Annotated in this window: 48 protein-coding genes, 1 tRNA gene and 1 pseudogene (1 of these 50 only partly in view); 26 read left to right on the top strand and 24 right to left on the bottom strand. The window is 37.4% G+C overall.

Features of this window, described 5'->3' with window-relative positions; all coding sequences use genetic code 11:
• The 4 genes in view from H592_RS0101265 to H592_RS21265 are tightly spaced (at most 2 nt apart) and all read left to right on the top strand, a layout consistent with a single transcriptional unit that may run on beyond the window.
• Positions 1 to 347, top strand: the end of a protein-coding gene (locus H592_RS0101265; RefSeq protein ID WP_037070677.1) for an ABC transporter ATP-binding protein. 481 nt of this gene lie to the left of the window's left edge; the window shows 347 of its 828 coding nt (coding positions 482–828); the start codon falls outside the window, past its left edge; its stop codon occupies positions 345 to 347.
• Complete coding sequence (locus tag H592_RS21275; RefSeq protein ID WP_245600346.1) at positions 347 to 1,468, top strand: ABC transporter substrate-binding protein; 1,122 nt, start codon at positions 347 to 349, stop codon at positions 1,466 to 1,468. Before H592_RS0101265 ends, H592_RS21275 begins: the two co-directional genes overlap by 1 nt.
• Positions 1,458 to 3,380 carry an iron ABC transporter permease gene (locus H592_RS21270; RefSeq protein ID WP_051368856.1) on the top strand — a complete coding sequence of 641 codons (1,923 nt, stop codon included), beginning with the start codon at positions 1,458 to 1,460 and terminating at the stop codon, positions 3,378 to 3,380. Before H592_RS21275 ends, H592_RS21270 begins: the two co-directional genes overlap by 11 nt.
• A gap of 2 nt (positions 3,381 to 3,382) precedes the next feature.
• Positions 3,383 to 4,003: a nitroreductase family protein gene (locus tag H592_RS21265; RefSeq protein WP_051368855.1), complete on the top strand. Its 621-nt coding sequence runs from the start codon at positions 3,383 to 3,385 to the stop codon at positions 4,001 to 4,003.
• 394 nt (positions 4,004 to 4,397) lie between these two features.
• On the opposite strand, the gene H592_RS0101245 is transcribed toward H592_RS21265, so the two are convergent.
• Both H592_RS0101245 and H592_RS0101240 read right to left on the bottom strand, forming a co-directional pair.
• Positions 4,398 to 6,203: a DUF3413 domain-containing protein gene (locus H592_RS0101245; RefSeq protein ID WP_028867138.1), complete on the bottom strand. Its 1,806-nt coding sequence runs from the start codon at positions 6,201 to 6,203 to the stop codon at positions 4,398 to 4,400.
• Positions 6,204 to 6,208: 5 nt separating this feature from the next.
• The gene (locus H592_RS0101240) at positions 6,209 to 6,433 is read right to left on the bottom strand and encodes a YejL family protein (protein WP_028867137.1); all 225 of its coding nucleotides are present in this window, start codon (positions 6,431 to 6,433) and stop codon (positions 6,209 to 6,211) included.
• A 251-nt stretch (positions 6,434 to 6,684) separates the two neighbouring features.
• Here H592_RS0101240 and yejK point away from each other — a divergent pair, with 251 nt between their 5' ends.
• The 6 genes from yejK to H592_RS0101210 all read left to right on the top strand — a co-directional run bounded on the left by yejK (position 6,685) and on the right by H592_RS0101210 (position 12,364).
• Positions 6,685 to 7,761: a nucleoid-associated protein YejK gene (gene yejK, locus H592_RS0101235; protein WP_028867136.1), complete on the top strand. Its 1,077-nt coding sequence runs from the start codon at positions 6,685 to 6,687 to the stop codon at positions 7,759 to 7,761.
• Positions 7,762 to 7,794: 33 nt separating this feature from the next.
• On the top strand, positions 7,795 to 8,661 hold the full coding sequence (locus tag H592_RS0101230; RefSeq protein WP_028867135.1) for a 6-carboxytetrahydropterin synthase: 867 nt from the start codon (positions 7,795 to 7,797) through the stop codon (positions 8,659 to 8,661).
• A gap of 85 nt (positions 8,662 to 8,746) precedes the next feature.
• Entirely contained in the window at positions 8,747 to 9,094 is a 348-nt protein-coding gene (locus H592_RS0101225) for an HIT domain-containing protein (protein WP_028867134.1), read from the top strand.
• Between the two features lie 184 nt (positions 9,095 to 9,278).
• A complete protein-coding gene (locus tag H592_RS0101220) occupies positions 9,279 to 9,878 on the top strand; it encodes a penicillin-binding protein activator LpoB (protein WP_028867133.1) in 600 nt (199 codons plus the stop codon).
• Between the two features lie 152 nt (positions 9,879 to 10,030).
• Positions 10,031 to 11,275 (top strand): COG3014 family protein, encoded by a 1,245-nt coding sequence (locus H592_RS0101215; protein WP_028867132.1) that lies wholly within the window; start codon positions 10,031 to 10,033, stop codon positions 11,273 to 11,275.
• 81 nt (positions 11,276 to 11,356) lie between these two features.
• Positions 11,357 to 12,364 (top strand): LPP20 family lipoprotein, encoded by a 1,008-nt coding sequence (locus H592_RS0101210; protein WP_028867131.1) that lies wholly within the window; start codon positions 11,357 to 11,359, stop codon positions 12,362 to 12,364.
• On the opposite strand, the gene H592_RS0101205 is transcribed toward H592_RS0101210, so the two are convergent.
• Positions 12,318 to 13,292 carry a ketopantoate reductase family protein gene (locus H592_RS0101205; protein WP_028867130.1) on the bottom strand — a complete coding sequence of 325 codons (975 nt, stop codon included), beginning with the start codon at positions 13,290 to 13,292 and terminating at the stop codon, positions 12,318 to 12,320. The two genes, H592_RS0101210 and H592_RS0101205, sit on opposite strands and share 47 nt — an antisense overlap.
• A gap of 552 nt (positions 13,293 to 13,844) precedes the next feature.
• Here H592_RS0101205 and H592_RS0101200 point away from each other — a divergent pair.
• Positions 13,845 to 14,327 (top strand): YajQ family cyclic di-GMP-binding protein, encoded by a 483-nt coding sequence (locus H592_RS0101200; RefSeq protein ID WP_028867129.1) that lies wholly within the window; start codon positions 13,845 to 13,847, stop codon positions 14,325 to 14,327.
• A gap of 201 nt (positions 14,328 to 14,528) precedes the next feature.
• Here the strand turns inward: H592_RS0101200 and H592_RS0101195 are convergent, their stop codons facing one another.
• The 12 genes from H592_RS0101195 to H592_RS0101140 all read right to left on the bottom strand — a co-directional run bounded on the left by H592_RS0101195 (position 14,529) and on the right by H592_RS0101140 (position 26,694).
• The gene (locus H592_RS0101195; RefSeq protein ID WP_028867128.1) at positions 14,529 to 14,915 is read right to left on the bottom strand and encodes a PilZ domain-containing protein; all 387 of its coding nucleotides are present in this window, start codon (positions 14,913 to 14,915) and stop codon (positions 14,529 to 14,531) included.
• Positions 14,916 to 14,936: 21 nt separating this feature from the next.
• Positions 14,937 to 15,623, bottom strand: coding sequence for a M15 family metallopeptidase (locus H592_RS0101190; RefSeq protein ID WP_245600345.1), 687 nt, complete (start codon positions 15,621 to 15,623; stop codon positions 14,937 to 14,939).
• Positions 15,620 to 16,753, bottom strand: coding sequence for a succinyl-diaminopimelate desuccinylase (dapE, locus tag H592_RS0101185; RefSeq protein WP_028867126.1), 1,134 nt, complete (start codon positions 16,751 to 16,753; stop codon positions 15,620 to 15,622). The genes H592_RS0101190 and dapE overlap by 4 nt, the downstream gene beginning before the upstream one ends.
• Before the next feature lie 9 nt (positions 16,754 to 16,762).
• On the bottom strand, positions 16,763 to 17,113 hold the full coding sequence (locus tag H592_RS0101180; RefSeq protein WP_028867125.1) for an ArsC family reductase: 351 nt from the start codon (positions 17,111 to 17,113) through the stop codon (positions 16,763 to 16,765).
• A 253-nt stretch (positions 17,114 to 17,366) separates the two neighbouring features.
• Positions 17,367 to 17,876, bottom strand: a complete 510-nt coding sequence (crr, locus tag H592_RS0101175) for a PTS glucose transporter subunit IIA (protein ID WP_028867124.1) — start codon at positions 17,874 to 17,876, stop codon at positions 17,367 to 17,369.
• Between the two features lie 70 nt (positions 17,877 to 17,946).
• Positions 17,947 to 19,668: a phosphoenolpyruvate-protein phosphotransferase PtsI gene (gene ptsI, locus H592_RS0101170; protein WP_028867123.1), complete on the bottom strand. Its 1,722-nt coding sequence runs from the start codon at positions 19,666 to 19,668 to the stop codon at positions 17,947 to 17,949.
• A 51-nt stretch (positions 19,669 to 19,719) separates the two neighbouring features.
• Entirely contained in the window at positions 19,720 to 19,977 is a 258-nt protein-coding gene (locus H592_RS0101165) for an HPr family phosphocarrier protein (protein WP_028867122.1), read from the bottom strand.
• Between the two features lie 399 nt (positions 19,978 to 20,376).
• On the bottom strand, positions 20,377 to 21,342 hold the full coding sequence (gene cysK, locus H592_RS0101160) for a cysteine synthase A (RefSeq protein WP_028867121.1): 966 nt from the start codon (positions 21,340 to 21,342) through the stop codon (positions 20,377 to 20,379).
• A gap of 136 nt (positions 21,343 to 21,478) precedes the next feature.
• Entirely contained in the window at positions 21,479 to 22,069 is a 591-nt protein-coding gene (locus H592_RS0101155; protein WP_028867120.1) for a hypothetical protein, read from the bottom strand.
• 88 nt (positions 22,070 to 22,157) lie between these two features.
• Positions 22,158 to 23,588 (bottom strand): exodeoxyribonuclease I, encoded by a 1,431-nt coding sequence (sbcB, locus tag H592_RS0101150; protein ID WP_028867119.1) that lies wholly within the window; start codon positions 23,586 to 23,588, stop codon positions 22,158 to 22,160.
• Between the two features lie 865 nt (positions 23,589 to 24,453).
• Complete coding sequence (gap, locus tag H592_RS0101145) at positions 24,454 to 25,446, bottom strand: type I glyceraldehyde-3-phosphate dehydrogenase (RefSeq protein ID WP_028867118.1); 993 nt, start codon at positions 25,444 to 25,446, stop codon at positions 24,454 to 24,456.
• 354 nt (positions 25,447 to 25,800) lie between these two features.
• Positions 25,801 to 26,694: a D-hexose-6-phosphate mutarotase gene (locus H592_RS0101140; protein ID WP_037070673.1), complete on the bottom strand. Its 894-nt coding sequence runs from the start codon at positions 26,692 to 26,694 to the stop codon at positions 25,801 to 25,803.
• 303 nt (positions 26,695 to 26,997) lie between these two features.
• Between H592_RS0101140 and malQ the strand changes: the two genes are divergently transcribed.
• The 8 genes from malQ to H592_RS0101100 all read left to right on the top strand — a co-directional run bounded on the left by malQ (position 26,998) and on the right by H592_RS0101100 (position 39,134).
• Complete coding sequence (gene malQ / locus H592_RS0101135) at positions 26,998 to 29,190, top strand: 4-alpha-glucanotransferase (protein WP_028867116.1); 2,193 nt, start codon at positions 26,998 to 27,000, stop codon at positions 29,188 to 29,190.
• Between the two features lie 149 nt (positions 29,191 to 29,339).
• The gene (gene glgB, locus H592_RS0101130; protein ID WP_028867115.1) at positions 29,340 to 31,553 is read left to right on the top strand and encodes a 1,4-alpha-glucan branching protein GlgB; all 2,214 of its coding nucleotides are present in this window, start codon (positions 29,340 to 29,342) and stop codon (positions 31,551 to 31,553) included.
• Between the two features lie 15 nt (positions 31,554 to 31,568).
• Entirely contained in the window at positions 31,569 to 33,650 is a 2,082-nt protein-coding gene (gene glgX / locus H592_RS0101125) for a glycogen debranching protein GlgX (RefSeq protein WP_051368853.1), read from the top strand.
• 407 nt (positions 33,651 to 34,057) lie between these two features.
• A complete protein-coding gene (locus H592_RS0101120) occupies positions 34,058 to 34,342 on the top strand; it encodes a YeaC family protein (protein ID WP_028867113.1) in 285 nt (94 codons plus the stop codon).
• Positions 34,343 to 34,861: 519 nt separating this feature from the next.
• On the top strand, positions 34,862 to 35,437 hold the full coding sequence (gene lpcA / locus H592_RS0101115; RefSeq protein ID WP_028867112.1) for a D-sedoheptulose 7-phosphate isomerase: 576 nt from the start codon (positions 34,862 to 34,864) through the stop codon (positions 35,435 to 35,437).
• Between the two features lie 8 nt (positions 35,438 to 35,445).
• Entirely contained in the window at positions 35,446 to 36,213 is a 768-nt protein-coding gene (locus H592_RS0101110) for a class II glutamine amidotransferase (RefSeq protein WP_028867111.1), read from the top strand.
• 273 nt (positions 36,214 to 36,486) lie between these two features.
• Complete coding sequence (locus H592_RS0101105) at positions 36,487 to 37,575, top strand: DNA alkylation repair protein (protein ID WP_028867110.1); 1,089 nt, start codon at positions 36,487 to 36,489, stop codon at positions 37,573 to 37,575.
• Positions 37,576 to 37,829: 254 nt separating this feature from the next.
• On the top strand, positions 37,830 to 39,134 hold the full coding sequence (locus tag H592_RS0101100; RefSeq protein ID WP_425414378.1) for a dicarboxylate/amino acid:cation symporter: 1,305 nt from the start codon (positions 37,830 to 37,832) through the stop codon (positions 39,132 to 39,134).
• Between the two features lie 115 nt (positions 39,135 to 39,249).
• Here the strand turns inward: H592_RS0101100 and cueR are convergent, their stop codons facing one another.
• Both cueR and H592_RS0101090 read right to left on the bottom strand, forming a co-directional pair.
• Entirely contained in the window at positions 39,250 to 39,636 is a 387-nt protein-coding gene (cueR, locus tag H592_RS0101095) for a Cu(I)-responsive transcriptional regulator (protein WP_028867108.1), read from the bottom strand.
• A gap of 206 nt (positions 39,637 to 39,842) precedes the next feature.
• Entirely contained in the window at positions 39,843 to 42,233 is a 2,391-nt protein-coding gene (locus H592_RS0101090; protein ID WP_028867107.1) for a heavy metal translocating P-type ATPase, read from the bottom strand.
• 317 nt (positions 42,234 to 42,550) lie between these two features.
• On the opposite strand from H592_RS0101090, the gene dinB reads away from it, so the two are divergent.
• Complete coding sequence (gene dinB / locus H592_RS0101085) at positions 42,551 to 43,672, top strand: DNA polymerase IV (protein WP_084296171.1); 1,122 nt, start codon at positions 42,551 to 42,553, stop codon at positions 43,670 to 43,672.
• A 584-nt stretch (positions 43,673 to 44,256) separates the two neighbouring features.
• Here dinB and H592_RS0101080 read toward each other — a convergent pair.
• Positions 44,257 to 44,883: a trimeric intracellular cation channel family protein gene (locus tag H592_RS0101080; protein WP_028867105.1), complete on the bottom strand. Its 627-nt coding sequence runs from the start codon at positions 44,881 to 44,883 to the stop codon at positions 44,257 to 44,259.
• Positions 44,884 to 44,944: 61 nt separating this feature from the next.
• Positions 44,945 to 45,470 (bottom strand): annotated as a pseudogene (locus tag H592_RS21260) (aminotransferase class I/II-fold pyridoxal phosphate-dependent enzyme); the annotation flags it as partial.
• A 161-nt stretch (positions 45,471 to 45,631) separates the two neighbouring features.
• Here H592_RS21260 and H592_RS0101070 point away from each other — a divergent pair.
• Positions 45,632 to 46,549 (top strand): LysR family transcriptional regulator, encoded by a 918-nt coding sequence (locus H592_RS0101070; protein ID WP_084296170.1) that lies wholly within the window; start codon positions 45,632 to 45,634, stop codon positions 46,547 to 46,549.
• Between the two features lie 188 nt (positions 46,550 to 46,737).
• Here the strand turns inward: H592_RS0101070 and H592_RS0101065 are convergent, their stop codons facing one another.
• The 3 genes from H592_RS0101065 to H592_RS0101055 are packed head-to-tail and all read right to left on the bottom strand — an operon-like array spanning position 46,738 to position 49,063.
• Positions 46,738 to 46,998 (bottom strand): substrate-binding domain-containing protein, encoded by a 261-nt coding sequence (locus H592_RS0101065; protein ID WP_028867103.1) that lies wholly within the window; start codon positions 46,996 to 46,998, stop codon positions 46,738 to 46,740.
• Positions 46,999 to 47,058: 60 nt separating this feature from the next.
• A complete protein-coding gene (locus tag H592_RS0101060; RefSeq protein ID WP_028867102.1) occupies positions 47,059 to 47,655 on the bottom strand; it encodes a MarC family protein in 597 nt (198 codons plus the stop codon).
• A 22-nt stretch (positions 47,656 to 47,677) separates the two neighbouring features.
• Complete coding sequence (locus H592_RS0101055; protein WP_037070670.1) at positions 47,678 to 49,063, bottom strand: YjiH family protein; 1,386 nt, start codon at positions 49,061 to 49,063, stop codon at positions 47,678 to 47,680.
• A gap of 437 nt (positions 49,064 to 49,500) precedes the next feature.
• On the opposite strand from H592_RS0101055, the gene H592_RS0101050 reads away from it, so the two are divergent.
• Positions 49,501 to 50,520 carry a GGDEF domain-containing protein gene (locus H592_RS0101050; RefSeq protein ID WP_028867100.1) on the top strand — a complete coding sequence of 340 codons (1,020 nt, stop codon included), beginning with the start codon at positions 49,501 to 49,503 and terminating at the stop codon, positions 50,518 to 50,520.
• A 625-nt stretch (positions 50,521 to 51,145) separates the two neighbouring features.
• Positions 51,146 to 51,706 (top strand): glutathione S-transferase family protein, encoded by a 561-nt coding sequence (locus H592_RS0101045; RefSeq protein WP_028867099.1) that lies wholly within the window; start codon positions 51,146 to 51,148, stop codon positions 51,704 to 51,706.
• A gap of 162 nt (positions 51,707 to 51,868) precedes the next feature.
• Here the strand turns inward: H592_RS0101045 and pyk are convergent, their stop codons facing one another.
• Entirely contained in the window at positions 51,869 to 53,302 is a 1,434-nt protein-coding gene (gene pyk, locus H592_RS0101040; RefSeq protein WP_028867098.1) for a pyruvate kinase, read from the bottom strand.
• A gap of 157 nt (positions 53,303 to 53,459) precedes the next feature.
• Positions 53,460 to 54,311 carry a MurR/RpiR family transcriptional regulator gene (locus tag H592_RS0101035; protein ID WP_028867097.1) on the bottom strand — a complete coding sequence of 284 codons (852 nt, stop codon included), beginning with the start codon at positions 54,309 to 54,311 and terminating at the stop codon, positions 53,460 to 53,462.
• A 245-nt stretch (positions 54,312 to 54,556) separates the two neighbouring features.
• On the opposite strand from H592_RS0101035, the gene H592_RS0101030 reads away from it, so the two are divergent.
• From H592_RS0101030 to H592_RS0101020, 3 genes are all read left to right on the top strand, one after another.
• Positions 54,557 to 55,507 carry a glucokinase gene (locus H592_RS0101030; RefSeq protein WP_028867096.1) on the top strand — a complete coding sequence of 317 codons (951 nt, stop codon included), beginning with the start codon at positions 54,557 to 54,559 and terminating at the stop codon, positions 55,505 to 55,507.
• 117 nt (positions 55,508 to 55,624) lie between these two features.
• Positions 55,625 to 55,712, top strand: a tRNA-Ser gene (locus H592_RS0101025).
• Between the two features lie 434 nt (positions 55,713 to 56,146).
• The gene (locus H592_RS0101020; RefSeq protein ID WP_028867095.1) at positions 56,147 to 57,343 is read left to right on the top strand and encodes a hypothetical protein; all 1,197 of its coding nucleotides are present in this window, start codon (positions 56,147 to 56,149) and stop codon (positions 57,341 to 57,343) included.
• Positions 57,344 to 57,671: the final 328 nt, after the last annotated feature.

Raw genomic sequence — 57,671 nt, 5'->3', positions numbered from 1 at the left:
TCGTTTTATTGGATGAACCGACTTCATGGTTGGATATTGGCCATCAAGTTGAGTTGTTACATATTGTGAAACGCTTAAACGAACAATATGGAAAAACTATCATTTGGGTATTACACGATCTTAACCATGCGCAAACATTTAGCCATCAAGCTATTATGTTAGAAAAAGGCAAGGTAGTGGCTGCAGGTGATGTTGACGTTGTGTTCACTGCTGAACGTATTTCTGAAGTTTATAATACTTCTGTTGCACGTGTAGAAGTGGAAGGGCAAGCATTATTATGGCCAAGAACATCTGCGAAACCTGAATTAATCACAGCGGTAGACTCTGACCCTGCGAGGCAAGGCTAATGTTATCTCGTTGTATGTTAGCCACTGTTTGTATACTAGGCGTTTTGCCAAACTTAGCGTATAGCCAAATGGATCAAGCTGCTATTAATAAAAACACCATTAATAAGGAGGTTATTAACAATGAAGTCATTAACAAGAACATTGGAAATAAAAACCTCATAGATAGAGAAAGTGTCAATGAACTAAGTATTAATGAACTAAGCATTAATAAACAAAGCATTAACCAGTTTGAAGCTTCCATTGATATTTCAGATGACGCGGCCTTAGCACTGTCACTTCCTTCCATCTTAGTTGAACAGCCACGTGTTGTTGCATTAAATTGGACAGCTGCAGAAATGTTGTTGTCTTTGGGCATAAAACCCGTCGCAATGACGTCAAAAAATGGTTATCGGACTTGGCAATCTAATCATCCCGCTATTCCAGATAGTGTTAGAGAAGTCGGTAATCGCGCTTTTCCTAGTTTGCCAGTGGTCTTACAACAGCAGCCGGACCTTATTATTGGCTACCCCTTTCGTCATGCTCGTTTAATTAATGAGTTAAAGCTGATTGCCCCGACCTTGTTATTGCAACAATTTGCCCGCTTCAATCAGCCTAATTATCGATATATGCAACAAATGCGAGAAAACTACCTGCTATTAGCAGAGCGAGTGGGTAAACAAACCTTAGCTAAACAACAGTTAGCTGAAATGGATACGGAGTTAACGCGTCTAAGTTTGCTGATCATTAAGGCGGGATTACACAATAAGAAAATAGCGTACGGAAAATTTGTTGGCATGGGTTATGGATTACGTGTTTTCTCACAACAAAGTTTAGCGGCTTCTATCGCTAGCCATCTAGGACTTAATTATCAATGGGATATGACGTTACCAGGCAAGGATTTTACACATTTACAATTAGAACAAATTAAATTGTTACAAGATACTGCTTTGATTTTAGTTCAAGAGCGAGCTGGTGTTGGTGAACGAATGATGCTTTCACCACTGTGGGCTGAACATGACTTTGTGAAGAACAAAGATATTTATACGGTGTCGTCATTGTGGAGTTTTGGTGGTCCTGTGTCTGTTATTCGTATGGCACGTGCTTTTACTAAAGCGCTATTGGAGCAACAACATGATCACTAATTTCTTAAGTTTAGGGCAAGATCCTTTAAAAAAATCATTGCTTGTGTTGGTTAGTTTAATGGTTGCTGTTTTTGTTTGGGTTAGCTATCAACAAACAGTATTAACAAACACGTATCAAATCACTTACTTTTATCAATTATTGCTACCAACTTTATTAATGGCGGTGTTATGTGGCGCATTACTTGCGCAATCAGGTGTAGTAGTACAAACCTCGTTAGGTAATGCTTTTGCTTCACCTTCCACTATTGGCATTAGCGCAGGGGCGTTGTTGGGTGCGATGGTGATCAATTTAGTGATTGATGAACCTACTATTTGGCAAGTGTGGATTGCAGCTTTTGTCTTTGCATTAGTGATTGCAATGTTGATTTTATTGTTATCACAGGTAATTGGTGGCGGTAAATTACAGCTTATTTTGATTGGTATGGCGATGAGTTTGGCCGTTGGCGCGTTGTCTTCTGCGATTATGATCTATGCAGAGCAGCGTATGGATGGTTTGTTTTTATGGGGCAGTGGCAATATTGGACAAAGTGATCACCAATTAGTGTTCACTATTTTATTACCCGCGTTATTGTTATTAGCGTTACCTATATTGTGTAATCGTCAGCTGGATATGCTCAGTTTAGGTGATGATACGGCTAATGTGGTGGGTTTATCTGTACGTCGTTGGCGCGCCATTTTATTGTTTATAGCCGTGTTACAAGCTTCTTTAGTGACTGCGATGGTTGGTGTTTTAGGCTTTGTTGGGCTGATGGCGCCTCATATTGCTCGCATGTTGGGGTTTAACAAAACACGGCAACAGTTGATTTGTGCCAGTCTGTTTGGCGCATTACTCGTTGTCATCGCAGAACTCTTTTCTCGATCATTACCAGTGTCTGGTTTTCGCTTACCTACCGGCGTTTTAACCGTATTGCTGGGTATTCCTTTTTTCTTGTATTTATTAAGTCGTAAAAAAGGAGCGATGGCGATGCAAGAAAGTGGTTTTGGTTTAGCGGCATTAATTAAATTACCAAAGTCGATAGCCCTTGTGCTGCCGGCTTGTTTTCTGGTTGTCACGGCAATGGTATTTTGGCCTGATGCATTAGGTTTCCAATTTAATGCATGGCGAATGGCTGTTGCAGTGATGGCTGGTATGGGACTTGGTATGGCAGGGTGTGCGTTACAAGCCCTGTTTAGAAATCCGATGGCAAGCCCTGACATCTCTGGTGCAACCTCAGCATCCGTTTTATTTATTATCGGAGCCTTACAAATTTGGCCTGACGCTTCTAGAGTTGACCTGTTTTTCTGGGCTTTAGTGGGGGCGGCTATCGTTGTCTGTATTTTGTTTATTGCAATGCGATATCAATTACGGGTATCGCAACTCGCTTTACTAGGAATCGCTATTTCAGCTTGGTGCGGCACTATTGCTTCGATGGTCCTGACCTTTGGTGCTGGGGCGGCTTCCGTCACTGTATTATGGCTAACGGGTACAACCTATGGTGCTGATGCGCAAATTGGCTGGTTATTACTGGCGGTCACCTTACCCTGCTGTTTCGCTTTATTAATGTTATCGCGACATCTTGACCTTTTTACTCTTGGAGAAGATTGGGGGGTGCGACTTGGGCAGCCGTTAATGAAGTTACGTCTATTTATCATATTGCTGGTGGTGTTATTAACCGCTGCTGCGGTGGCTGCGGTAGGTGCGATCGCTTTTGTTGGATTGTTATCGCCACATATTTTACGTTTGCTCGGACAAACGCGTCATTGGGTATTGCTGTTAGGTAGTGCGCTAGTGGGGGCATGGTTATTATTATTAGCTGACGGTTTAGGCAGAACCTTGATTGCTCCTTTTGAAATAGCCAGCGGCATATTGGTATCAATCATCGGTGGTTTATATTTTATTTGTTTAATTTTATTAGGTTATAGAAGGAAGTAAGGATGTCAGTATTAGATCTTATTTATCAGCGCAGTTCGTGCCATGTCCATGAAATGGAACATCCCGCTCCGGATCACATTAAGTTAAAGCGAATTTTCCAATCGGTAATGAGTGCACCTGACCATGGCAATATTAAACCTTGGCATTTAGTGGTGGTTGATACTGAACAAGTGGGGGAAATGTGTGAATTGATGTGTCAAGCATGGCTTGAACATGCTGAGCATATAGAACCTGCACGTATTCGCCGTTTAACGAGTTATTTGAAAGACGCGCCGATGGTGGTGCTCGTTTCTGCTGATATTGTTGAGCCACATGCAGTGTCAAGACGTGACCAAGTGTTAGCCGCCGCCGCCGCTTGTCAAAATATTCTCTTAGCTGCAGAGCAAGAAGAAGTAGCAGCCATTTGGTATAGCACTGATGCGGCAGAGTTACCTGCCGTGCATCGACTGTTTGGATTGACTTTACAACAAGAGCCCGTTGCTTTTATTATGCTTGGCACTAAAAAACAACAACGTATAAAAAAGCGCAGTGATGTTGCTTCGCATTGTTTCAAGTGGCAGGGGGATAATCAATTAAGTCCTTTATTTGATGCAACGGCGATGACCTTCAGTGAAGCAGAATAAACGCGCTAAATATTCATTATTAAATCTTCAACACCTAACATTTAAAAGTGTGTTCTAAACTATAAACAAGGCAGTTGATCAGAAAAATCGCAATACAAGTTATACCAATCAGGATAAATAAATGACTAGATAATTACTTAGATTGGTACTAGTTAGTTTATCAAGAGTTGAGCTTGTATGAACTGGATAAACAAAAAATCCAATACACTGTATTGGCTTTTTATGTTGGGCGTTATTTATTGGAGAGGCGGTTTAAAGGTTATTCGATGCTATTCGGATCTTTTAAGCATTAATTAACTGTTAGCGATTTAGTTTTAATCTAACCTTGTCTCACAAACTATCAACAGTAACTGAGTTTCTAAGCCCAAGTGCTCATGTACTAAGTCCATTAATTTTAATTGAAGCGACGTAATTTTGATAACACATCAATTAATAAAGTAATATCAAATTCATTTTCACGTCCTGATTTTTCAACGCGTTCGCCTTGCCAATCAATACTATCAATGTCGCCATTGCCAGAGAACTGGGTGATTTTATCTGTTTCATAAATGATGTAATTATCGATGTCACCAGATAGCACATATTGGCGTTCATTATCATCCAACAAGTGTTGGCCACTGCTGTAAGTGCTGGTTGGGTTGGTAACTGAGAAAACGTCCTGCATCAAGGTTGGCATAATATCAACATGGCTAGTCATTCTATACACACTCTTAGGAGTTTTATCTGGCCGAATAATCACTAATGGTACATGTGAACCATTAATTAATTCATCATTGGTACTTTGACCTTTAAAGGATTGGCCGTGCGTTCCAGTGATCACAATGATCGTACTTTGATATTGTTTTTGAACTTTTAAAGTATCGATCAAACGCTGGATCTGAGTATCAATAGTGGCAACCTGGGACTGATATAAAGACAGGTTTTCACTTTGCTCTGGAATCGTTCGATGCGTTGCTTGAGCAAATAAATGATCATTTTTTTGTTCTAAATAAACATAGCTAAACCAAGGTTTATCTGATTGTTGAGCAGCAGCCCATTTAATCCATTGTTGTACGACTTGATTGTTGTTTTCAGCTTTTGAGTAATACACATCAGGTGTTTCTTTTAACTGGCTAAAGCTACTCTGTAAAAATTCAGGATGAACAAAACCAATACTGGAAAATAAACCCATTGAGCGTTGTTGCTCAGTTATTTCAGTCATGAAAATAGGGGCTATATGGTTTTCAGTTACGGAATTCCAATAACTGTTTGGTAAGCTATAAAATAAGCTAAACACACCTTGACTGCTATTATTTGCACCACTGAAATGATTTTTAAAATTCATTCCTTGTTCGCTTAATGCGGCTAAGTTAGGCATGTTGCTGGGATTCAACATATCTGCGCGCAATGACTCAACATTAATAATTAAGATATTATCGTTGACGCTAGTTGTAGGCTGCTCTGCATAACTGAGAGGGGCAAGCGGATACCTCAGTTGTTGCTGATTAGTACCTGCTTGACCTAGGCTATTTTTTTGTAATTTATCTTCATTTAACCAACCCTGTTTGGTCAAAAAAGTGCGCGCAGTCATCGGATAAGATAACGGGTAAAGTGACTTTTGATGAGTGATTGGTCGATATTGCGTGGCATCAGCCCAGATAAAAACCAGATGTGTGAGCACGAAAGCTGCAAATAAAAATAGCGCGATAGGCTTACCGATACGTTTAGACTGAATTTTTCGTACTTTTTTCCATAATAAAAAGGAAAAAATCAGTTCCAATGAGAATGTGATTGGTATTGAAATATAGTGAAGGTTGATTGAATAAATTGCTTCAACTTGTTCCGGTTTTTGTAAAAATTGCCAAATAAGTGGATTTAGATGGAAATCATAAAGCCGAAAAATTTGTGTATCAACAATCAAAAAGGTGATCGCAGTGGTTGCTATCACAATTGAGATTATTCGATAGGTCAAATTATGGGAGACTATAAATGCTAACGGAAATAAGAGAATGCCAAAGACCATCGCGCCGAGAAAACTGAAATGACCAACTAAGCTTAAGAATTGATAAAAAATTCCTAAGCTTGAATCGGCCAATCCTGAATAGGCGATATAACGCAGGCTAATTAAAGAGATGGCAACAATATTGAAAAATGTAAACCAGTGAGCCCAAGCAACTTGCTTGGCTACGTTATCGTGGAATTTATGACCCGTTTCAACCATTGTTATTATTTATCTTTCAAATTAATAGAAGCACTTAATGCTTTTACAAATTTGTCGCTAATGGCTTTACGTTGAGATGTTGGTACTTGGCTATTAATAACATGTGTAATGCTATTTCCGAGAATCATTAGACTCAAATCAACGGACACATCATTGTCATGTAAAACCTCCATTACCTGGTCAAGAATAGTTTCGATTTTTTGGCTAGAGTATTTCGATTGAATTGGCATAATAAACTTCTAATTAAGGGATAATAATTACGATATGATACCGCACTCATATTATTATACCAATCACTTAAAGACTGGAATTTTAAAGTTAATCGGATAATTAACCAAACATATTGTGTTCTCTAGCACATCAGCCTGTGAATTATGAAAGTGAATCCGAACAATAAGCATCGATTTGCTATTTTAAGATCCGCCGTGGTGTGTATAATTTACTAATTCAGTTCACTTGCTCCAATAAGGTCTCTCTATCTATGAACGTTTCTGCTACTAACATCATTTTACATTCTCTTAGTTACAATAGCGAAGGGGTTTTAAATTGTAAAATGCGCGAAGGTGAATTACCTATTTCCCCTTCTATTGAGCAACTGGTGATGGACTTACACCGTGGTTACCAAAGTAAATCAAATAAAGCATTTGCTTATTTCGCAGCCGAAGCAGACAAGCCACAAGTATTTCAACGCGCTTTGAAAGAAGAGTTAGCGGGTGAGTTAGACTTCGTTAGCTTTTCACAACAAGCAGCAACGTGCTTAGTTAATGAATTAAAAGAACATGACTTCGCAGAAGAAGGTGTGTTGTTAATTACTAAGTACAGTTGGACCACCAGTGATTATTTATTGGTGGCTTTATTACAAAATAACCAATCTATTAGTGTTAACGAAAACTTAGAACTACAAGTTAGTCAGCATATTGAAACCAGTAAAATTCAACTTGTGGCCAGAATTGATCTCACTTTATTAGCTCGCGATCCAGAAGCTAATCGCTATATCTCATTTATTAAAGGGCGTGTGGGTAGAAAAGTATCCGATTTCTTTTTAGACTTTATGGGTGCAAAAGAGGGTTTTGATGCGAAAGCACAAAATCAGGGGTTGTTAAAAGCGGTCGATGAGTTTTGTGAAAAACAAGCTCTGCCTACTGAACAAAAACAAGCGGTGCGCGAAGTCACTTCAAATTATTGTAAAGAACAATTAAAAGAAGGTGAAGATATTGACCTATCGAGTTTATCAGAAGAGTTTAAAAGTGCTTCTAGCCTAGAAGGCAGTTTTTATGATTTTGTTAGTGAGGATTATCAACTAGAAGAGAACTTTCCTGCAGACCGAGCATTAATGAGAAAGTTAACCAAGTATACAGGCCAAGGCGGAGGTATGAACATCAGCTTTGACCAAAAACATTTAGGTACTTCGATCACCTATGATGAAGCTTCCGATACATTGACTATTCAAGGTATTCCACCGAATCTTCGTGAACAACTTAAACGCGATGCGTTAATCGAATCTGATAGCAAAACTGAGTCGACACAAATATCTGACGATGGCAAAGCGCCTTTTTAGGGTTGATTGTTAATTTAAAAAAGTGATTAAAGAATGAAATTATTTGTACGAGATTTAACGGTCATTGACTCTACTTATTTAGACCATAAACGTGGTTTTGTAGGCGAAAGTCACCAAGTCGACGTAATTTTAGATGGACAGTTAAATGAACAATCTATGCTATTAGATTTTTCATTAGTCAAAAAACAAATTAAAGCAATTATTGACGCGGAAGTCGATCATAAACTTATCGTGCCGAAGGCAGCAAAGCAATGCACTATATCGATTGATGCAGACCGAACGCAAGTTGACTATGTACTTGAAGATAATAGTGCTATTCAGCTAAAAAGTCCGCACCAAGCTTATTGTTTATTAGAGTGCGACGCTGTCACTATCTCGGTATTAGAGGCTTATTTAGAGCAAGTATTATTAGTTAAGTTGCCTGAAAATATAACCGGATTATCGATTACGTTACGTTCAGAAGTGATCTCGACACCGTTTTATCACTACACTCACGGATTGAAAAAGCACGATGGAAATTGTCAACGAATTGCGCATGGTCATCGTTCAAAAATTGATATTTATATCAATGATCAATACAGTGAACTATGGGTTGAAAAGTGGGCCCAACGTTGGACAGATATCTACTTAGCAAGCGATGAGGACCTATTGGATCCTGCGTTATTATCTTTTTCACCTAAAGCGTCAACGGTACCTATGCATTGTTCTGCTTATCATTCTGCGCAAGGATATTTCGAACTATTGATGCCGGCGAGTCGCAGTGAAGTACTCAATAATGACACGACGGTTGAAGAGTTAGCTCGCTTTATTTGTGAAACCATTAAGCAAGATGAAGGTCAGAACAATGTGACTGTTTATGCTTATGAAGGGATTGGTAAAGGGGCGATTGCGGAGTTGTAATCGTTTTACCTATTTTATTGTATGGTGCGGCAAACACTTAATTGTCGTTAAGAAATTAATTTAATACTAGCTTTAAGGATTTAAGATGGCTGAAGAAACCATATTTAGAAAAATTATTGATAAAGATATTCCGTCTGATACGTTATATCAAGATCAATATGTGACTGCTTTTCGCGATATTTCACCACAAGCACCAACACATATTTTGATCATTCCTAATAAATTGATCGCAACTGCAAATGATATCGAAATAGAAGATGAGTTTCTTATTGGTAAAATGTATACCGTTGCAAAAAATTTAGCTAAGCAAGAGGGGATTGCTGAATCGGGTTATCGTTTAATCATGAATTGTAATGCTGATGGGGGGCAGGAGGTGTACCATATTCACTTACACTTGTTAGGTGGTAAAGCTCTAGGTAAATTGGTGAACTAAAATAGACTGCTTACGTTTTACTTTCATTACTCGCTGCTAATGAGGCTCAATGAAGTCAAACAAGCTCATTATACTTTTACAAATAGATAAACTAATCACATTACTGTAAATAGATGATTTTTTATGTCATGGTTAATGAATATTTACAGTTATCTTCAATCATTCTTTTTAGGTGGAATTTACGATGAAAATACAATCTAGTTTTTGGTTAGCAATAGTAGCAAGTGTGATTTTATCTGCTTGTTCAACATCTGTTGAGCGTTTGGATGCCCAACAACAAATTGATTTAAGTGGCGCATGGAATGATACCGACTCTCAATTAGTCGCACGTGAAATGATCGAAGATTCTTTATCCCGCGCTTGGATTTCTAAATTTGTTAAAAGTGAAGGTAAAGATCCTGCTGTCATTGTTGGCCGAGTGAAAAACTTAAGCCATGAGCATATCAATACTAATACCTTTATTGCGAACATGGAGCGTGAGTTAATCAATTCAGGTGAAGTGCAATTTGTAGCAAGTTCTGCTAACCGTCAAGAAATTCGTGATGAACGAGCGGATCAAGACTTAAATGCTTCTGAAGCAACACGTAAAGAAATGGGCCAAGAATATGGTGCTGATTTTATGATGCAAGGTCAAATCAACACTATTATTGATGTTGATGGCAGCACTCAAGTTCGCTTCTATCAAGTTAATCTAGAGCTGATTAGTATTAAAGATAATCGTAAAGTGTGGATTGGTGAGAAGAAAATCAAGAAACTGGTTAAAAACAGTAAACTACGCGGTTAAGCATATTCAATCGACATTCATATACCCGTTAGATAGACAACGTTATACTAGCACCTGTGCACACTCAGCTTGCTGATGTCCTATGTTGAATATAATGGGTATATCTAATTAAGCTCTACTTAGCGCTTATTTAATTTGAAAGTGGTCTCTTTATGCACAAAATAATGTTTGTTCTTTTATGCTTATTATCGGGCTGCGCAGCTCAACATAACAATATTAAACTGGCTAACCAACTTCAACAAGAACCCCCAGAAAAAATCCTCTCAATACTGAGTGAGAAAGAGCCCGATCAATCTGATTTTGCACAGTACTATTTGAATCTAGGCTATTTGCAGTTACTTTCCGGTGAATTTGAGTTATCAATAGATTCTTTATTAAAAGCAAAAAATGAAATGCTCTCATTACAAGCAACATCTATTTCGGAGAATGTTGCTGCCGGTACAGTCAATGAAACATTTAGGCGTTACAGCGGCTACCCTACGGATCGTGTGATGGTGCATAACATGTTGGCATTGAGTTATTTATTTAACAACGGCATAGATGATGCTCGTGTTGAAATGCTGCAAGCCGATGTTGAAATGAAAAAATTAGCACAAAGTGACTCCTTGAATGGTCAATTGGCCAGTACCCATTTGTTGTCTGCAATTATTTATGAGTTACTGGATGAACGTTCTAATGCATTTATTAGCTATCAATTAGCGGAGAAAATACTCAAAGAACGTAACATAAGCTTACCTCGAGGATTGAAGTTAGGCCTATTGCGCATGAGTGATAAAATGGGCAACGACACGCAATACCAATATTACAGTAAACAATATCCAGTACTGAGTAAATTAAAGCAAGTAAGGCAAAAAAAGCACCAAGTATTCGGTCTTTATTTTGATGGGGTTGTTTCAAATAAAGTGCAACAAAGTCTCGCGGTTCCTAGTTTTAATGGCAAGCAAATTGTCAGAGTTTCGATGCCTGCTTACACAAGTGTTCAGCACCGAGATCAGCACAATCAAATTAATGACAATGAGCAGAAAATCAACAGTGAAGTGGTAGAAAATGTAGATAAGCTAGTACGAGAAGATTTAGATAAAGAATATCCCTCCATTTTATTGTTAACAACGACGCGCGCTATTGCTAAATATCAACTGGTTAAGGAAGCGCAAGATAAAGATCCAATCTTGGGGATACTAGCAAACTTAGCAACGATATTTAGTGAGGTAGCTGATTTGAGAAGTTGGAATATGTTACCTGCAACCATACAGTTTAGTTATCTAGAAACAGATGCTGATCATATTGTTGTATCAACCAATCATCAAGGTGATAGTGTCGTGGAATTAGCCGCGTTAAAGCAGCATGTCATTTTAAGTACAGGATTGTCCGATAAAGTGTTCCATTATGAGCAATGATATAAAATATATTACGGCTCGTAGGACAGGATTAAATTTTTTATTCAATCGTTTTTACTGATTCAATTTTATGGAGTTTTTATGAACAAAATAACCTTCTCGATACCTATTTTATTATCAATGTTATTTATTGCCGCTTGCTCATCATCGAGCGATCTAGAGCAAGATAACAAACAACGACCGGATTGGATTGACCATGCGCAAACTACTTATCCAAGTAATGTCTATTTAACGGCTGTGGGACAAGCATCAAGTAGAACACTTGCGGGTAAAAATGCGGTTGCTAATTTGGTTGAAATATTTTCCGTTAATGTCAAAGCTGAAACACATACATTGACCGAGGCAATCAAAAATGAAAGTGCTTTAGGTGTCACTATGGAGAGTTCGAGCAGTTTACAACGTAATATTGCTACGGAAACAAATCAAGCAATTGCAGGCGTTGAAATAAAACAGACTTGGTTGAGCCCAAGTGGTGAATATTATGCGCTAGCAGTGCTGCATAAGATTAGTGCCGCACAAAACCTTACAGAAGTAATTATGGAAGCGGATCAAGAGGCGCTTAAGCTGATAGAGTATAGTCGTAATACCGCACCCAATTCTATTTTAGCCGTTAACGCATTACGAAATGCTAGAGATCTGCAAGTTTCGCGCAAAATGGCTGATTTACAGCTAGCATATATTAGAGGACGCGGTATTCCTATTGAGGTTTCTAGCCAAGACATTGAACAGTTAATACGTAATAGCTTAGCTTCCTTAGAGGTTAGCGTTGCTGATGATAGCGAGACAGATAGCAGTTTATTACAAGCAGGATTATCAACATTGGGAGTGAAAGTTGTTGATATATCAAGTTTACAATTATCAAGCTCGATTGATGTGACTAAACCAACGCGTCTCGAACAATGGTACTGGTTACGTGGAAGTTACGAACTGAGTTTTTCAGAAAATGGAAAAGTGATTAGCCGTAAACGTTGGCCAATTAAAGTGTCTTCGCAGCAACCAGAGTTATTGGAGCTGCGTTTAAGAGATAAGCTAAACGAGCATATTAATACTTATCTTCAGCAATTGCTGAGCGATTCTCCAACACTTTAACTTTATTGTATAACTCATGTAAAAGAGGCGCCTCAAGGTTATGTTGTTGTGCCTTTTTGATTAAATAACCATTAATAAATTCGATTTCAGTCGGCCTATGATAAAAAATGTCACGGTTCATTGATGAAAAGTTTTTTGCTGTTGCTAAGATTACTTGATCGATGCTTTGCTGCAAAGTGAGTAATTCAAAATCAATATGTTCTGCTTTGGCAATGGCAACAATTTCTGCAACTAGAGATTGAATGACAACAGTATATTCAGAATATTTCAATTTTCCATTTTGTATTTGGTGAATTGCCGTTAAGGGGTTAATAACAGCATTGATGGCTAACTTTAGCCAACATTTTTTGACAATGTCTTCACTCCAACATACGTCTGGCATTGCTTGTTGCAGTGGCTCAATAACAGGTATTAAAATATGCTGCAGCTGCGTTGCTGATTGTCCCTTTTCCTTTGTTTGAGCCTTCACTGCCGCTAAATCTGTAAAAGGACCTAGGTAAGTAGGACCAATTCCTGTGTGCGTAATATCGAGAGGTGCATTGAGTAAACTTGCATTTGCCGTAGTCGCACAGATGATTGGATTATTTGGGAAGTGTTTACGTACTTTTTCTGCACAACCATAACCATTATGCATCAAAATAAGTGTTTGTTTTTTATCTATATATTGTTGCTGTGCTAATAAAGCAGAGACAACGTGCTGTGCTTTGACACAAACTAGAATAGTACTTCTTTTCTGCTCCGCGCTTGTATTTAATAGCCGTTGACTAATGGAAACAGTAAGTAAACTTTGCTCACCAGATAAATCTGTAAACTGTAAGGTTAAGTTTGTGGTTTTTGATCTAGAAACAAGGTGACAAACGCTGCCTGACTGTTGTAGTTTTGCCAGCCATAAACAGCCGATTGCCCCAGCACCAATAATTTGAATCATACTTGCTCTTACCTCTATCATGTCATTATTTTCTGCTTACTTTGCCTTATTATACCCGTGCCACCTCAAGATGCTTTGTCAGGCGAAACCTCGGATACCAGAGCAAGGCGCAACATGAGGTAATGGTTATTCCCTTTTTGATTGTTGCAACGCAGGGCTGATTTTCGAGGTTGCGCCCCGTAGGGCAAGGCAACTTGCACCAATCTGCGTTGTTATAAAATCTCTATGTAGAATAACTATACTTCAATTTTATGCCTAGCATCTCGGTACAATTTACCTTGCTGACTTTGCATCTTGAGGTAGCATGGGTATATATCAATCCCGTTAATTTAATGATCAGTTAGTTAGCGGAGTTGGTATTATACCCGTTACTAATCAATCTTGTACAAGACTCAATGATTGACTAAAAATGACCCAGAGAGCACATTGCAGTCCAAGAGATGGCATCAACCTAAGAGATACCTAAACAAAGTCCAGTAGGGTGATAGATGCTAGCGAGGTTTTCTGGTAAATTTGCTATTAATTATTTTAATTGTTTATTAAGGAACAAAAATGCCTTCATTTGATATCGTTTCAGAAGTTGATTTAGTGGAAGTTAAAAATGCAGTCGATAACACCAGTCGTGAGCTCGGTACACGTTACGATTTTCGTGGTGTAAAAGCATCTATAACGCTAAACAAAGAAGTTGTTAAATTAGAAGCAGAAGCAGAAATGCAAATTAGTTCATTACGCGACATGTTACGAGCTAATTTAGTTAAGCGTAATATCGATACACGTGCAATGGATCCTGATAAATGTGACCAATCGGGTAAGTTTTGGTCTCAAACAGTTAAGTTTAAAGTAGGGGTTGATCAACCTACTGCAAAGAAATTAGTTAAATTAATTAAAGACAGTAAAATTAAAGTTCAGGTTTCGATCCAGGGTGATCAACTACGTGTTACGGGAAAAAAACGAGATGATCTGCAACAAGCAATGCGCTTGGTAAAAGAGTGTGATCTAGGAATGGGTTTTCAATTTAATAACTTTAAAGACTAACTTTTATTGATTGAGCAGTGAATTAAACAATTTAATACTGTTTAGTTTACTGCTTTTAGTCAATCTCCGCTTTACTTTCATCCTTTAAGTACAAGTCGATTAAAAGTAAAGTATGAATGTCTAGTAATACTAAACATTTATACGACTCGTTGATGGCTGCTAAACCATCATAAAAACTATCTTTAATAGGTAGAGAGCAGGTTAATTCTCTGCAATATGCATTTCAATTAACTGTTCGAACTCCCTGTGCATTTCATCATGATTACCTAAATTAAGCTCAATCAATCGTTTTAAATGTGACATCGTTTCTAGCTCAGTTTTAGTAAAGTGAATACCTAAAAGTTGATCTTGTTGATGGCTCACTGTGCCATTTAGTAGTAGTTGTACATCAGAGCCTTCAAGCGCAAGAATGACCTGAACCTGTTGTTGATTTAGATCCGGTGCAAAGGCATTAACGGCAACTAATGCGCCATTAAATGAGATATCTACCAGTGAAGCATCAAAGTCATGTGTAGCAATTTCTTGATCAAAAATGAGTGAACAATGACATTGGAAGTTTATACGTGAAAATTTACGACGTTCAGACATGATTATTCCTTTAGTGGATACTTACCGTGTGTTTATATTGCAAATATATTGTTTATATATGGTAGGCAACTCTTGCTGAATTAGCGATCCACCTTGAACAGTATATTGCTTTAAGGTGTTGGAAATAAGATCTAAATCCAGTTGTGATAAAAAATCATCAGCCAAAGGGAAATAACTGATATGCCAAGGTTCTTGTGCAACACCTCCTTGGTCATACTGATAAGGCCGATAAAAACCAAATTGTTCAATATTATTACTTAGCCATGCCGTTAGTTCTGAGAAGTAACCACCCTCTGAATATTCACTTTTTTGTAGCTGTAAAGATTGTTCAGCGGGCAGTAAAGTGGGGTCATAAACATCTATATCCGTGCCCCAGTGATGACGACTGGCAGAAGGTAATGCGGACCAATGTAATATTTTATATAATTTGTCTATCTCACTGATCTTATCACTCTGTATTGCAATTTCATGTTTATCTAAAATAGGAGTGAGACCTGCATATTTTTTATTCCAAATGAGCAACTGACGCTCAAAACTACGAAACGCGCTGGCAATATGTAATGTAAACCCATCACGTTTCGCGGCCTGTTGAAGAGCGGAAAAATCAGCAATGACTTGTTTATGCAGTAATCGGTTAGGTGCAAACTCTATAAGATGTGTTTGTACCTGTCCGGTTAACTGCATTGGGGTCATGGTTGTTGGGCTCATGCTAATAAATTTTTCAAGGTCAGTTTAAAAATATCTACAAGCTCATCAAGTTGTTGCACATTGGTTGATTCATTAACTTTATGAATAGTGGCATTAATAGGCCCTAACTCGACAACCTGCGCACCTGTAGGCGCAATAAAGCGTGCATCAGATGTTCCGCCACTGGTGGATAGTTCAGTAGTGATACCGTTGGTTGCTAAAATAGCTTGTGCAACTGCATCGGTTAATGATCCTGGTTCGGTAATGAAAGGCTGCCCATTATAAGTCCAGTGAATTTCATACTCAAACCCTGCTTTATTGAGGATTCTTTCTACTTTATCTGTAATCATATCCGCTGTTAACTCTGTTGAATAGCGGAAGTTACACTGTACCACCGCATCACCTGGCACTACGTTGCTTGCACCTGTGCCAGAGTTGAAATTGGTAATTTGAAAGCTAGTTGCAGGAAAGTATTGATTGCCTTTATCCCATTCTGTTTGTACTAATTCAGTTAAGGTAGGTGCCGCAAGGTGAATCGGATTATTAACGAGATGTGGATAAGCAACATGTCCCTGTGTGCCTTTGAAGGTAATATCTGCCGTTAATGAACCACGTCGACCATTTTTAATAATATCGCCAACATGGTTGGTGCTTGAAGGTTCACCAACGATACAGTAATCAATTTTTTCATTTCTTGCTTCTAACACATCAATAACACGCGTTGTCCCGTTGATAAATGGACCTTCTTCATCACTGGTTATAAGCAATGCAATAGAACCTTTATGATCTTGATGTTCTTCAATGAAAGCTTCGAGTCCTAACATAAAACAAGCGATACCACTTTTCATGTCGGCTGCACCGCGTCCATATAACATACCATCAATGATAGTCGGTTCAAATGGAGGGGTTGCCCATTTACTCTCAGGACCGGTCGGCACAACGTCAGTATGGCCTGCAAAACAAAACAATGGTGCTTTAGTTCCTCTTCTTGCCCACAGGTTTAACGTATCTTCAAATTCCATGGTTTCGCAGACAAAGCCTAGTTTTTCAAGACGTGAAATTAATAAGTCTTGGCATCCTGCATCTTCAGGTGTCACTGAACGACGGCTGATTAAATCCTGTAACAGGCTTACCACTGGGGAATGAGTCATTGTATTTCCTTATACAGCAAAAAATTGTTGATAGTTGTTAACGTTAAATCCAATGATGGCCACGTTATTGTGGATCACTAGTGGTCGTTTTATCAGTGTTGGTGATGCAAGAAAAAGTGGACTAACAGTCTTTGCATCAAGTGATGATTTTTGTTCTTCAGTCAGAGCTCGATAACTAGTACTGCGCTTATTGAGTAATTGATCCCAACTTGCAACTTGATAAAACTGTTCTAGTAATTCGTTATCTAAACCATCTTTACGGTAATCATGGAAAGTAAACGAGATATTATTTTCATTAAGCCATTTTTGGGCTTTTTTAATCGTGTCGCAATTTGGGATACCGTACATTATTGTATTCATAAGAAGCACTTAAGTATTAGAATAAAAAAGATAGGGGATTGTAACAAGTAAGGGAGGAGAAGAAAAATATATAGCGATGAATATGCCCCCCATGATCTGGATGGTATGTGTATATTGAATGATAAGGGTATTTAAAAAGAATTATTAAAGCGTAATTATGGGAGATCAGTAAATTGTTAATGCTAAAAATGCAGAGAACAAAAGAGCCGTCTAAGCGACTCTTAATAAGAAAACATCTAAATAATTAAAAAGATTATTTAACTATTTTTAATACTACATCCGTTGCTACTTCAACAGTACCAGACATTTTTTGTAGCTCTTTAATCTCATCCATATTTGAGATCACAACAGGTGTTAAAATTGATTTTGCTTTTGCAGTTAAGAAAGCTAAATCAAACTCGATGATAGTATCACCGGCTTTAACTTTTTGACCTTCTTGAGCGATGCGAGTGAAACCTTCACCTTTTAACTCAACTGTATCAATACCGAAGTGAACAAATAGTTCAATACCCGTATCAGACTCTAATGAGAATGCGTGATTTGTTTCAAAAATCTTACCAATTTCACCGTCACAAGGTGCAACCATTTTGTTGCCTGTTGGGCGAATTGCAATACCGTCGCCAACGATTTTTTCAGCAAAAACAACATCTGGCACATCTTCAATTGCAACAATTTCACCTGAAAGTGGTGCAATGATATTAATCGTACTAGCTGTTTGTGTATTGCCTGTTACTGCTTTTTTTAAAGAATCAAAAAAACCCATATTAGTAAACTCCGAATATTTGATAAAGTGCAAGAAAAGGTGATGTTATATCACCTTTAAAATTAATTAGTTAACTAATTCCTTTAGCGCGATTGAAATCGTTAACTAAGGCTTCAATTTCAGCTGCAGTTGCCATTGAAAGAGCTTTATCAGCGAGTTCTTTAGCATCCGCAAAATTAGTACTGCGAATAATTTTTTTCACAGTTGGTATTGAGATTGCACTCATAGAGAACTCATCTAATCCCATACCTAATAGCAATAATGTTGCATGCTCATCACCCGCTAACTCACCACACATACCCGTCCATTTTCCGGCTGCATGTGAAGCATCAATAACGGTCTTAATAATAGTTAACACTGAAGGTGAAAGTGGATTATATAGATCAGAAATTAGTTCATTACCACGGTCTACAGCAAGTGTATATTGTGTTAAATCGTTTGTACCGATACTGAAGAAGTCGACTTCTTTAATTAAATGATGAGCAATCGCAGCTGCAGCTGGAGTCTCAATCATTACGCCAATTTCAATTTCTTCATCAAAGGCAAAATTTTCATTACGCAATTCTGTTTTCAACAGTTCTAAAATATCTTTTAGCTTACGAACTTCTTCTACTGAAATGATCATTGGGAACATGATACGGATCTTACCAAATGCCGAAGCACGAAGTAGAGCACGTAATTGCGGGTTCATTATTTCAGGGCGGTCGAAACAGATTCGAATTGCACGCCATCCTAAGAATGGGTTTAATTCAGCAGGAAGATTTAGGTAGGGTAAGTCTTTATCACCACCAATATCCATAGTACGGATAATACAAGGTTTACCTTCCATTGCTTCAACTACATCTTTATAAGCAATAAATTGCTCATCTTCAGTTGGTAGTTGATCGCGGTCCATGAATAAGAATTCTGTGCGGTATAAACCAACACATTCAGCGCCATTTCTTTTAGCACCATCGGTATCTTTTACAGAACCAACATTGGATCCTACTTCTACTTGATGACCATCTAACGTCATAGCAGGTAGATCTTTTAATTTAGCAAGTTCAGCTTTTTCTTCTAAGAATGCATCACGTACTACTTTAGCTTCAGCAAGTTGTGCTTTGCTTGGGTTAATGATGATTTTATTATTCAAAGCATCAAGAATAATCATGTCACCATTTTTAACGCATTTAGTAATATCATTAGTACCAACAATCGCTGGAATTTCTAATGAACGCGCCATGATAGACGTATGTGAAGTACGACCACCAATATCTGTAATAAAGCCTAACACTTTATCTAGATTAATCTGAGCTGTCTCAGAAGGTGTTAAGTCATTAGCAATTAAAATAACTTCTTCTGAAATGTCGCTTAAGTTAACTAATTCGATGCCTAATACATTTTTAAGTAAACGGTTACCGATATCACGGAAATCCGCTGCACGTTCACGTAAATATGGGTCATCTAATTCTTGTAACATTTGTGCATTCTCTTCCACAATCGAGTTGATTGCGAAATCAGCGGTGCACTTATTTTTTTTCATATAGGCGATGATATCTTCTTCAAGCTCTTCATCTTCAAGTAGCATTATATGCCCTTCAAAGATAGCTTCTTTCTCTTCACCAAATGTTTCAAGCGCTTTTTGCTTGACTATTTCTAGTTGAGCTGAAGTTTTTGCTCGGCCATCAACAAATCGAGTAATTTCGTGTTCAATATTGCGTACTTTCTCAGTATTGAGAGAAATTTCGTCTTCTTGTAATAACAACGCTTTTGCAAACGTAATACCAGGGGATGCAAGTATGCCAGATATCATAACCTATCCTTAAAAAACTACTGAATTTGATCTAATAAAAGATGTTTTGAATTAAACTAAAGTTGCCATTAATTCAACTAAAGTATCAACAGCTTTTTGTTCGTCTGCGCCTTCAGCTTTGATATTTACAGATGTACCTTGAGTTAAACCTAAAGTTTGTAGTTTGAAAAGGCTTTTAGCACTTGCAGATTTGGCGCCAACTTCAACAGAAATGTCAGATGCAAATGATTTTGCTTCTTTAACAAATTGTGCAGCAGGACGAGTATGAAGGCCATTTGGCGCAGTGATAGTTACTGTTTTTTGATACATGAGAGAACCTTAATTAAGTTTAAATGGTAATAATAACAATTAATCTAATGCAATTAATTGTTATTAGCTGAAGTAAATTGTAATAACAAACTGATTAAACATAAAAAACGACAAGAAAGTTTAGACATAGGTCAATATTTGTTTGAATAAATAATAGCTTTCAGATTTACTCAATTTTTTATTCAGTTTTATGTAACTATAACAATCTATATCGATCTTTATGATCCTAAATAAGACGGGTTAGGTCAATGACTTTCTCTATATAGGTGATGAAAATAGGGTATTATTCGTGTATTTGTATGTTTTTTGTCCTACGCAAGCAGTTAGGATCTCGGTAGTAAAAAATAAAGGTACTTAAAGTACCTTTATAAAATCATAAAATAACATTTATGCGACGTTTTATGCGAAGTTTTCGCCGTCAAAAAGACCTGCAAAAAGTGCAGTCGATAAATAACGTTCACCCGAACTAGGTAAAATAACAACAATGTTTTTATCTTTAAATTCAGGCTCTGCAGCCAATCGAGCGGCAGCTACAACTGCGGCACCTGAAGAAATACCCGCTAGAATACCTTCTTCTTCCATTAGTCGTCGAGCCATTGCGATTGCATCTTCATTACTTACCGCTTCAGCTCTATCAACTAATGAGATATCTAAGTTTTTAGGAATAAACCCTGCACCAATACCTTGTATTTTATGCGGACCTGGTTTGATCTCTTCGCCAGCTAATGTTTGAGATATTACTGGTGAATCTGTTGGTTCTACTGCAACACTAATGATCGCTTTACCTTGTGTTTCTTTGATGTAGCGACTAACACCAGAAATCGTACCACCAGTACCCACACCTGCTACAAATACATCTATTTCACCGTCTGTATCATTCCAAATTTCAGGGCCAGTAGTTTGTTCGTGGATTTGTGGATTAGCAGGGTTATCAAATTGACGTAAAACTAAGTATTTTCCTGGTGCAGACGCTGCTAATTCTTCAGCTTTATTGATTGCGCCTTTCATGCCTAGTGCGCCTTCAGTCAATACTAGATTTGCGCCTAATGCTTTTAATAATTTACGACGTTCAATACTCATTGTATTTGGCATTGTTAGTGTGATTTTATAACCACGTGCAGCAGCCACAAATGCAAGTGCGATACCAGTATTACCACTTGTTGCTTCAACTAATTCAACGCCTTTAGTTAATGTGCCATCTTTTTCAGCTGCATCAATCATGTTCGCGCCGATGCGATCTTTAACGCTGAAACTTGGGTTGCGGCTTTCAACCTTTACAAATACATTACCTGTAGTCACATTATTTAAACGTACTAACGGCGTATGACCGATGGTTTGTGAATTATCGCTAAAAATCTTGCTCATAATGATGTTCCTATCCGTTGGGTTATTTAATAATTAGTTATTGATAGCATATCCAATGTTTGTAAATGAGGAAGTGAAATTTTGTTATACCATATAGGTTTTTGAGATAAGTTGTATTTTAGAGGGGTGAGGTAGCCTAAAAACGTGATTCAAAACCAATTAAAGCTTGGCTTGTGCCATAACCTGGTAGGTTCTTATTAGAAATCAATACTTTGATTTTACTGTAAGGGGATGTTTGAAAGCTAATACCGGCTCCAAGAGAGAGTTCACTATTATAAATATCGAGCGCTTCGGAGTTTTCAATATATTCATACAAGGTACGGCCAGCAGTCATAGTTTGGCGATTATCGTTATTAGGATCGGACAACTTACCAAAGATCTCAAACTGAACTAATTGGTTGTTAGTTGATATGAATGGAACGGAAATTATTTCGTACTGTTTACTTTTTTTAAAGGTACTATCTTTGATAGACGTTTCGAAAGAGATACGTTGATAAAAGCCACTGAATACAGAATCGAGGTAGTGATAAGTTGCTTCCGAGATGTGATAAAATGAAGAGAAAGGTTTATCCAAAAAATCAACTTTATTCATGCTTAACTGGTAATCAAGTTGCAGTTGATTTTGGTTATTCTCTTGAGCAAAACTAACACTGGGAGCAACTAAGCAACTTAGTACCAATATCGTTAATTTTACTGAAAGTAACTTTATTCCAGACCACTTACTCAACTTGATCGCTCCTTGATCTTCTCATCCTAGAATCGCAATTGCCATACTTTACTATTAAACACAAACTATAGAATAGTTTTGCTATTTTTTAACCATTTTCATTCAAAAACTCTAGATAATGTCCCAGTTTTTGTAAGATTTCTATCTTCTCTTCACTGTGTTGATGCTCGACCGCCAAGATATTAAGGCGTTCTACATAGTCATTAGTATGATCAATCAGATAAGCTTCACGATGCCTAGACCACTTTTGTTGTTCTTCAATCGTCAACGTTTGTGGGTAATTTCTCGCTTTATATCGCCACCAAAGTGCAGCCAAGTTAGGGTCGTCAAAATTAACTTCATGATTGATTATTTGTTGTGGTGAAAGAGCACAAATAGTTTTTGCTTGTTGTTTATCATTAGCCGTTGGAAAACCACCTGAATAGAGTTTTTGCTCTGGCTGCTGATTTTCATTTATTTTGGCTTCAGTATTAAACACTGCAATCAGCTTCTCTACTAGCTGCCTGTTTGCTGAGAAAAAATCCATAGAAAGACGGCATTGTTTTGCATCTACGCCTAACTCTTTAGCCCTTTCTGCGGTCAATGTTTTTGCACTCGCAACGATGGGGCATTTATTAATATGAATAAGCTTAATAGGGGGCCTATTAATACCTTCAGGTAAATCATCCGTAGCAGTATATAAATAGGCTTGTAATTGTTCTACCGTTAATGAGTCCAATTGTGAAATATCTTTGTTTAAATCAAGCACAATGACTGCATTGTTATTCGTCGGGTGCTGTGCGATTGGCAGGATATAAGAACAACAACCCTGTAGCGCAGAAAACATGCCGGAAATATGTACCAACGGTGTAAAAGTACCGAGTTTAAGTTGTTCCAACACTTTATTTTTTTGTCTTAGGCTATAACAATATTGGTATAATTTAGGGTGCGTGTCCTTGATCAGTTTTGCCATGGCAATCGTTGCATAAACATCTGACATTGCATCATGTGCTTGTTGATGAGTGATATCATTTGCTTTAGTTAATAACTCTAATCTAAAGCTTGGCGCATCATTGTCATCAAATACCCACTCAATCCCTTCCGGCCTAAGGGCATAACAGGCACGTACCATGTCAATAATATCCCAACGTGAACAGCCATTTTGCCATTCTCTCTGATAAGGATCGTGAAAATTACGGTATAACGTAAAGCGAGTTACTTCATCATCAAAACGGATATTATTGTATCCAACCACACACGTCTGCGGTTGTTGAAATTGTTGTAAAATATTAAAGATAAATTGATTTTCAAATTCACCATGCTGCAATGCATGTTGAGGCGTTATTCCTGTGACTAAACAGGCTTCTGGTGCTGGTAAGTAATCATTCGGCGGACGGCAATACCACTGATAAGGTTCAGAGATAATATTTAATTCAAGATCCGTTCGAATTCCTGCAAATTGAGAAGGGCGGTCAGTGCCAGGGTTCAATCCAAATGTTTCATAATCATGCCAAAAAAGGCTTGGAGATGCTTGATTCATATTCTTATATCCAAAATGTTCAGTTGTCATATTGTGGCTAATTTGCTCCTAAAAAGCGAATCAATTGAACTGAATGTGATTGAATAGTAGGTATTAACGAAATAATAATCATTTTTCAATACAATTAAGCCAGTGCTCTTTACATATGATGGTTTTGTTGATGATTCGTGGAAATGGATCTAAAAAGTAGCGATTCTGTTATTAGATGTTGCTAAATGTTATTTTTATGTTGCTTGTTATGATCTGACTTTCATCTTTTGGTATGTTAATTACAGTTTGGTTGTTAAAGCACTCAATGCAATTTATCTTTTTGAATGCATTTCCTAGTCTAAAATATAAAAAATGGGGTAAAAATAATATGTTATGAATGTTATTCGAGTAAGTTTTATACCATTTACTCCATTAACAGTGTGATCAAATATTGTGCAGAAAAATGAGTCAATTTAAAGCTGAAATAGCGTTAAATGACTGTTGTCTTTGTATTATTTATAACGCAGCAGTGATGCATTTTAAGCTGCAATATTGATCGGTTAGTTTGCGGTGTTGGTATTAGATTCAAACATTGTAAGCACAGCTTTAAGCCGATACAAGAACGATTAAACCCCATACATTTGTTGATCGCTATTTATACCAATCTAAGTAATTATGGAGTCATTTACCCAGGTTGCTATTAGTGTCATTTGATATTGCAGTGAGATTAGGCCTGGTTCTTTTTTGATGCAGTGAGATTAGGTCTGGCTCTTTTTTTATGCAGGGATGTTAATGCAGATTGATTTCGTCGCGCTACCAAGATATAGATTTAACACAAATTACAGATACAAAAAAACCTGCACTAGGCAGGCTTTATGATTCTGACTAATTAAACTTATTTAGAGATAAGTGAGATTAAGTCTAGAACTTTGTTTGAGTAACCGATTTCGTTATCGTACCAAGATACAACTTTAACGAATTTGTCAGTTAGTGCAACACCAGCTTTAGCATCGAAGATTGAAGTCAATGTTTCACCATTGAAGTCAGTTGAAACAACTGCATCTTCAGTGTAACCAAGAACACCAGCCATTTCGCCTTCAGAAGCCGCTTTCATTGCTGCACAAATTTCTTCGTATGTAGCTGCTGTTTTAAGGTTAACAGTTAAGTCAACAACAGAAACGTTAGCAGTTGGTACACGGAAAGCCATACCTGTTAGAAGACCGTTTAGCTCAGGAAGAACTTTACCTACAGCTTTAGCTGCACCAGTTGAAGATGGAATGATGTTTTGAGAAGCACCACGACCACCACGCCAGTCTTTCATTGAAGGACCGTCAACAGTTTTTTGAGTAGCAGTTGTTGCATGAACAGTAGTCATAAGACCAGATTCAATGCCCCATTTATCGTTAAGTACTTTAGCAACAGGTGCTAAACAGTTAGTAGTACAAGAAGCGTTAGAAACGATATCTTGACCAGCGTAACTTGCAAAGTTTACACCGTTAACGAACATTGGTACGTCACCAGAAGGACCAGTTAAAACAACTTTTTTAGCGCCAGCAGTGATATGCTTACGAGCTGTTTCGTCAGTAAGGAAAAGACCAGTTGCTTCAGCTACTACGTCAACACCAGCAGCATCCCATTTTAGATCTTCAGGGTTACGTTCTGCAGTTACACGTACAGTGTTACCATTTACGATTAGGTTACCGTCTTTAACTTCAACAGTACCGTTGAAACGTCCGTGAGTTGAGTCATATTTAAGCATGTAAGCCATGTATTCAACGTCGATTAAGTCATTGATTGCAACAACTTGAATATCATCACGTTCACATGATGCACGGAATACGAAACGGCCGATACGACCGAAGCCGTTAATACCTACTTTAATTGTCATTTTATTGTTCCTTATGGAGGTTTGATTTTAAACTTGTCATCATTATAAGCGTCCAAAACGCCAACGACTTGATGTTAGTCAAGTTATAAGCTCTGAAAACACATTTTTTGTCTGATTAAATCATTAAAAGTATTTAATTAAAAATTAGTGTGTTTTTTTGAACTGGTATCACAGTAATTAAATTACACGAGCATATTAAGGGCAATTCTAGAGAAAATAAAGAAAAACCATTATTAAAGTGCGATTTCAATAAGTCAATACCTAACTGTAATAATAAGATTGCTTTTATTTCACTATATTGGTGTTTTTTATTCTTTTTTTGTCAGTAAATTTCATTTTTTGAATAACGGTGAGTTATTTTATAACTGTTTTTAGTGTGTGTGATTCCCCAGGTACAACCAAAACACCTTGTTTTGAGGTTATTGCTGATTCAATACACATCATTGTTTGGTAACCATCATCAGGCATATCTGCAAAGGCAATTGATCCTGATATCCATGGATTCCAAACTACAACAGAATCATTACCCGTATTATTAACGGTTATTTTGCGTTGATTTTGTAGGTCATTAATAGTCACATCACCGTTATTAACCGAATAAATAGTATCAATCGGTTCATTAACTGTTAATACCGCCTCTGCTGTTTTTTGTTTGCCACTGTCTAATGAGTCCGTATAAGTTGCGGCTAAACCTTCTATAGAACTTTGCGTTATATCTGCAACACACAGGTAAGAGTGCAACGCGCCGCCATACTTGAAAGTTTCGGTACCGGTGTTTTCGGTAATAAGTGAAAGTTCAACATGGTCCGATAAAGACGCTTTTAGGGTTAATGTGAAGTCATGATCCCAGATCGCTTTAGTCGTTTCATTAGCTGATAGTGTAAACGCTAGATCAATGCCTTCAGATGTTTCACTAACAATAGACATCTCCCATTTACTAATACGAGCAAAACCATGTCCTGGTAATTTTTTGCTAAGGCTTTCTTCGGTATTACCAAACCAAGGCCAACAAACTGGCACACCACCTCGAATTGCTTTTTTATCATCAAATAAAGCTGTTTTACTTAAATAAATAAGCGGTGCTTGTTGTTTTACTTGGAAATGAATTAAATGTGCGCCATGTAAAGTAAATGCAGCATCAAATTTAGGGTGATTAATAATAATAAACTCAAAGCCTTTACTGTCCACTTGAAGTGAAATCTGTTCAGAGAGGGTTTTTGTTGTGTTAAGTCTCAAATGTGAAATCATTTTTGTTCCCTATGTCATGAATTGTATGAAGTTCAGTTATGTTTTATCCATTCTACTATATTGTTTATTTAAATTAGTGAGCTAAATCATTAGCGAGGCTTGTTAATATAAAAGTGAAAGAAATTTTGATATGGTTTTGAAAAATAAATTATAAACATGCATGAGATTTAATATTTTTAGTAAAATAACTATTTGATTAAGTTATTATCCACTGATGAATTCGTTATAAATTTTGTCTATTTTGTTACATATTCATTTTTAATATTAAAATCTAGCGATAAATTAACCATACATAGGTGTTTTATGAATAGTTCTGCATTAGAGTCGTTTATGCAATTGAAAGGGATTGATCCAAATTTTGTTGATGCGTGGGGAGCGCCTGCAATTGTTCTTGATGAAAATATTAAAAATATTATTAATCATATGGGGTTTGATGCTTCAGATGAACAAGCACTATCAGTGCATTATGAAGAACAAGAAACACAACATTGGCTGAGGTTACTCGCTCCTGTCTCAGTGCAACAGCAGGCATCGCAATATCAACTTGAAGTACATCTGCCTATCGATTTTGTTACTGATCCGCTTATTTACAGAATCATCACGGAAGATGGTCTGCAAATAGACACAACAATCACTGCAACAGATTTTCCGCTGTTAGGTAATAAAGATATAGCTGACGTTGAGTTTCAATTATATCAAGTGACTTTACCAACTGAATTAGCAATCGGTTATCACCAACTCATTCTATTGGAAGAAGGTAACGATGAACCATTAGCCAACATGTCTTTCATTATTACCCCAAGTGCTTGTTTTACGCCGAAGGCGATGCAAGAAGGTAAAAAGCTATGGGGCACCAGTGTTCAACTATATTGTTTAAAAAGTCAAAACAACTGGGGTATTGGTGATTTTTCAGATTTGAAATCATTATTAACTAAAACAGCACAAAGCGGTGGCGATTTTATCGGCTTAAACCCAATTCATGCACTTAGCCCTGCACAACCTAATAATGCAAGTCCCTATAGTCCTTCATCACGTAAGTGGTTAAATATTCTTTATACCGATATTCATGCTGTTCCCGAGTTTGAACATTGCAAAGCGTTAAAAGATAAATTAGCAAGCAGTGATTTTCAGCAGCAATTAAGTGCACTACGTGCGGTTGAGTGGGTAGATTACGAGAATGTTACTGCTTTAAAGTTGAGTGCATTACGTGATTTGTTTGCAACTTTAAACGATGGAAAACCAAAAAATAATAAACGTTTACAAGAGCTTACTGAATTTGTGCAACAAAAAGGCGAGTCATTAAAGCAGCAAGCAGCTTATGATGCTTTGCAGTTTAAATTTTTAGCTGAAAACGAACAAGCTTGGGGATGGCCTGTATGGCCGGAAGGTTTCCAATCATTCTCTACACCAGAAACCCAACAATGGTGCTCAGAAAATGAATCTGAAATTTTATTTTGGTGTTATTGCCAATGGCTTACTGAAACGCAATTAGCAGAAGCTGATGAGCTTGCAAAATCATTAGGTATGACGCTGGGTATTTATCGTGATCTAGCCGTTGGCGTAAGCAAAAATAGTAGTGAAATATGGGCTAATCATGAATTCTATTATGAGAATATTAGTATTGGTGCTCCACCTGATATTTTAGGTCCTTTAGGTCAAAGTTGGGGATTACCTCCGCTCTCTCCCGATAAGTTATATGAATCTGGTTATCAACCTTTTATTGAGTTATTACAATCAAATATGAGTCATTGTGGTGCATTACGTATTGACCATGTGATGGCTCTATTAAGACTTTGGTGGGTTCCTGAAGGAGCGCCTGCAGGTTGTGGTGCTTATATTTATTACAATATTTATGACATGTTAAATTTATTGGCATTAGAAAGTGTGCGTAATCAATGCCTAGTGATAGGTGAAGATTTAGGTACTGTTCCAGATGGTATGGATGAACTACTCAAAGAAGCTGGCGTTTATTCTTATAAAGTATTTTTCTTTGAGCAAGCTGAAGATGGTGGTTTTCTATCTCCATCTCATTATATTCAACAAGCAATGGCTACGTTATCAACCCATGATATGCCAACGATTAAAGGGTACTGGCATTGTGAAGATCTATATTTAGGCAAAAAATTAGGCTTATACCCTGACCCTGCTGTTTTGGAAAAGCTGTTTCACGATCGTGTAGAGTGTAAACAACAGATTCTCGATAGCTTACATGGACATGGTAGTTTGCCAGAAAATTACAACCGAGATGCTAATACAACAGGCATGGATCAAGTATTGAACTTTGCATTACAAAAACACCTTGCGGCGGGCAGTGCTTCATTGTTAAGTTTGCAGCTAGAAGATTTTTTAGAAATGGATCAACCAGTTAATGTGCCTGGCACAAGCGATGAATATAAAAACTGGCAACGGAAATTATCTAAAAATTTAGATGCTATTTTTGCTGACTCAGCTATTCAGTGCTTATTGAAAGATTTGACAGAAGCAAGATCTAAATAATCAGACATTAGGCCAAATAAACTTCGGATTAGGTATTTAAAATGACTAAAAAAACAACGTCAAAGAAAGTGTCACCAAAGAAATCACCGGCAAAAGCAACATCTGATAAAAAAGTAGTTGCTGCAAAAGAGCCTGCAAATATTAAAACGATGCCATTAAAGCATGAACTTTTAGGATCACTTAAAGAAGCTCGATTAGCGAATCCTTTTGAGCAATTAGGGTTAATTAAAAATCCAATTAGTGATGGTTTCCTGTTACGCGCTTGGCTACCCGATGCGACTTCAGTTTCATTTTCTGCCCTAGATGAGAGTGGTATTTCTGGTGAATTATTAAAAGTCTACGAAGATGGTTTATTTGAAATTAACTTACCACAAGTAACCGATAAATTTGTTTATCAGTTAGATGCTGAATACAAAAATGGTAATCATCAATTTATAGACCCGTATCAATTTCACGAGATTGCATTTGATGGTTTATCTACTTTGCATGAAGCGCCACAAAATGTTTACCACACCTTAGGCGCTCAATTAAAAACAGTGACTGTTGACGGTGTTGAAGTTAGTGGTGTTAGATTTATTGTATATGCACCCAATGCAAGTAGCGTAAGTCTTATTTCAAATGAAAATCATTGGGATGGTCAACGTAATCCTATGCAACGCAGTTGGTGTGGACATTGGGTATTATTTGTTCCTGGTTTAGCGGCTGGTTGTGCTTATAAGTTTGAACTGAAAGATGGACTAGGTAATCGTTTACCGCATAAAGCCGATCCAGTAGGTTTTCAAGCGGAATTATATCCTTCTCATTCATCCATTGTGGTTGACCATAATGCTTATCAATGGAATGACGATGCATGGCGCGCTTCGCAGCTAGGTGATAAACGCTATACTGCTATGAGTATCTATGAAGTGCACTTAGGCTCGTGGAAACGCAAAAATGAAAACGGTCATGAACGTATGCTGACCTATCGTGAATTGGCGGATGATTTATTACCTTACCTTGTTGAGATGGGATACACGCATTTAGAAGTATTGCCCATTTCAGAGTTCCCTTTTGATGGCTCGTGGGGATATCAACCGGTTGGTTTATTTGCTGCTACCAGTCGTTTTGGCGATGCAGATGATCTTAAATTCTTCATTGATCAATGTCATCAGGCTGGTATCGGCGTGATTGTTGATTGGGTACCTGCGCATTTCCCTTCAGACCCGCATGGATTAGCTCGCTTCGATGGGACTCCACTTTATGAATATGAAGATCCGCGTCGTGGTTGGCATCCAGATTGGAATTCTTATATCTATGATTTTGGTCGTGACAATGTGCGTCAATTCTTAGTTGCCAGCGCTTTAATTTGGCTTGATAAGTTCCATGTTGATGGCTTACGTGTTGATGCTGTTGCCTCTATGTTGTATTGGGATTACTCGCGTGAAGAGGGTGAGTGGGTACCGAACGTTGATGGTGGTAATCATAACTATGAAGCAATCAGCTTATTAAAATGGTTTAACGAAGAAGTTTATAAACAATATCCTCACGCAATGACGATTGCTGAAGAATCGACTGCTTTCTCTGGTGTTTCAAAACCTACTTTTGATGGTGGACTTGGATTTGGTTTCAAATGGAATATGGGGTGGATGCACGATACATTAAGTTATATGCAGCAAGATCCAATGTACCGTAAATATCATCACCATGAAATGACCTTTGCGATGGTTTATCACTACAATGAGCATTTTGTTTTACCAATTTCGCACGATGAAGTGGTACATGGTAAAAAAAGTATGTTAGAAAAAATGCCAGGTGATGAATGGCAAGGTGCTGCTAACTTACGTGCTTATATGGGGTATATGTACGGTCACCCAGGTAAAAAATTAAACTTTATGGGCGGGGAGATCGCGCAAGCTCGTGAATGGAACCATAACCAAAGTTTAGATTGGGACCTATTAGCTTATGATAAACATAAAGGGCAAAAACAACTTATTTGTGATTTGAACCATTTTTATAAAAGTCATAGTGCTATGTATGAATCTGACTATGAACCACAAGGATTTGCTTGGTTAGACCACAGTGATGGTGAAAATAGTGTTGTTTCGTTTATTCGTTATAATATTACTAAAACAGAACATGTTATCTGTGTTAGTAACTTTACCCCTGTACCACGTGAGCGCTATCGTTTACCCGTCGATGAAGCAGGGCAGTACGAAGTCGTTCTAAATACTGATAGTGAGTATTATTGGGGCAGTAATTACCAAATGGGAGACCAAATGGGTACCTTTAATAGCGAAGATTACCCATGGCAGGGTAAAGATCATTCTATTGTGTTAAACTTACCTCCATTATCGACAGTGTACTTGAAGAAAAAAGGATCGTAAGTGTCAGGAACTAAAATGGAATTGGCTACACAAATAGGTGCAAAACAGCATCTATTTGTTAGTTTTACGGGAAAGAACTATCCGTTAGGAGCGACCCTAGACAAACAAGGTTGCAACTTCTCAGTGCATTGCCAAGAAGGAAAGCGTGTTGAGTTATGTCTATTTGATAAAAATGAAAATCAAATTGATAGTCACTTTCTCACGCCTACTCATTCACATCTTTGGCATATTTATTTAGAAGGTATAACGGCAGGACAGATGTATGGTTACCGTGTCCACGGTGAGTATCAACCTAAAAAAGGGCTGTTATTCAATGATAAAAATTTATTGATTGATCCATACACCAAATGCTTAAGTAAAATTCAACACAGCTTTGTTCAATCACAAAGCGATTATAATGATAAATATGTAGCTAAATCAGTAGTTATTTCTGATGATTTTGATTGGAAAAGTGTTGAAAAACCAGCAATAGAAGAACAACATCGTATTTTATACGAAGTGCATACTAAAGGTTTTACACGCACCAACCCTAATATTCCTTTGCCAATGCGCGGCAAATATCTAGGCTTATCACATCCTGAAAGCATCAAACATTACCAATCTCTTGGCGTGACCAGTTTACAAATAATGCCGGTTTTTAGTTTTGTCAGTGAACCACGTTTAAAAGACTTAGGGTTGACCAATTATTGGGGATACAACCCAATCAACTTCTTTGCACCTGAAACACGTTATGCCCAATATGATGCGGTAACTGAATTCAAAACTATGGTGCGTGAGCTTCATGCCGCTAACATTGAAGTTATTTTAGATGTTGTTTTTAATCATACTGCAGAATCAGGTAGTGATGGTTTAATTCTGAGTTTTAAAGGCTTTGATAATAAACAATATTATACTTTTGAAAACAGTAAGATGGGGCTTGATTATCAGCGATACAGCAATCACTCTGGTTGTGGTAATACGGTTAATTTAGATTTTAGTTGGTCATTAAAGATCACTATGGATGCATTACGTTACTGGGTAACAGAAATGCAAGTGGATGGCTTTAGATTTGACTTGGCGGTTACCTTAGCGCGAGAAGCACAAGGTTTTACAGAACGAAGTGCCTTTTTTAAAGCGTTATTACAAGATCCTGTGTTAAGTGATGTGATTTTGATTGCAGAACCTTGGGATATTGGACCAGGAGGATACCGTTTAGGTGCATTTCCTGAACAATGGAAAGAGTGTAATGATCGTTATCGCGATACCATGCGTTCTTTTTGGCGTGGTGATACGGGGATCGTCTCTGAAGTGGCAATGCGTCTTCTAGGGTCACATGATTTCTTTCCTATTGGGCTGCGTAGTAATACCACTAGTGTTAACTATATTTGTTATCATGATGGGTTTACTTTGGATGATATGGTTTCCTTTCAAGATCGTCATAATCAAGACAATGGTGAAAACAATCGAGATGGTCATGGCCATAACTTATCAGCTAATTATGGCTGTGAAGGTCCAACTAAAGATGCGCGCATCAACACATTAAGACAACAGCAAAAACGTAACATGATTGCGACATTATTTTTATCTCAAGGCACACCGCATTTTTTATCCGGTGACGAGATGGGTAACCATCAATCGGGTAACAATAATGCTTATTGTCAAGATAACCAAATTAGTTGGATTAACTGGGACCAAAGTAAAGCGGACTTAGCCTTATTTAAATTTACTTCTCAATTGATCGCATTACGTAAGAGTTCTCGTTTATTTGGTGATTTAATATTAAATGACGATAAGTCTGTCAGTGATCAAGTGCAATGGTATCACCCGGATGGTTATGTGATGGAACAATCTGATTGGCATGCCTCTAACTCACAAGCGATTGCCGTAGAGTTAAAGGAAGCGGATCCTGCTGGTGAGCATTGGCATTTAATCTTAAATGCATCAACCTATCAAATTGCTTGTCAACTTCCAGAATTACCTAACAATAAAGATTGGTATGAAGTGATGGATACTAATTGCCCTAGTGGTGAGTTGATTGAAGACCCTAAAAAAGTAGTGAGCCCTGTATTTGCAAAAGCACACTCTATTTTATTATTTAAAGCTAAATTAAGAGATTAATAGCTAAAAAATAAAGTCTTATTATGGCAGCCCTGCTATTTATAAAAACTAGATATTTATAACAGCTAGATATTTATAAAAATGCCTTAAACATTTTTTATCTTATTACTTTTTAGATTATTAGTAATAGATGACTTGAAGTTTAAGGCGTTTTTGATCGTCATAAATTGCATTGATTTATTGAATATAACTTGCCGCAGAGCATCTCCTTTATCCCTATCTCCTTTATTATTTTTAGATTCTCTTCACAGCCCAACACGCTTTTATTACGCTTATTATTCGACGTCTGTTGGTCATAAAAGCCGATCAATGGCAAAAAAACTAATGCTTGCGTAATCATCACTAGATAATTTTAAGTAAATAAATATACTTGCTGCACATTACTAAACTAGTTACGGGTAAAGTCTGTGTCAAATATCAATGAGTATGCAAAAAATATATCTTCAGAGCTTTATGAAAAGCTAAAAACAGCCGTAGAAACTGGGAAGTGGTTAGATGGCGCACCACTCAACGAGGAGCAAAAAGCACACTCGCTACAATTGGTGATGGCTTACCAAAAAGAGTTTAATGTCGAGCCGGACCATTTCACCATTGCTCAAAATGGTGAAATTTATATGGAATCAAAAAAAGTATTAAAAAATCAATTCGCCAAAGCGACTGAAACTGACGAAGTACATTTAATTAATTTATAACCGCGATACTTCAAAGTGCAAAGTCTGCAAGGAAAACAAGCGTTAAGGTGATAGGCATAACATTGAGCTTTCGAGAGATTAACTTGGTTATTCCTGTATCGCTACAATGATTAAAAGAGAGCATACTGTCGCTAATTGTTCTACATAGCAAGTTTATAACAACTCAAATTAGTGATGTTTATCTTGCCCTACGGGGCACGCGCTCAAATACCATGCTCTGTTGCAATAATCAAAAAGGGCAGTTTATTACTTGATATTGTGACTTGCTTTGATATTCGAGTTCCTGCCTGACAAAGAACTTTGAAGTAAGATGGGGATATAACAACTCGTGATTTTAGTTCAATAATATACTGCTCGCGTCGGCTGTGGTTGTAGATTTTCCTTGCTGACTTTGCATCTCACAGTATCATGGAGAAATACGAGCGCTTACTCGTAAGTTAAAAAATATAAATTAATAAAATATTGATGGTTACGTTTTCTGATCTGATGATTATCAATCAATCCAATTAAGTAGGTACTATGAATTTATCGATTATTAAAGATGAGCTACAAGAAGCTCAACAGGTGTTAACCGCATTTCTTTCGGAACAACAAAACTTACAACATATTGAAGATGCAGCTTCATTACTAGCAGATGCTTTTAAAAATGATGGCAAAGTATTAGCTTGTGGTAACGGCGGCTCTCATTGCGATGCCATGCATTTTGCAGAAGAATTAACAGGTCGCTATCGTGAACATCGTCCATCATACCCAGCGATTGCAATTTCAGATGCCAGTCATATCTCCTGTGTAGGCAATGACTATGGTTTTGAACAAATATTTGCACGCTATTTAGAAGGTGTTGGGCGTGCTGGGGACGTATTATTCTGTTTATCGACCAGTGGTAACTCGACCAATATTCTAAAGGCCATTGATGTGGCAAAAAGTAAAGGTATTAAAGTCATTGCATTAACCGGTAAAGACGGTGGAAAAATGGCGGGTCTTGCGGATGTTGAGATTCGAGTGCCACACTTTGGTTATGCTGATCGTATTCAAGAAATACATATTAAGATCATTCATATTTTGATCTATTTAATTGAAAAGAAAATGGCTTAGGTTAAACAATGTGTGAATTATTAGGCATGAGTGCCAATGTCCCAACTGATATTTGTTTTAGTTTTAGTGGGTTAGTGAAACGAGGTGGAGCAACTGGACCTCATAAAGATGGGTGGGGGATCACCTTTTATGAGGGCAAAGGCTGTCGCAGTTTTAAAGATCCTAACCCTAGTTGTGATTCTAAAATTGCAGAACTTGTTAAAAAATACCCGATTAAAAGTAAATCGGTGATCAGCCATATTCGTCAAGCAAATCGTGGTGGTGTTAATTTAGAAAATACACATCCGTTTATTCGCGAGCTATGGGGACGTAATTGGACTTATGCGCATAATGGCCAACTTACAGGGTACGAAAGTCTAGAAATGGGGCATGCTTGCCCTGTTGGTGAAACAGACAGTGAACGGGCCTTTTGTTGGATTTTGCACAAGCTACATCAAGACTTTCCTGAGCAACCGACTGATATGCGATTAATCTTCAAAAAAATAGCCAGTTATGCGGATCAATTAAGAGCATTAGGTGTTTTTAATATGTTGTTGAGTGACGGCCAATATGTGATGTGTTACTGCACTAATAATTTACACTGGATAACACGACGCGCTCCTTTTGGTAAGGCACAGTTAATCGATGAAGATATGATCGTTGATTTTCAAGAGGAAACTTCTGACAGTGATATTGTTACCGTGATTGCAACTCGTCCACTCACTAAAGACGAAGCATGGAATAAAATGGAAACAGGGCAGTTCTGTGTTTTCCATTTTGGAGAGTTAATTTTGTAATCAATAATGAGGTCATGAATTTTAATAAAATGATCTCATTACTCATTCCCGTTATCATCTCTATTATTTATGCCTTTAAGCTGGTAAATATCACATTCATTTTTTTATGATGGTGAGCTCAGTAAAATCTTAAACCTATCAGCTGGCAATTAGTCACTTCTCAATTCGATGCTAACTATCTCCGCTTACTTATTTACTTAATCGGTAGTCTATTAAACAACTTATCTACTAAACAACTCATCTACTAAACAACTGACTAAAAATAGGAACAACATGGCTGCTTTATTAAAAGATGTATATAACCCAAATTATATTTCTCACCTAGCTGATGTTGTTGAAAACAGTTATCCATTATTGCAAAAAAAACAATTTATCGAAGCGGTGTTTAACGAAGAGTGGATAGATAAAGAGCTCAAAGCACGGACTTTACACCTTGCACAACAACTGAACCTCTTTATTGAGCTTGATTACTTACAAAGCTTAGCGGTTATTAAACAAATAGCGCCTTATTTTACAGGTTACGAAGGCATGTTTATTCCTGCTTTTGTTGAATGCTACGGATTGCATGAATTTTCAGCCTCAATTGATGCGCTCTCTTATATAACCCAGTTTGCAAGTGCCGAGTTCGCGGTACGACCTTTTATTGTCCAATATCCACAACAAATGCAATCTGTCTTATTAACATGGTGTAATAGTGACGATCGTCATATACGTCGTTTAGCATCGGAAGGGTGTCGACCTCGATTACCTTGGGCAATGGCTTTACCTGAATTTAAAAAGGATCCCAACTTCATCTTGCCGGTTTTAGATGCATTAAAAAATGACGATAGCGAATATGTACGACGAAGTGTGGCTAATAACCTCAATGACATTGCCAAGGATCACCCTTTAATTGTGGTTAACTTAGCACAACAGTGGTTAGCTGAAAGTGAAACTACAGAGACAAAACGTTTAGTAAAACACGCCTGTCGTAGCTTATTAAAGCAAGCACACCCATCTGCATTGGCATTATTTGGTTATTTACCTCCAGTGCATGTTGAAGTGGTTGATTTTAAAGCTGATAAAGTCGTATCGATAGGAGAGGTTTTTACTTTTTCTTGCCTTTTAACACATCAGAAATCCTTACCCTTGAATAAATTAAGGATCGAATTTGCCATTGATTTCATGAAAAAAAATGGACAACAAGCCCGTAAAATATTTCAACTATCCGAGGCGGTTATCAACAAAAATAACAAGCCGATCTGCAAATCTTTTAGCTTTAAAAAAATCTCTACAAGACAATATTACAGTGGTCAACATAGTGTTGCCATCTTAGTTAATGGTGTGCAATTAGCTGCTATTGATTTTATGTTAGCTGGTTAAAGAAGTATTAAAATGTCGTCATTTCTGTAGAATTGTGATCTAAGTACGTTTTGTTAAACGCTACTGCACTTATCTGATCGAATACCATACAAAGCGAACTTTTCAGACCGTAATAATGAGCTTAAATGCGCAACAGTGGATAATTAGCCTTGTGTGAGTACTTAATGCTGAAATGCAGATTGATGTTTAATTTCTTATAAAGTAAAGGATTATATGATGGAAAACAAGGAAGTATTATGACCGCAACAACCGCAATAAAAAACCAAAATAAAATGTCATTAACTAAGCGTGTATTGGTCGGGATGGGCTTAGGTATTTTGGTTGGATTTGTTATCCGCAGCCTCTTCGCTGATGTTGCATTTGTTCAAGACTATATTGTAAACGGTGTCTTTTATGTTGGCGGCAAAGTTTTTATCGCTACGCTTAAAATGCTTGTGGTGCCATTGATTTTTGTCTCATTAGTGTGTGGAACAAGTAGCTTAAAAGATCTCTCCACATTAGGTCGTTTAGGTGGTAAAACCTTATCATTTTATATGTTGACGACAGCTATCGCGATCACGCTTGCTATTTTTATGGCTAATTTTTTTGAACCTGGCGTAGGCGTCGATTTAGCGCAAGCAACCAGTTTTTCCTCTAAAGATGCGCCCTCGTTGGGAGACGTTATTATTAACATGTTTCCAACCAATCCTATTAGCTCAATGGCTGAAGGCAATACCTTGCAAATAATCATATTTTCAATTTTGTTCGGTATTGCTATTAGCGTTTCAGGCCCTGAGGGTGAACGCATTGCAAGTTTATTTTATGACTTCAACAAAGTGATCATGAAGTTAGTCGTTATGTTAATGAATATCGCGCCATACGGGGTATTTTTCTTAATGGCAAAACTATTTAGTGACATTGGGTTAGAAGCCATATTCAATCTAATCAATTACTTCTTAGTATTAAGTGCTACCTTGTTACTGCATGCTTTGGTGACTTATAGTCTCTTTTTTAAAGCACTCACTGGTTTAAATCCAATCACGTTTTTCAAAAAGATGGAAACAGCGATCACTTTTGCTTTTTCAACAGCATCATCAAATGCAACTATCCCTGTGACCTTAGAGACAGTAACCAAGCGCTTAGGTGTCAATAATAAAGTTGCCTCATTCACCGTTCCACTGGGTGCCACCATTAATATGGATGGGACTGCTATCATGCAAGGTGTTGCCACCGTGTTCATTGCACAGGCTTTTAATATTCACTTAAGTCTTTCCGATTATGGGGCTGTTATTCTAACGGCGACGTTAGCGTCAGTAGGCACGGCAGGCGTGCCGGGTGTTGGCTTAATTATGCTCGCCATGGTACTTAATCAAGTGGGTCTGCCGGTTGAAGGTATCGCGATGATTCTTGGGGTTGATAGATTATTGGATATGATCCGTACCGCCGTTAACATAACCGGTGATAGTGTGATCACCTGTATTGTAGCGAAGTCGGAAGGTGAAATGGACATTGATGTATTTAACGACCCTAGTGCAGGTGCGAGTGAAGAATCGGTACAATTAGGGACAACGAAAAAATAATAGCGCTGGTGGCTTGTTACATTGGTTTAAAAACCCAGTTTGAACTGGGTTTTTATGTTCTTAACTTTTAATACAACCGTGTATTGTAATTCGCTAATACAGGCTAGAAAACGGCTCAGCTAAATGCATCGATAATACTACATTGCGACTGTTCATCGCCGGGACATTGTTGAGTGATTTTAGTCAACTGATTCACAATTGCCTGTTGCTGTTGAATGCGTGACTCAATCTCTTTAATTTTTTCTAGCGCTATTTTTTTTACATCTGCGCTATTTCTATTCTCATCTTCACCAAGTAATAGTAAGGCTTTACATTCTTTTAGGTTAAAACCTGCTAATTTCGTTTTATGAATAAAATGCAACTGTTTTAATATTTGCGGTGTATAAAAACGGTAATCGTTTTCGCCTCTTGGTGGAGTACTAATCAATCCAATAGATTCGTAATGGCGAATTGATTTAATGGACAATCCTGTCTCTTTTGCTGCTTGGCTTATTGAATACATAACGACTCCTGCCTCTATCATGTGTGTTTAAATCGTACGTTAAATTATTATATTTAATGTACATTTTCTCGCATATGCTATTTGCTGATTTTGCACATTGATGCCAAATCAGCATGTGCAAAGTGACCTAAGTATGAGTTACTTAGTGCCACTTTTGTTTATAGCTATCAACAATAGTTAATTATCAGTACTGATTTTATTAATGCTTATTTGTCAGTACTAATGTTAATGCGTTTTAAGCGTAATGAATTACTCAATACCGTTAAGCTTGACGCAGTCATTGCGATTGCCGCTACAGTTGGGTTCAAGTAACCAAAGGCCGCTGCTGGAATTGCTAAACTATTAAAAATAAATGCCCAAAATAAATTTTGACGAATGGTCGACCAAGTACTGCGTGAAATCTTAATCGCCACTGCTATTAAACGCGGGTCATCTCGCATTAATGTCATTGAGGCTGTTTGTTTTGCAACATCACTACCTCCGCCCATTGCGATGCTCACATCGGCTTTCGCTAATGCAGGTGCATCATTAACACCATCGCCTACCATCGCCACTAGCGATTGTTTTTGTAGTGTTTCTAGCTGTTGTAATTTTTGTTCAGGTGTTTGTTCTGCAAAATAGCTTTTAATACCTAATTGCTGACTCATCGATTTTACAACACTGTCTTTGTCGCCACTTATTAGCGTGGTAGATAGTCCCAATTGATGTAAGTCAGAGATGGCTTGTTGGCTCTCAGGACGAACTTGATCGGCAATACTAAAATAACCAATCAGATTTTGTTGATAGCAAACATAAATTACATTATCAGTTGTTTCCGGTTTAACGCCTCGAATGGCAAGCTGTTGGTTTAAATCAATATTAAAATGCGACAGTAGCTTTGCATTACCAGCAATGATTTCTTGGTCATTAACACGCCCGTGGATACCTTCACCGTGAATACTTTGTATATCATTGACTGTGGTTGCTTGAATATCAAGTGTCTCGCAATGTTCAACAACCGCTTTTGCAATTGGGTGTTTACTTGCTTGCTGTAAGCCTAATAAAAGCGGTAGGAAGTCTTTATCAAATGCAGTTATATTATTTAAACTAACTTGTCCCTTGGTTAACGTACCGGTTTTATCAAAGGCAATATGCGTTAATTTATGTGCAAGTTGTAATGTATTGATATCTTTTATTAAAATACCTTTTTGCGCTGCGAGCCCAGTGCCAACCACCATGGCCGTAGGGGTTGCTAAACCTAATGCACAAGGACAAGCAATCACTAGTACCGCTACACTGTGGATCAAGGCTTGTTCAAAGTCTCCACTATGTAACCACCATGCACTAAACGTCACTGCTGCAATGGCTAATACAATCGGAACAAAAATAGCGCTGATTCTATCCACTAACTCTAATATTGGTGCTTTACTCATTTGAGCGGATTCAACTAATTGAATAATTTGATGCAATTTGGTTTGTTCTTTGACCGCAGTGCTCTTCATTAACAACACACCATCGCCATTAATCGTGCCGGCAAACACTGTATCTTCTACTTGTTTAAGCACTGGCTTACTTTCGCCGGTTAATAATGCTTCATCAATGTAGCTGCTGCCTTCTAAAATAACGCCGTCAACGGGGACTTTATCACCGGCTGCAATTTGTATTAGGTCGCTCACTTGTACTTGATCAATCAATACTCGTTTGAATACTTTACCTTTTTTGACCAAGGCATCAACGGCTTGTAATTTATTTAGAGCACTCACCGCTTTAGAGCTTGCTTGTTTAGCTTGAAATTCCAAATATTTACCTAAACGAATTAATACGATCACTAAACTACTGCTTTCAAAATAAAGATGCCCCGTATTGCCTTTTAGCATCATATATAGACTGAAAAAGTAGGCTGCAGAGGTGCCTAACACCACTAACACATCCATATTCGCTGATCGACCTTTCAGGCTTTTCCAAGCACCTTTATAGAAACGAGCACCAATAATAAATTGTAGAGGAGTCGCTAAAGCAAGCTCAAACCAAGGCGTTAATAACGGCGAATCACTAAATAGCATACTGACCATTGCTAACCAGAATGGCAGACTTAACAGTAGGGCAATAGCGAGGCCTAGTTTTTCTTGTTGTTGTTTTTTACGTTCTTTGCTTTGTTTTTCAATTAATTGTTGTTGTGATGTGATCGCTTTCTTTGCCGTTAATGGATAAGGACTTAAGGCGATTAACGCTTTGATAAAAGAGTCGTTAACAAAACTTTCTAATGTTTCTACATACACAATTTGCGTCGCAAAATTTGCTTTTACATCCACCACTAGTGGGTGTTTTTTTAATGCTGTTATCGTTGATTCTACACAGCTTGAACAAGACCACTCCGCTTCAAACACTACTTGTTGGTGATCGGTCTGATAGCCTTTTTGCTCTAAAATAGTGATGATTTGAGGCGCAATAGGGCTTTTTAATTGCGCTTCATCGACGCTTAAGCTTGCTTTTTCTAAAGTGATATTTACATTGGCTTCGATGCCATCAAGTGTATTAAATGCTGCACTTAGTTTACTGGCACAACTAGCACAATTCATTCCATAGACAGGGAACGTTATTTGTTGTGTTGTTGTCATATCAGTTACCTTATTAGTTAAAAATAGTAAGTTAAGTGATGATTATTTGGGACAATTAAAATGCCTGATCTCACTCAATAGTTAAAGCTTAACCTTTACCCTAAGGTCAATGTCAAACGTAAGTTTAATTTTTAACTTGTATTTTTTCAGTAGAGCCATTAAATTAACTGTCTATAAACACAGTTAATGCGTTGTAGTAAATTATTTTAGTGCTATTAACTATTATCATTCAACTAGTTATCAGTGTTTGTTAATTTTTGATTGTTAATCTTTTATCCATTTATCTTCCACGCAATGCTACTAGAGGTCGTTTAACCATGTATTCAGAAACGACCGAGTCAGATCCAGATGTTAAAACGCCGAGTGTTACTCCAATAGCACGTAAAATAATTCATATTGATATGGATTGTTTTTATGCTGCAGTCGAAATGCGTGACAATCCTAGCTATCAGAATATACCACTTGCGATAGGGGGCCGCAGTCAACGTAGAGGTGTTTTGTCGACGTGTAATTACTTAGCACGTCAATATGGTGTGCATTCTGCTATGCCTGTATTTCAAGCAAAGCAATTGTGTCCAGATCTGCTTATCGTGCCGGGAAGAATGTCGGTTTATGTGGAAGTCTCTAAAAAGTTACGTGAAATTTTCTTTCGCTACACCTCTTTAGTTGAACCTTTATCACTGGACGAAGCTTTTTTAGATGTTACCGACTGTACTTTGTTCCAAGGTTCGGCCACTTATATTGCCCAAGATATAAGAAAATCGATTCAACAAGAATTGAATCTAACAGCATCTGCGGGTGTTTCATACTGTAAATTTTTAGCGAAAATAGCCTCTGATGAAAATAAACCTAATGGACAATGTGTGATCAGTCCAGAGCAAGCCAGTGACTTTATTTTAACCTTGCCACTTAAAAAAATACCCGGTGTAGGTAAAGTAGGGCAGCAACACTTAGCTGACAAAGGCTTGTTTACCTGTGGTGATATTAGGAAATACCCAGAACAAGAGTTGTTATCGACTTTTGGTAAACTAGGGCAAGCATTATTAGCTTACAGTAAGGGCATTGACCAACGAGAAGTACAACCGAATAGAGAGCGAAAATCCATTGCTGTTGAGCATACATTTGAACATAACTTGCTCAGTGAAGAGCAGTGCCTAAAGCAGCTCAGTGATTTTTACTTACAATTACAATCTCGGTTGGAAAAACATTTAGAGAATAAAGTGATCACTAAATTGGGGATAAAGCTAAAGTTTAGTGACTTCACAATCAAAAGTAGTGAGCGAAAATATACGCAACTTAACATTTCAATTTTTGAACAATTGTTACATCAATTGATTGCTGCCAATCCGGACAAACCCATTCGCTTATTAGGCCTCAGTGTTGGCTTAAGCAATAAACTCCCTGAGCAACCAGTACAGTTGAGTTTGATTGATGAGTAACCTTACCGTTTAACGTTATCCCATGACTGTGATTTAATGATGTTGAATCTCTATAGCTAACGTTAATGAAGGAAGGTAAAGCTTAAAAGGGAATTGCTGAAACTAAATTGGTTAATCTCAGCAATATTAGAACTGTAATCTTGCGTGAGTTTTGTGCATGAGACAGTCAATCGACTGCTATTACATTGAAATAATGCGCATGGCTTCGTAAATAAATTGATTCAATTACAACTGAATCATCAACTTATATCGAGACTGCAGACACATGGGGCATAAAGTGGATAGTCGTTATGAGAACCAAACTACAGCAAAATACATTCATACTTGTGGAGTTCGGGAGCGTTTATTGAAAGAGTGAGCCTCTCTACGTGTAATAATACTCTATTTAGACGGGGTAGGTACTTACTTGAAGCAAGGGGGGACCAAGCATTTGTGAGCGATCATTTTCTGAATGGATGCGTGCATGTTAGTTGCGTCCAAAATTTAGATTAAGGCTGATTTTATAGCTTTAATCGTTGGGCTCAGATAAATTGACAATACCATCAGTTAGTATGAATAGAAGTTAGTATGAATAGAAGTTAAGCTTAAGTTTCTCTATCAAGTATAAATACAGGTAAAGACAGGTGCCAATATATTGCACTTAGTCGCAATGTTAGCGTGCCACATATAGCAAGCAGCATTGATAAAATTGGCGTTAATCCAATGAAATGGCCTATTACAAATAAGGTTGCGCCTAAAATAGATGCTGTCGCGTATATCTCTTTTTGTAAAACAAAGGGGATTTGACCACTTAAAAGATCTCGTACCATACCACCTGCTACACCTGTGATACAGCCCATACCAATTGCCACGGGGCCAGTAAATCCAAAAGACAATGCTTTTTGTGCTCCGATAATGGTAAATATGGCCAAGCCAAAGGCATCTAGCAGAGGTAATAAAAACACTGGAAAACGATGAATATGATGCAGCCAAATAACACTTAAAACGGTAGTGCATAAAATTACGTATAAATAGGTGTTATCAAGAATCCAAAATACGGGTGTTGCGCTCATCATCATATCTCGAATGGTTCCTCCACCAATACCAGTAACAGTAGCTAAAACTATGATGCCAAAGGGATCCATACGTAAACGGGCTGCAACAAGTACCCCTGATATCGCACAAGCAATTACACCTAACATATCTGCAAAATAAATAAAATTGTGTAACATATAGTCTGTCCGTAGGTTAAAAATATTGCAACTATTGAAGTCGTCGCCATTTAAGCCTTTTATGACGAGCACCAACTTCAGTTGCAGCAATTAATTGTTGATCTAATTCTACCATATCATTATTTGCATAACGGTAAACGTTTCGCTTTACATAAACGAACACCATCAATGGTTGATGCGTGATTAAGTGAATCGGAGATAATCGCATCGTTTGCATCTAAAATAGTTTTAAATAACCCCGTATTTGCATCAAAGCAAGAGGTATACAAGATAGTATCTTCCATCCCTAAAAATGCTGATAACTTAGCTTCTAATTGCTTATGCTTATCTTGCGTATCACAAATAAAGCGTACGGATGCCATACCAAAACCTTGCTCATATAGCCACTTCTTAGCTGTTTCGATTAAAGAGGGATGATTTGCTAAACCTAAGTAGTTATTAGCGTAGAAGTTTAAAAACTCTTCATCTGTAGAGATAGAAACAGCGGCATTTTGAGCTGAAGTAATAACGCGCTCACGTTTATATAGGCCTTCTAATTTTAGGTCTTTTATCTGATTATTGATTTGATTATAAAAGGTAGAGGTCATGAGCATATTCCTTTTAAACATTTAATAAAAACAGATTGTTATGAAATAAACCCGAACAAGCTATAGAATCATTTACACCGTAAATACATTCTAATTGATTCGATATAAGAGTATTATCCCTATAGATGGAAAAGCATTAGTGAAAAAAAGGCACAAATGGAATGATAATATCTCAAAAACTGATCGCCTTATTACCCGACCTTGCTAGTTTTACTCTTGTTGTTCAGGAGAGAAGCTTTACTGCTGCGGCTAAAAAACTAAATGTCACACCTTCAGCGCTGAGTAAAACAGTTACCCGGCTAGAAAAAGCCTTATCTGTTAAACTCTTTGAACGAACGACCAGAAAACTGATCATTACCGAAGCAGGAAAGAAGATTTATGATCAATGCATTTCTATGGTTAATGCTGCACAGCAAGCGGTTGAAATATCAAGTGTCATCCATCATAAGCCTGCTGGCTCAATAACCGTTGCCGCGCCTGAGGCATTTTTAAATGTGGTGTTACAGCCTTTTGTCATACCATTTTTAAAGCAGTATCCGCAGATTCAGCTCAAGTTACGTGCTATTGATGGGGCAATCGATATTTTTACAACGGGGATCGATATTGCCTTTCTTCTTACCGATAAACCTGATGAAAATTTGGTTCTAAAAGAGATTGGTAAAACCAACTTAGTGCTATGTGCAAGCCCTGATTACCTAAAAGAGAAAGGGGTTCCATCCCACCCTGAACAATTAACAGAGCACGATTGTCTATATTTAGCTGAAAATGAAACCGACCACATCTGGGATTTTATTAAAGGCGATGAATCCCATACAGTGTCAGTTTCAGGACGCTACGCAGTCAACCACTCTCAGATGCGCTTAAACGGAGTTATTAATGGCTTAGGTATCGGTATTTTCCCTGATTTTGTGGTGCAGGAAGCAATAAGCAAAGGAAATGTTACTGAGGTTCTCTGCGACTGGACGATTAAGAGTAATTATCAGGGGATCATTGCACTTCAGTATGCCCAAACTAAATATATGCCAACTAGGCTCAGAGTTTTTATCGACTACGCTATGCAGCATTTGGCAATAAATTAGGGTTTATACTGCTAGGGTAGTGAAATCAATTAATCACACTATGATTGTCTACTCTCAGGTTGATTTGAGCGCTCCCCTTGGGGGAACTGTGGATCTCATCTTCAATAGTTGGATTTTGAATTCAAGTATAGCTTCGGTAAATTTGAAGGATAGTCATAGGCGACTTTATAGTGCAATGAAGCTAGGCCTCAAATAATATTATGATTTTTCTTCTTCGTCGTATTACGTTCTATAAATTTTATTGGAATCATGAGTTTTACTAAGCTAGCGCTCTGTTCTGCAATTTGTTCTACAATGATTTTTACCGACTCACCGGATAAGCGGCTAAAGTCTTGCTGAAAACTAGTGAGTTGATAATTGAGCCATTCTGTGTGAGGTATATCATCAAAACCAATCACTTGTAACTCTTCAGGAATACGCAGTTTAAACTCTAATCGAGCGACATCCATCAGCAATATTAGAACTGTAATCTTGCGTGGGTTTTGTGCATGACAGGCAATCGACTGCTATTACATTGAAATATTACGCACGCCTTCATAGATAAATTGAATCGCCAACGCGGCAAGAATCACGCCTAAGAAACGACGCAATATTTCATCACCCGTTTTGCCAATGAACTTTTTCAAGTACTTTGACATCATCATACCCACCAGAGTGATCAATAAAACACTAATGATAGCGGCACTCACCGTCACGACTGAGTTACCTTGAGTATTTTGCGAGAATAATAAAATGGCTAAGGTAAGTGTGCCAGGGCCTGCTAATAATGGAATAGACATTGGGAAAACTGAAATATCCGCATCTTTATCGGTTTTAGCAAATTTTAGTTCCTGGGTGATCATGATAAAGGCGGTATAAAAAAGTAATAAACCGCCAGAGATACGCAGGGAATTAATATTAATACCCAAGTGATAAAATAGGGCTTCACCGTAATTGCCAAATAAAATCAATGTAACACCACTGATTGCGACTGACTTGATGGCCATTAAATTACGGAATTTTTGATCACTACCCGAGGTTAGCGAATTAAAAATAAGCGCCGACCCAATCGGATCGATAATAACCAATAAACCAGTCATCGCGTGCAGGTATAGTGCAATATCCATTTTATTTTCTTAGCCTAGTCAATTAAAAAATAAGGTGTGCAATGCCTGCAATGACCGGTAAAGTCACTAAGGTACGTAGAATAAAAATCATAAACAATTCAGCAATATTAATTGGAATTTTACTACCAATAAGCAGCGCACCAACTTCACTCATATAAATTAATTGTGTTACCGACATCGCTGCAATGATAAAGCGCGTCATATCAGATTCGATTGAAGCAGCCAAAATTGAAGGGATGAACATATCAGCAAAACCCACCACAATAGTAGTTGAAGCTTGTTCAGCTTCTGGTATTTGTAATAACTCAAGTAGTGGAATAAACGGCATGCCTAAATAGTTAAAGATAGGCGTATATTCAGCAATAATTAAAGCAACAGTACCAATGGCCATGATTACCGGGATCACACCAAAGACCATATCAATAACATTTTTTAAGCCATCTAGTAGTGTATGTTTAACCCCTTTTGAATGTTCTGCACGCTCTAATGCTTGATGCAATCCCCACGATAAAACATGATGACCTTCAGGCGTTTTTTCATCATTTTCGTGACGCGAAGAGCCATCAATATAAGTGTCTTTTTTAAAGCATAAAGGCGGTAATTTAGGCACCACGATAGCAGCAACTAAACCTGCAGCACATACAGAAAGATAAAAAGGTAAAAATAAGTATTCTAATTTAACTTGTGCAATCACCACCAATGAGAAGGTAATCGATACTGCAGAGAACGTTGTACCAATCACTGCCGCTTCACGTTGCGTATAAAAACGTGATTCATATTGTTTACTTGTTAATAGAATACCGACACTGCCGTCACCTAACCAAGATGCCATACAGTCAATAGCACTTCGACCTGGTAAATTAAATACAGGGCGCATAATTTTGGTTAATAAGGTGCCGAATAATTCTAACAAGCCAAAATTAAGCAATAAAGGTAGTAACAAACCAGCAAAAATAAATACACAAAGCAAAATGGGTAACAGGTCGTTCAGCACTAAAGCACCTGTATTACCAGAGTTGATCATTTCTGGGCCAACTTGCCAATAGGTTAGGGTAATAAAAATGGCACCTAATACACGTACTAACAACCAAGCTGGGCTAACATTTAATAATCCATTTAAAAATTGATTCTTTGCTAAAAAAGCAGGTTTAATTAATTTACATAATAAACTTAAAACTGCGGTAGTAAGCACCACTAAGGTTACGATCAATGCCGCAGAATCTCCTAGAAACGCTTGTAGCGCTTTGGAGACAATAGCGATAGGGATAGTTAACGCATTATCGTAATTAATAGGCGTCATAAATAATAACAAACCAATTAAAGAGGGAATAATAAACGTCAAAATCGTCGCGAACGTAAATGATTTTTTTTTTGTCACACTGTTTACCTTTGTTAAGTTTATTAGCATTAAAAGCTAAGGTTAATAGCGCATTTACGCGCAAGGCGGCAAGGGTACTTGCTTTATATTCTGTTGTAAATCGACATGTACTAAGATTTACTGAACCAGATCAGAAAATGTTAAATTAAAGCAAAAAAGGGGGCCAAGACTTCCTGTTAGTTAATTTAAGTAAGCAAATATAAGTTAGCTAATTTAAATCAATGAATGGGAAGTAAGGGGATCGCTAATTGCTTATTAGCTTTTGTAATTTGAACGGCAATGGGCAAAGTTGATGGTGTATTATCGCTTAATACCTATAAAACCATTTTTCCGCCGATAATTAAGGCGAATTATGATTAAAAATGTGATCTGATACGTTCTCTTATTGATGCCGAATAATTTATTTTCCTTAATCCCATCTATACTTTAGCCCACTATAATCAATGACCTGATAAGAAACTGCCCTGATGACCAAAGAATTAATGATTGAATCTGCAAAGAATTTAAAAAAAGCGTTACCACTGATGATGAAATACTCGGTACCGACTACACCGAGTAATTACGCGCTTTGGTATCATTATGCGGCAGAAAAAAATATTGCCTTAAAAGAGTCAATGGATAATCTATTAGCAAACAATGAAAATTGCCCTCCTATCCAAGCTGAATCACTATATCGTGAGCATATTCGTTCAGAAGAAGAAAACGCGACGTTACAGCTACGCACCTCTATTGAAAAAATGATGATCCAACTCGATAAGTCAATTATCGATACTCACTCTGATACCAACCAATTTCAAGAATCCTTTGAAAAGACCGTTGCCAATATCAGCAAAGTGGAAGAAGAAGGCTGGTCAATTGATGAAGTGATTGGATTATTAAAGAACCTAGAAAAAGATGCTAAACAAATGCGTAATGCAACGCGATTTTTTGGTAATAGTTTATCCGTAGCAAAAAGTGAAATAGATTCATTAAAAGAGCAACTAGTTCAAACTCGTCATGCCGCTATGTATGATTCTTTAACGGGATTATTCAACCGTAATGCCTTTGATACGGAGTTATCTGCTTATTTAAAAGCCGATACCAAAGGTTTATGCCTTATTCTTTGTGATATCGACCATTTTAAAAAATTCAATGATACTTGGGGACATTTATTAGGGGACCAAGTTTTAAAAGCGGTAGGTCGAAAAATAAATGATGGCATGCGCAATGGCAGTACGGCTTATCGATTTGGTGGTGAAGAGTTTGTGATGCTGTTGCCCAAAACAAATGTACGAATCGCACGACAATTTGCCGAAACCACACGTAAGCAGTTTGAAAAACTGACCTTAAAAGATAAACGTTCAGGACAAATGATCAATAATATCACCGCGTCATTTGGTGTTGTTGAGAGTAAATCGGGTGAGAGCATCACCGAATTAATTGCACGTGCGGATGACTATTTGTATAAAGCTAAACGATTAGGTCGCAATAGGGTGCTACCTATTTAACTTTCACTGCTTGCTGTTCTGTTAGCGAGCCTATTTAGCTCGCTAATCTTGTACCTATTTCTTTGCTTTTGTTGGTGGTTATCATCAAAGGCATAAAGAGTTTGAATTTCAGCTCATTTTCCCTCATACATATTCTTACAGCACTCTTCATTGTATTAGGGACGCGATACGATAATGCAAACTTTATAGAGGGTGTAAGAATTGATGTTGTGACATGAAGAGCGTAAAGATCGCAACGAGCTAAAAAGAGATCATCTTTGTTTGTTAATCGCCATTTTCACTAGATGGTGAGCATTGAAGTAAAAATATCCGTGCTTAAAAATACAACGTACTCCTTTTGGTACTGATTTTAGCAATATATTAAATGAATACTTATTCCAACCCATAATCTTTACCCATATTCCTAACCCATAATTCCAACCAATTACTTTAACCCACAATTATAAACATTCACTGTTAGTTGACTAATCTATATTCTGCCCATAAAGTAAGTTTTTCAAGGTGTTACTTTATTAACAATGAGCAAGCAATAAAGCATGTTTAATGTTGAAACACGGTTGATTTAAGAACATGGCAGCGTTAATCACTGCACTTATTTTAGTTTATTTATACTTTAGGGATCCCCATGGAATTATACGGTAGTTACACTTCACCTTTTGTCCGCCATTGTCGTATTGCATTTTTACAAACCGAGTTAGATTTTAAATTTATTGAAATTGATGCAACACAAAGTGCAGAATTATCCCCGACTAAGAAAGTGCCTTTATTGATAGATTGTGAATTACAGTTAACTGATTCAACGTCAATTTTAACGCATATTTATGAGGTAGCAGGAGAAGAGTTCTTAAACGACGTAGAGGAAGTTGAGCTATACCATATGGCAAATACCTTGCTTGATGCCTACGTAAACTTATTTATGCTCGCTAAGTTTGATGGTATTACACCAGAAAAAAGTATCTATTTAACGCGTCAACAACAGCGTATTGAATCTGGGTTAGTTGCGATTAATAACAAAAAGTTTAGCCAAGCATTACCGTTAACCCATGCAGAAGTTAGGCTGGCCGCTTTTGTTGATTGGGCCACTTATCGTGAACTTTTATCGTTGAACGATTACCCTCATTTACAACAACTATTAACCTTGGCTAATACTGATCCAATATTTGTTGAAACTGCACCGAAGGGATAATTTTGTTGGGTTTATCCAACGTTATTGATAGTCGTGAACTGCTGATACTCAATTACGTTATACGACCCTCAACAGGATGACGCCTAACAAAAAAGCCGCTTATTGCTAACAAAAAATGTTAACAAGTAAGCGGCTTTTTATTTACTTTAATAAGTTTAAACGTTATTCAACTTTAATAATCTTACAAGTATTGGTGAAACCTTGTTTAACATTATCGCCGTGCGTTAATAAAATAAGATCACCGATTTTAATTAATCCCGATGACTTAAGCGTTTCTAGCGCATTAGCAATGAACTCAATACTGTTTGTGGTAGTAGAGTCAAATTTAACCGGTGTTACACCACGGTATAAAGCACAGTAATTTAATGTTTGTTGATTGCTTGATAATGCATAAATTGGCAAACCTGAGCTTAAACGAGACATTAATAGTGGAGTAGAACCAGAAGCTGTTAAAGCAACAATCGCCTTCACGCCATTAGTATGGTTCGCTGCATACATAGTGGTCATCGCTAAAGCTTCACCTGGATCATCAAAAGTATAGTTAATACGGTGGTTTGAAACATTAATGCTTGGGTGTTTTTCAGCGCCAATACAAACTTCACTCATCGCCTTAACCGTTTCAACAGGATAATCTCCTGCTGCCGTTTCGCCCGATAACATGACTGCATCAGTGCCATCTAACACGGCATTGGCCACATCCATTACTTCTGCACGTGTCGGCATCGGAGCACTGACCATTGATTCCATCATTTGTGTTGCGGTGATCACCACTCGGTTCAAACGACGCGCCGTGCGGATCATATCTTTTTGTACGCCAACTAAACGAGCGTCACCAATTTCAACACCTAAATCGCCACGGGCAACCATCACAACGTCAGACGCTAAAATAATATCTTCTAAGGCTTCTTTTGTTTCAACGGCTTCAGCACGTTCTACTTTAGCGACAATTTTTGCAAAACAGCCAGCTTCCTGTGCTAATTTTCGTGCGTAATGTAGATCTGCTCCATTACGTGGAAATGAAACAGCAAGGTAATCACAACCAATTTCAGCAGCGGTAAAAATATCTTTTTTATCTTTATCTGTTAACGCCGCGGCAGATAAACCACCACCTTGTTTGTTAATACCTTTATTGTTAGATAAAGGTCCACCAATGGTAACAACCGTATGTACTTTATTACCTTCAACAGATTCAACTTTTAGTTGAACACGGCCATCATCTAATAACAATACATCGCCGGTATCAACTTCCTGCGGTAATGTTTTGTAATCAAGACCAACTTGTTGCTGGTTGCCTTGGCCTTTTTCAATATCACTATCGAACGTAAATTTATCACCAACAGCCAATACTATTTTGTTGTTCTCAAAAGTAGATACGCGAATTTTAGGGCCTTGTAAATCACCCATAATAGCCACTTCTTTACCTAATCTAGCCGCGATCTCTCTGACTTGTTGGGCTCGTTTTACGTGATCTGCCGCTTCTCCGTGAGAGAAATTCATTCTAACCATATTAGCGCCAGCTGCAATAATCTGCTCTAAATTATTACCGCGATCCGTGGCGGGGCCTAAAGTGGTTACGATTTTGGTACGTCTTGCCATGTTAACTCCTGTTAAAAATAAAAAAGATAAGAATAAAGCAGGTTAATGAACTTTCGATTACAACTTATATTATCATGGTTAATAGTGATTGTTAGGGAAGTTAACTTGCAAACGAATCACATCGAAACGAGTGATAGTTTACAAGATAAACAAGTGCCTAATCTTCTGTTTTTTCAAAGCGAGAATCTTTAATACCCGCTTTAACACGTTTTAAATTATCTCTAAATTTAGCGCCACGGCGTAAGGTAAACCCAGTGGTCAATACATCAATTAATACCAGCTGTGCAATGCGTGATGACATAGGCATATAAATGTCGGTATCCTCAGGCACACCAAGCGATAACACTAAATTACTTTGCTCAGCTAACGGCGAATCAGCAGCTGTTAATGCAATCACAAAGGCATCATTTTCACGTGCAAGTTGAGCAACTTCGACCAAGGGTTTAGTGCGCCCAGTATGAGAGATCAAAACAATCACATCGCCCTCAGTGCAGTTAATGCAGCTCATGCGTTGCATCACCACATCATCAAAACACGATACCGGAATATTAAAACGGAAAAACTTATTAAGGGCATCATGTGCAACTGATGAAGAAGCCCCTAAACCAAAGAAAGATATTTTATTCGCTTGTGTCAGCACATCCACAGCACGATTGATTAAATTAATATCTAATCCGTTCTTCGCTGCATTTAAACATGCCATTGTGGACTCAAATATTTTTGAAGTATAAGCTTCAGGTCCATCATCTTCATTCACATTACGGTTCACATATGGGGTACCATTCGCTAAACTTTGTGCTAAATGTAGTTTAAAATCAGGGAAACCCTTAGTGTCTAAGCGACGGCAAAAACGATTAACAGTCGGCTCACTGACTTCTGCAATTTTTGCTAGATTAGCAATGCTAGAATGAATTGCTGTTTGCGGAGACGCCAAAATAGCTTCTGCTACTTTGCGTTCAGATTTACTAAATGTATCGAGATTTTTTTTAATTAACTCTAAAGTATTCATTATATTGTTCACTCAGTAGTAATGAGGCGATTAGTGTCTAGTAAGAACATTTGTAACTAGAAATGAAATAAAACTACAAGAAAATCGTTTAAATTCTTAATGGATTATAAAGTAGCCTGATTTTCTTGTCATTTTATTACATAAAAACAATGTTTTAGATCAAATAAAAAAGGCTAAAATAAAAAAAACTGAGAGGCTGATCTGCCTCTTGATCAAAGAAACTTAAAAAGTGTAGGAGCAGAACCATGTTATCAGTTGTTGCAGATGTCGGTGGCACCAATATACGTTTAGCAGTGTTAGATATCGCCAATGGTGAAATGTCTAAAGTAAGAGAGTATCCATGTGCACAATTTATCACTTTAGAATCTGCATTAGTGCAATATTTTGCTACTTTATCAGATCCTGTTAGTCACCTTTGTGTTGGCATTGCCTGCCCAGTTGAAGATGATTTAGTCAGTATGACCAACTTGAGCTGGCAGTTCTCAAAAAGCGAGTTACAACAAAAGCTAGCGTTAAAAACACTCTATGTTATCAATGATTACACTGCTATTTCATTGGCTGTCCCATTTGTTGAAGACAAACAAAAAATTCAGATTGGTGGTGGCGTAGAAGTCACTAATGCCGTGAAAGCTATTTTTGGCCCTGGCACGGGATTAGGCGTATCCCATCTTATTAAACACGATCAAAAATGGGTAAGTTTAGATGGAGAGGGCGGTCATACCAGTTTTGCACCGAACACTTCTCAACAAGCAGACGTATTGCTGCTTTTACAAGGTCAGTTTGGTCATGTCTCTAATGAACGCTTATTATCAGGCCAAGGTTTAGTGAATATTTACCATGCATTATGTCGTCTTGCGGGTAAGCAACCTGAGTTTTTTGAACCTGCTGAAATTACTAAATCAGCATTAGCTGACGAATGTGAAATAGCGGTACAAACATTGACACTATTTTGCCAAGCAATGGGTGGCTTTGCTGGTAACCTTGCGCTTAATCTAGATTGTAAGGGCGGTGTTTATATTGCGGGCGGTATTGTTCCTCGCTTTATTGATTTCTTCCAAAATAGTGAATTCCGCACATTTTTTGAAGCAAAAGGGCGTTTTTCAAAGTATTTGAAAACAGTACCCACTTATTTAATCACTCATGAAAATCCTGGGTTATTAGGTGCCGCTGTTTATTTACGTCAAGAAATAGCATAAATATCTGAAAAAAGAGCGTTAATAGTTGATTTAAAGCACCGAGTTAACTATCATGCGCTCCGCTTACATAATACATACGCACTTCCAGTATGATTAATGAGCAGTTTTAAAATTTACGGAGAATTGGCCGAGTGGCTGAAGGCGCACGCCTGGAAAGTGTGTAAGGGGCAACCCTTCGAGAGTTCGAATCTCTTGTTCTCCGCCACATTAAGTACCGTCAAGGTACGGGAAAACCCGCAACGCTTATCAAAAAGCTTGCGGGTTTTTTTATGTCTGAAAAGTGCTTTGTTCGGCTAACTCAGAAAGAGACAAAGAGAATTGCTTCTTTCTATTGAGTCTCTATATTGTTATGAGGTACGTAGCAGCTTAGGCTTTTATATACTTATACCAATTACATGTTTTTTTTTGATATTGCCGTATTCCCACCGTAATTATTGCAAATCGTCGTGTTTCTGCATGATGTAAACTTTATCTTTTAATTGTAATTTCTTGTTTTACTGTTGAATTAACGTAATATAAATCTATTTTTAATCTATTTTTAATCTATTAATTGATGCCATATTTCCTCCTGAAATATGGCTTTTTGTAAGCTAATATGCTGTTATGTTCCAGTGTTACCTTAAATGAGCCTCAACTATAATGACTGCATCAGAGACCCAAAAAGAAGATGACTGTATAACCCTTGATCTTATCGACACACTATCTGGACAAATACTAGATAAAGCTTGTGATTGGTCAAATAAATTTATTTTTGAACCTTTAGGGGGAAAGTTATCAATAACAATGCCTTTAGCTACTTCTGTAAATGCGGGGGCAAAAGTTCTGTTATCAAAGCCATTAAATCCGGAAATCATCATTAACATGGGAATGATTCATGAAATATATAGGGACTGTTTAACATTTCCAGTGTATACGGAGAAAGTACACCAAACTACTGATACTTTTAGTAATGAAAGTTGGGATTCTTTTAAAGAAACGTCTTTCAAATTTGAATCTGGGATTCCATCCATTGTGCCTGAAGATCTTAGCCCTATCACTAAAGTGTATGCTGATACTTGGTTAAGAGTGGCAGAGGATAAGCTAGAAAAACAACTGAAAGATGTTAAACATGAAGTGTTAAGAAAAACAGTGCCTGCAAGATTTCATATGTTTGAAATGATGCTTCTGTGGGTGTTCTTTCATGAATTATCACATTTGATTCAGTGTCATTATAAATTAAAGGATAAATCCACTGACCGTATTGTCTTTTATGAGATAGAAACTGTTTCGGATGTTCAAGACTTAAAAGGCCAAGCGCGAGAAATTCTTGCGGATATAGAAGGTCTAGATTTAACTCTGCAGTATTTGAACAGAGAAAACTTAAATACGCCTAATTCATTCTATTTATTATTATGCTCTATAACGTGCATGTTTAATCGATTTTATACTGGGAAGTATGAAACTAATTTAAACGCAGTGAAAGGTAGCCACCCACATCCAGTGATAAGAAATGAATACCTACATTTATTTTTTTGTAAAAAAATGGGTATTGAAACTCCCTATGTATGGAAAACAGAGGTGCGGGAATCAATTTTACGGGGTTATGCATATTTAACTGTTAAATCTTCTTTGAGTGCGAGTTTATTTTGGTCTAATAGACATGAGGGGTTTAAGGGCGAGCAGTACCCTTCATATATGGCGGTACAAATGAAAATGAAGAGTAAAGAGGGCGTAGAATATAGGAAAAATATGGGGGATAGTATCCTTAGCCAAATTGATACGATTCTGGAGCATCATTTACAAAAAAACACCATATTAAAAACTATGAAAGATAATACTTTCTTTGAAAATGTATAAAAAGAACATAATCGGGTAGCCGGAGGTATCTAACCTCCAGCCCCCACACCACCCTGCATGCGGCTCCGCACAGGGCGGTTCATCTTATGATGAATAGTGAATATTAATCCACAGATCCTTTAATGATATCAAACCTTGTCTAGCTAAAAACTCATTACTGATCGCTATATTGATCCCTTTGGTTTTCGAACTACGGCAAGGTCCTTTGCTGGTGAGCCCACAGGAAACAGCTAAACGTTCACTGACTCCCAGTTTGATCAAGAAAAAAGATCAGGACATCCATATCTTTTTGACTGAATAGTGATATTTACCTATGGTTAAATAACCA

The sequence above is a fragment of the Psychromonas arctica DSM 14288 genome (assembly GCF_000482725.1).
GTDB classification, from domain to species: Bacteria; Pseudomonadota; Gammaproteobacteria; order Enterobacterales; family Psychromonadaceae; genus Psychromonas; species Psychromonas arctica.
This window is presented reverse-complemented; position numbering and strand designations above follow the sequence as displayed.

Bases quoted from the DNA above. Each gene is read 5' to 3' on its own strand.
- cysK (WP_028867121.1), bottom strand. From the start codon at position 21,342: ATGAGCAAGATTTTTAGCGATAATTCACAAACCATCGGTCATACGCCG.
- lpcA (WP_028867112.1), top strand. From the start codon at position 34,862: ATGAATTTATCGATTATTAAAGATGAGCTACAAGAAGCTCAACAGGTG.
- dapE (WP_028867126.1), bottom strand. From the start codon at position 16,753: ATGACTCATTCCCCAGTGGTAAGCCTGTTACAGGATTTAATCAGCCGT.
- H592_RS0101055 (WP_037070670.1), bottom strand. From the start codon at position 49,063: ATGCTAATAAACTTAACAAAGGTAAACAGTGTGACAAAAAAAAAATCA.
- H592_RS0101190 (WP_245600345.1), bottom strand. From the start codon at position 15,623: ATGAGCCCAACAACCATGACCCCAATGCAGTTAACCGGACAGGTACAA.
- crr (WP_028867124.1), bottom strand. From the start codon at position 17,876: ATGGGTTTTTTTGATTCTTTAAAAAAAGCAGTAACAGGCAATACACAA.
- H592_RS0101105 (WP_028867110.1), top strand. From the start codon at position 36,487: ATGGCTGCTTTATTAAAAGATGTATATAACCCAAATTATATTTCTCAC.
- H592_RS0101060 (WP_028867102.1), bottom strand. From the start codon at position 47,655: ATGGATATTGCACTATACCTGCACGCGATGACTGGTTTATTGGTTATT.
- H592_RS0101210 (WP_028867131.1), top strand. From the start codon at position 11,357: ATGAACAAAATAACCTTCTCGATACCTATTTTATTATCAATGTTATTT.
- H592_RS0101200 (WP_028867129.1), top strand. From the start codon at position 13,845: ATGCCTTCATTTGATATCGTTTCAGAAGTTGATTTAGTGGAAGTTAAA.
- H592_RS0101245 (WP_028867138.1), bottom strand. From the start codon at position 6,203: ATGGTTGAAACGGGTCATAAATTCCACGATAACGTAGCCAAGCAAGTT.
- H592_RS0101220 (WP_028867133.1), top strand. From the start codon at position 9,279: ATGAAAATACAATCTAGTTTTTGGTTAGCAATAGTAGCAAGTGTGATT.
- H592_RS0101050 (WP_028867100.1), top strand. From the start codon at position 49,501: ATGACCAAAGAATTAATGATTGAATCTGCAAAGAATTTAAAAAAAGCG.
- H592_RS0101240 (WP_028867137.1), bottom strand. From the start codon at position 6,433: ATGCCAATTCAATCGAAATACTCTAGCCAAAAAATCGAAACTATTCTT.
- dinB (WP_084296171.1), top strand. From the start codon at position 42,551: ATGTATTCAGAAACGACCGAGTCAGATCCAGATGTTAAAACGCCGAGT.
- H592_RS0101215 (WP_028867132.1), top strand. From the start codon at position 10,031: ATGCACAAAATAATGTTTGTTCTTTTATGCTTATTATCGGGCTGCGCA.
- H592_RS0101045 (WP_028867099.1), top strand. From the start codon at position 51,146: ATGGAATTATACGGTAGTTACACTTCACCTTTTGTCCGCCATTGTCGT.
- yejK (WP_028867136.1), top strand. From the start codon at position 6,685: ATGAACGTTTCTGCTACTAACATCATTTTACATTCTCTTAGTTACAAT.
- H592_RS0101080 (WP_028867105.1), bottom strand. From the start codon at position 44,883: ATGTTACACAATTTTATTTATTTTGCAGATATGTTAGGTGTAATTGCT.
- H592_RS0101065 (WP_028867103.1), bottom strand. From the start codon at position 46,998: ATGGATGTCGCTCGATTAGAGTTTAAACTGCGTATTCCTGAAGAGTTA.
- gap (WP_028867118.1), bottom strand. From the start codon at position 25,446: ATGACAATTAAAGTAGGTATTAACGGCTTCGGTCGTATCGGCCGTTTC.
- ptsI (WP_028867123.1), bottom strand. From the start codon at position 19,668: ATGATATCTGGCATACTTGCATCCCCTGGTATTACGTTTGCAAAAGCG.
- H592_RS0101110 (WP_028867111.1), top strand. From the start codon at position 35,446: ATGTGTGAATTATTAGGCATGAGTGCCAATGTCCCAACTGATATTTGT.
- glgX (WP_051368853.1), top strand. From the start codon at position 31,569: ATGGAATTGGCTACACAAATAGGTGCAAAACAGCATCTATTTGTTAGT.
- malQ (WP_028867116.1), top strand. From the start codon at position 26,998: ATGAATAGTTCTGCATTAGAGTCGTTTATGCAATTGAAAGGGATTGAT.
- H592_RS0101035 (WP_028867097.1), bottom strand. From the start codon at position 54,311: ATGAATACTTTAGAGTTAATTAAAAAAAATCTCGATACATTTAGTAAA.
- H592_RS0101140 (WP_037070673.1), bottom strand. From the start codon at position 26,694: ATGATTTCACATTTGAGACTTAACACAACAAAAACCCTCTCTGAACAG.
- H592_RS0101090 (WP_028867107.1), bottom strand. From the start codon at position 42,233: ATGACAACAACACAACAAATAACGTTCCCTGTCTATGGAATGAATTGT.
- H592_RS0101205 (WP_028867130.1), bottom strand. From the start codon at position 13,292: ATGATTCAAATTATTGGTGCTGGGGCAATCGGCTGTTTATGGCTGGCA.
- cueR (WP_028867108.1), bottom strand. From the start codon at position 39,636: ATGTATTCAATAAGCCAAGCAGCAAAAGAGACAGGATTGTCCATTAAA.
- glgB (WP_028867115.1), top strand. From the start codon at position 29,340: ATGCCATTAAAGCATGAACTTTTAGGATCACTTAAAGAAGCTCGATTA.
- H592_RS0101225 (WP_028867134.1), top strand. From the start codon at position 8,747: ATGGCTGAAGAAACCATATTTAGAAAAATTATTGATAAAGATATTCCG.
- H592_RS0101165 (WP_028867122.1), bottom strand. From the start codon at position 19,977: ATGTATCAAAAAACAGTAACTATCACTGCGCCAAATGGCCTTCATACT.
- H592_RS21270 (WP_051368856.1), top strand. From the start codon at position 1,458: ATGATCACTAATTTCTTAAGTTTAGGGCAAGATCCTTTAAAAAAATCA.
- pyk (WP_028867098.1), bottom strand. From the start codon at position 53,302: ATGGCAAGACGTACCAAAATCGTAACCACTTTAGGCCCCGCCACGGAT.
- H592_RS0101070 (WP_084296170.1), top strand. From the start codon at position 45,632: ATGATAATATCTCAAAAACTGATCGCCTTATTACCCGACCTTGCTAGT.
- H592_RS0101230 (WP_028867135.1), top strand. From the start codon at position 7,795: ATGAAATTATTTGTACGAGATTTAACGGTCATTGACTCTACTTATTTA.
- H592_RS0101020 (WP_028867095.1), top strand. From the start codon at position 56,147: ATGACTGCATCAGAGACCCAAAAAGAAGATGACTGTATAACCCTTGAT.
- H592_RS0101195 (WP_028867128.1), bottom strand. From the start codon at position 14,915: ATGTCTGAACGTCGTAAATTTTCACGTATAAACTTCCAATGTCATTGT.
- sbcB (WP_028867119.1), bottom strand. From the start codon at position 23,588: ATGAATCAAGCATCTCCAAGCCTTTTTTGGCATGATTATGAAACATTT.
- H592_RS21275 (WP_245600346.1), top strand. From the start codon at position 347: ATGTTATCTCGTTGTATGTTAGCCACTGTTTGTATACTAGGCGTTTTG.
- H592_RS21265 (WP_051368855.1), top strand. From the start codon at position 3,383: ATGTCAGTATTAGATCTTATTTATCAGCGCAGTTCGTGCCATGTCCAT.
- H592_RS0101180 (WP_028867125.1), bottom strand. From the start codon at position 17,113: ATGAATACAATAATGTACGGTATCCCAAATTGCGACACGATTAAAAAA.
- H592_RS0101030 (WP_028867096.1), top strand. From the start codon at position 54,557: ATGTTATCAGTTGTTGCAGATGTCGGTGGCACCAATATACGTTTAGCA.